Source organism: Bradyrhizobium sp. 159, assembly GCF_023073795.1.
Taxonomy (GTDB): domain Bacteria; phylum Pseudomonadota; class Alphaproteobacteria; order Rhizobiales; family Xanthobacteraceae; genus Bradyrhizobium.
Window position 1 is genome coordinate 1 of sequence record NZ_JADPKE010000055.1, and the last position, 56,419, is coordinate 56,419.

A 56,419-nucleotide genomic window follows, 5' to 3' on the forward strand; every position below is an offset into this window, starting at 1 on the left:
CCAGGGTCCACAGCCCCAACAACAGCAGGCCTGAACGAAACGAGAATTGTGTTACCCATGTCGTCGGTTTGAACTGTTACCCATGTCGCCGGTTGCTCACCCCGAACACCAACCGAGCCTAATTTTTTCGCGCTCCAGGAGATCAGCGCCCTTCGCGGACCCAGGTCGCGGCGAAGGCGCCGAGCAGCAGCAGCAGGCCGATCACCCCGGCAAAGATCGGCAGCACACCGACGCCTTTGACGACGCTGGCGTCGCGCATCCGCACGCCCATCCAATTGTCGCCGTGGAAGACGCTCGCAGAGCGCACCGGCAGGATGCGCGGCAGCTCGACGCTGGTGCCGTCGACCACGCGCACGGCGTTGCCGCCGGTCGCCTGCGTGAGCGGCTTCAGGGTTTCGGTGGTGGAGGTGACTTCCGAAAACTCCTTCGGATTGGTTGGGCCGACATTGATCAGCGCCTTCAGCGTGCCGTCGGTGGCCTGCCACAGGCCGAGCTCGTTCGCGGGCAGGCTGGCGCGCCACTCGCCGGGATCGCCAGGGCTGAGCGTCAGGTCGTGCGACACGCCCGACGGCGAGGTCACGTTCACCGGCTGGACGCTGTCTGACATGGTCTGGCGCACCACGACGAGATCCTTGCCCTGCACCTGAAGGCGCAGCGCTTCTTCGTCGAGATCCGGCTGCTTCATCAGCCAGTGCGACATCCGCCTGAGCAGGTCGAGATGCGGGCCGCCGCCCTCATAGCCGCGCGCCCATAGCCAGATGTGATCGGACAGCAACAGCGCGACGCGGCCCTCGCCGAAACGCGACAGGAACAACAGCGGCTTGCCATCGACGCCGGTCATGACCGGCGGGTTGACGGCGTTGCGGGTGTCGACGGTGCGGAAGAATCGGCTCCAGCGCGGCGGCTCGCTGGCGGAGCCCTCCAGCCCGCGTGTGACCGGATGGCGTTTGCCGATATCGGACAGATGCGCATAGAACGGCTTTTCCGTCACGCCGACAGGTTCGGCCGGCAGCACCGAATCCAGCGGCGTGCGCCAGATGCTGGTGTTGGAGGCGTAGTCGGGGCCGGCCGAGACCAGCACCGCGCCGCCCGAGCGGACATAACGTGCGATGTTGTCGAAATAGGCGATCGGCAGCACGCCCTGGCGAGCGTAGCGGTCGAAGATGATCAACTGGAATTCGTTGATCTTCTGCTGGAACAGCTCGCGGGTCGGAAACGCGATCAGCGACAATTCGTTGATCGGCGTGCCGTCCTGCTTCTCCGGTGGACGCAGGATGGTGAAATGCACGAGATCGACGCTGGCGTCAGACTTGAGCAGATTGCGCCAGGTGCGCTCGCCGGAATGCGGCTCGCCCGAGACCAAGAGCACGCGCAGCTTGTCGCGCACGCCGTCGATGGCGACGACGGCGCGGTTGTTCACCGGCGTCAATTCGCGTTCGAGGGGCGAAGCCTCGATCTCGACGATGTTCGGGCCGGCATGCTTGATGTCGACGTCGACGCTTGCGGCCTGGCCGCTCGATAGCGTGCGCTCGTTGATGACCTCGCCGTCTCTGCGGACCGTGACCTTGGCGCGCTCGCCGGTGACGCCCTGGTCGTCGAGGCGGTAGCTGATGGTCTGGGTCTGCCCGACGATGCCGAAGCGCGGCGCCGCCGTGATCGCGATGCGGCGGTCGCGCTCGTCCTTCTGCCCGGTCACCAGCGCATGCACCGGCGCCTGGAAGCCGAGCGCGGTTGCGTTCGCCGGAATGTCATGGACCCGGCCGTCGGTGATCAGGAACGCGCCGGCGACGCGGTCGACCGGCACGTCCGACAAGGCCGAGGCGAGGGCGCCGAACAGTTTCGTGCCGTCGGTCTCGCCGTCGGCCTGTCCGGCATCGACGACGCGGACTTCGAGGCCCTTGATCTTCTTCAGGCTGTCGACCAGCGCCTCCTGCGCCTGCGCGGCCTCGCGATTGCGGTTGCCGAAATTCTGGCTCGGGCTCTTGTCAACGACAACCGCGGCGACCGAGGTGAGGGGATCGCGATCCTCCCGGGTGAAGGAGGGATTGGCGAGCGCCAGCAGGAACAGCGCCAACGCGGCGACGCGCACGGCCGCCCCCCGCGCGCGCGCCAGCAGCAGCACCAGCGCGACCACGACGATCGCGGCCAGGGCGAGCCAGAGAACGATCGCGGGAACGAGCGGCGTGAACGCGATGCCGTAATTCATATCGGTCCTATTGCCCCAGCCGCTCGATCAGCGCCGGTGCGTGCACCTGGTCGGCCTTGTAGTTGCCGGTCAGGGTGTACATCACGATGTTGGCGCCGGCGCGGTAGGCGAATTCGCGCTGGCGGGTGTCGCCGCCGGTCACCGGCAGCATGGCCTGGCCGTCGGGCCGCACCGCCCAGGCGCCGGCGAGGTCGTTCGAGGTGATGATGATCGGCGAGACGCCGTCGCCGCCGCGCGCCGGGCGCTGCGCGCTGTCCTCGTCCTCGTCGCGCGGAAGGGTCTCGACCCAGGTCTGGCCGGTGACGAAGCGGCCGGGAAAGTCGCGCAGCAGGTAGAAGGTCTTGGTCAGCACGTGCTCGCGCGGCACGGGCTCGAGCTCGGGCACGTCGAGCGAGGACAGGATCTCGCGCAGCGTCTGCATGGCCGGGGTCTGCGCGGCACCGTTCGCGCCGGGCGGTGCTTCGATCGCATCGCGGGTGTCGAACAGCACGGTGCCGCCCTGCTTCATGTAGGCGTCGATCTTGTTGATGGCATCCTGCGGCGGCTTGGGCGCACCGGGCACGATCGGCCAGTAGATCAGCGGGAAGAAGGCGAGTTCGTCGCGCGCGGGATTGACGCCGACGGGATCGCCGGCCTCAAGCGCAGTGCGCTGCGCCAGGAACAGCGTCAGCCCGTTCATCCCCGCCTTGACGATGGAATCGACGTCGGCATTGCCTGTCACGACATAGGCGAGGCGGGTCTGAGACACCGCCTTCATCGCGAACTCGTCCGTGATGCCGTCGGCGCGCGAGGGCGCCGGCGAGAGCGACGCGAGGCCTGCAAGCACGATACCGAGCACGATCATCGCTGGCGCGGCGCGGCGGCGCAGCAGCGCGGCGATGCCGCCGCCGAGCAGAGCGACGATGACCGCGTCGATCAGGAACAGGGCAAGCGCCGTCGACAGCAGCCAGCCGCGCAAATCGCGCGGCTCGGCGTTGGTATAGGTGGCATGCCGGGCGCGCAGGCTCGCGGTGTTCAGGGCGGCGATACGGTCGGCGGCGGCAAGCGTGTTCACGGCGAGCGGTCCTTCGGCCGGACCGTAGAAGCCCGGCGGATGATCGGGTGTGGCGCGGTCGCGATAATCCGCGGGCAGCGGTTTTGCGGTGGCCGGGGGCGGGCCGAAGGCGCCGAAGCCGTCGAGGATGTGCAGCGGCGCCACCGTCTCGGCGGTGGTCTCGGCTGCGACCCCGGCGCCGGGCTTGGCGGTGTAGCCGGACATGTCGACGACACGCCGCAGCATTTCGACGAAAGTGCCTGACATCGGCAGATCCGACCAGCGCATGTCGGCGCTGACGTGGAACAGGCTGACGAGGCCCTTGCCGCGATGCTCGCCGGTCACCAGCGGCGTGCCGTCCTCCAGCGAAGCCCAGCTCTTGGTGGCGAGCACCGCGTCGGGCTCGGCCAACACCTGGCGGCTCACGGTGACGTCCTTGGGGACCAAGACGCCAGCAAACGGCCCGTCGGCGGCGAAGGAGGCGAGATGCTGCGGCTTCTCCCAGGTCAGGCTGCCGCCGAGCGTGCGGCCGCCCTTGCGCAGCTTGACCGGCACGAGATCGTCTTCGGCCTGCGCCAGGCGGGGGCCCGCGAACCGCACCAGCACGCCCCCCTGGTCGATCCAGGCGTTGAGGCGCTCCCGCAGCTCGGGCGCGATGGTGCCGACATCGGCCAGGATGATCATCGGCAGCTTCTGGTCGAGGAATTGGGTGATGCCCTGCTGCGGCGAGCCCCTGTCGGCGAGCCGCACGTCTGCGAACGGCGCCAGCGCGCGGGTGAGGTAGAAGGTCGGCGCCAGCAGCGGCTGCGCGGTTTCGCTGGTCGAGCCCGAGACGATGCCGATGGCGCGGCGGCGCCAGCGCTTGTCGAGCAGCTGCACCGCGCCGGCGGAGCGCTCGCCGGATATTTCGAGCCGCGTGATGTCGTTGCGCAGCTCGACCGGCAGATCGAACGCTGCGTCGGTTTCCTTGTCCTGCGGGCCGAACGAATAACGGGCTTCTCCGATCGGCGAGGCCTTCTGGTCCAGCGCGCGCACCGTGCCGACGGCGATGCCGCTGTCGGTGCGCAGCACCTTCACCGTCATCCTGGCAGCGGCATTCTCGGCCGCGACCAGCGCCAGCGGCGCAGAGGTGCCGCCTTCGAACACGGTCAGGCTGCGATCGCCGACAGTCTTGCCGAGGCCGGCCACGAATTCTTCGCCGCGGCCGGTGTCGACGCCGTCAAACAACCATGCGATCTCGCAGTCGCCGGTCGTTTTCAGGAAACGGTCGATTGCGGCCAGAGTCTCGACGCGATCGATCGAATAAGGCTTCGGGGCGAGCTGGCGCAGCGCGACGCGCGCCGCACCCGCCGGCATCAGGGTGATGTCGCGGTTCGGCTCCGACAGCGGCACCAGCGCGATGGCGCGGCGATCGTTGTCGGCGTTGGCGATCAGCTCATCGGCCGCCCTGATCCTGATGTCCCAGTGCGACGCCGCGCTCCAGCCATCGTCGAACATGATCATCAGCGGCGCCTTGCTGCCGGCGGCGCCTGTTTGCGGATTCCAGATCGGGCCGGCGGCGGCGAAAATGACGAGCGCCGCAGCTAGGAGCCGCAACGCAGTCAGCCACCATGGCGTCCGCGAGGGCGTCTCTTCGCGCGGCGCGATGTCGAACAACAGCCGCGTCGGCGGAAACTCGATCCGCCGCGGCCGCGGCGGCATCACCCGCAGCAGCCACCACAGCACGGGCAGGCTGACGAGGCCGATCAGAAGCAGCGGTTCGGTGAAGGCGAGCGGCAATCCTATCATGCGGCCGGCCCCGCCTTGATCGTCGCGATGCGGGCGCCCGACTTGCTCACCTGCATGCCGGCATGCAGGAACAGCAGCAGTTCGGCGGCCGAGCGGTCGGTCGCGTGCGTGGTGAACAGCCAGTCGAGCTTGTTGGTCTCGGCGCGGATCTGGTCGCGGTGCAGCGCGAGCCGCGCGGTGTAATCCTGTGCCCAGCTCTCGGCGCGGCCGGCGGTGATCACGCCAAAGCCTTCCGGCTCGACGAACTCGACGCGGCCGGAGTACGGAAACGACTCCTCGGCGGGATCGACGATTTGCACCAATGTGCCATGCGCGCCGGAGCCGGACAGCCCTGTGAGCGTCGTCCTGATCTCGGAGATCGGCGACCAGAAATCCGACAGCACGATCGTCTCGGCGAGCGCCGACGGCACGAAGGACGGCGGCAGGCTGAGGCGTTCGGCGTCGTCATGCAGCATCGCTTGCGCCATCTTGTCGATCACGCTGCGGCTCGCGGTCGGCGCCATCAGTCCGGGAATGCCGACGCGTTCGCCGCCGGAGACGAGCAGCTCGGCCAGGGCGAAGGCGACGATCAGCGTGCGTTCGAGCTTGGACTCGCGCGCGGTCTTCGACGCGAAGGCCATCGAGGGCGAGCGGTCGGGCCAGATCCAGACCGTGTGCGCGGCTTCCCATTCCTGCTCGCGGACGTAAAGATGGTCGTCACGCGCCGAGCGGCGCCAGTCGACGTTCTGCGACGGCTCGCCCGAGACGAAGCGGCGGTATTGCCAGAAGCTTTCGCCGGAGCCGGCACGCCGTCGACCGTGCAGGCCGTGGATGACGTTGGCGGCGATACGGCGGGCCTCGAGCACCAGGCGCGGCAGCGAAGCGGCGAGCGTACGGCTTTCGCCATCGGCACGTCGGATCGCGATGATCTCCCTCGCTGTGTGCCCGTTCTCTGCCGCCATCAACCAATCCGTGTCTTCAATTGCCGGATCACGTCCGGAATCGTGCGGCCTTCGGCGCGCGCCTGGAAGGTCAGCGCCATGCGGTGCTTCAGCACGGGCTCGGCGAGGTCGAGCACGTCATCGATCGAAGGCGCGAGACGGCCGTCGATCAGCGCACGCGCGCGCACGGCCAGCATCAGCGATTGGCTGGCGCGCGGGCCGGGGCCCCAGGCGATGAACTTGCCGGCTTCGCCGCTCTCCACGCCCGGACGGGCCGAACGCACCAGCGACAGGATCGCCTCCACCACGGAATCGCCGACCGGCAGGCGCCGGATCAGCCGCTGCGCGACGATCAGCGCATCGGCGCTCATCGAGCCCCTGGCCAGCGTCTCCTCGGCGCCGGTGGTCTCGAACAGGATGCGGCGCTCGGCATCGCGATCGGGATAGTCGACGTCGATCTCCATCAGGAAGCGGTCGAGCTGCGCCTCGGGCAGCGGATAGGTGCCTTCCTGCTCCAGCGGGTTTTGCGTGGCGAGCACGTGGAAGGGCTTGGGCAGGTCATGGCGCGCACCCGCAACCGTGATGTGCTGCTCCTGCATCGCCTGCAGCAGCGCCGACTGCGTGCGCGGGCTGGCGCGGTTGATCTCGTCGGCCATCAGCAGCTGCGCGAACACCGGACCGGCAATAAAGCGGAAGGCCCGCTTGCCCGCGGTGCTCTCATCTAACACCTCGGCGCCGAGAATGTCCGACGGCATCAAATCGGGCGTGAACTGGATGCGCTTGGCGTCCAGGCCCAGCGTGACGCCGAGCGTCTCGACCAGCTTGGTCTTGGCGAGACCGGGCACGCCGATCAGCAGCGCATGACCGCCGGAGAGGATCGTAACCAGCGTGTTCTCGATCACGCGATCCTGGCCGAAGATGACCGACGCGATCGCCTCCTTCGCCGCGCGAATCTGGCTAGATACCTGCTCGGCCGAACGGACGATTCCGTCTTCGAGTTTCTCGACACTTTCCGCCATTCGCTCGCTCCTTCAGCCTGTCACGCGGCTTGCCTGCGTCGTCACCTCGGCACATCGCGTCAGGTCATCACGCCGGATCATGGGCCTATGCTAGACTTGCAGGAAGGCCATGTATTCGTTGAATTAACCTATCCCCACCTTATCGGCTTCGGGTTATGTACGGCATCACGAAGTGGCGACCTCGCACATCGGATTAATCCGGAGTGGAACCGCACACCCGAATACAACGTAGACCTGCACCAATCGTGCCAAGGACAAAGTCAGGGCAAACCATGGCGAACCAAGGGCAGAGTGCCGATCGCGGCCTTGAGGGGCTGACTGCCGCCGCCAAAAGTGCTGCCAATGCCGAAGGTGCCACGAAGGGGCTGCCTCCGGTGCATCTGTGGAATCCGCCGTTTTGCGGCGATCTCGATATCCGAATCGGCTCCGATGGTACTTGGTTCTACATGGGGACGCCAATCGGGCGTCACGCGCTGGTCCGCCTGTTCTCGACCATTCTCAAGCGCGAGGGCGACAAGCATTTTCTGGTCACGCCGGTGGAGAAGGTCGGCATTCGCGTCGACGACGCGCCGTTCATGGCGGTCGAGATGCTCAAGGAGCGCGAGGGTGGCCATCGCGTGCTGCGCTTCCGCACCAATGTCGACGACTGGGTGACCTGCGACGCCGCGCACCGGCTGCGTTTCGAGCAGGCGAGGGACGGCGGGCTGACGCCATACTTGCACGTCCGCGCCGATCTCTGGGCCAAGGTCACCCGCGCGCTCTATTACGATCTGGTTGACATGGGCGAGGAGCGGATGGTCGATGGCCAGCCGATGTTCGGCGTCGAGTCGGCCGGCGAATTCTTCGCCATGGCCGACGCTGAGCAGGTGAGGGCCGCGCTTTGAACAAACCTATCCTGAAGAACGATCCGGTCGCGCTCAGCGCGGCGGATTTCTTCGCCCGCTCCAGGGCCAAGCTTGATTTCGACGTCCCGCCCGGTCTCTATGATCCGAACATCATTCCCGCCTCGGGCGATCCCGGCACCGACAGGATGCTCGAGATCATCGCGCGCGAGCAGCCGGTACGGCCGGCGGCGGTCCTGATCGCGGTGGTCGACCATCCCGAGCCGACCATCCTGCTGACGCAGCGCTCGGCGCATCTGAACGACCATGCCGGCCAGATCGCTTTTCCTGGCGGCAAGATCGACGCGACCGACTCCTCGCCGCTCGATGCGGCGCTGCGCGAGGCCGAGGAGGAGATTGGGCTGTCGCGCGACTTCGTCGAGCCGATCGGCTATCTCGACCTCTACGGGACCGCGTTCGGCTTCCGCATTCTGCCGACAGTCGCCAGGGTGCGGCCGGGCTTCGAGCTCACGATCAACCATTCAGAGGTTGATGATGCATTCGAAGTGCCGCTATCCTTCCTGATGAACCCGGTGAATCATCAGGTGCACAGCAAGGAATTCCGCGGCATGGAGCGTTCCTATTACGCGATGCCATTCGCGGAACGCTACATCTGGGGTGCGACGGCGGGAATGCTGCGTGTGCTGTATGAGCGGATCTATTCGTCATGATCCGGACGGTTCTGACCGAGATCGGAATCTTCCTTATTCCCTTTGCCGTCTATGCGCTGTTCCTGGCCGCCAGCCGATCCGGCCTGTTCGCGCGATCGTCCTGGCCGGTCACCATCGTTGCGCGCCTTGCCCTGGTGGCGATCGCGCTGGTGATCGCGGGGCTGGTCGGCCTTGCACATTTCTCCGGCGCCGGACCGGACTCGACCTACGTTCCCGCGCATATCGAGAACGGCAAATTCGTGCCGGGCACGGAAAAATAAGGGCTGGACGATGAGCGCGGAGCCGTTACTCGCCAATGCGCCCTGGCTGACCGCAGGCGGGACCGCGCGCGTCCTGCAATTGCTGGGCGCGAATGGCGAGGAGGCGCGGGTGGTCGGCGGCGCGGTGCGCAACGCGCTGCTCGGTCTCTCACCCGGTGACATCGACATCGCGACCACCGCGTTGCCGGACGAAGTGATGCGGCGTGCCAAGGCCGCCGGCATCAAGAGCGTGCCGACCGGGATCGACCACGGCACCGTCACGCTCGTCATCGACGGGCATCCCTATGAAGTGACGACGCTGCGCGAGGACACCGAAACTTTCGGCCGCAAGGCCAAGGTCGCGTTCGGCCGCGACTGGGTGAAGGATGCCGAGCGGCGCGACTTCACCATGAACGGCCTGTCCGTCGATGCGGGCGGCGTCGTGCACGACTATGTCGGCGGGATTGCGGATGCCAGAGCGCGCCGCGTGCGCTTCATCGGCGATCCCGGCCAGCGCATCGCCGAGGATTACTTGCGCATCCTGCGTTTCTTCCGCATCCACGCTGCCTTTGGCGCCGGCGAGCCAGACCGCGACGGCTATCTCGCCTGTATCCGGGCACGTGCGGGCCTTGCGAACCTCTCGGCCGAGCGGGTGCGCATGGAGATGCTGAAGCTGCTGGTCGCCGGCGGTGCATCCGCGGCCGTGCTGGCCATGGCGGAGGGCGGATTGCTGCAGGCGCTGACCGGAGGCGTGGTCTATACGGGCCCGCTGTCGGCGATGATCGCAATCGAGCGCGAGCTCGGCCTCACCGCAAGCAGCACGCGGCGCCTGGCCGCGCTGACGGTCGCGGTGACCGAAGATGCCAAGCGCATCGCCGCGCGCCTGCGGCTCTCCAATAGCGAGACCAAGGCGCTGGATTCGATGGGGCATCGCTGGTGGCGCTTGGCCGCCAAGAACGAGCCGAAGGCGCGGCGGCTGCTCTACCGGCTCGGCGCAGAGCGCTATCAGGAACGCGTGTTGCTGGCCTGGGCCCGGGCCGGTGGCGACGTCGGATCGTCGCGCTGGCGCGCGCTCGCCGAGCTGCCGCAGCGCTGGACTGCGCCGAAATTTCCGTTGAAGGCGGCCGATTTCATCGCGCGCGGCATGGCGGAAGGACCTGCGCTCGGACATGTCTTGACGCTCGCCGAGGACGCTTGGCTTGCGGCGGATTTTCCACTAGAGCAAGCCGCGCTCGCTGCCATCGCCGATCAAGCTGCCGCCCGCGTCCGCCGCGACGAGAGAACGTGACCATCGTTTCAGGCTTCGCCGACATCCCGATTTACCAGCTCCTGCTGGTAGCAACGATGGCGTTGTTGGCTTCGATCATCGGTGGTCTTGCCGGCTACGGCACCGGCGCTTTGATGCCGCTGGTGCTGGTGCCGATGGTCGGCGCCGAGCCGGTGGTGCCGATCATCGCGATCTCCGCGATCTTCACCAATCTCAGCCGCGCGATAGCTTACTTGCGCTATGCCGACCGCCGCCGCGCTCTGATCGTGCTCGCCTGCGCGGCGCTGACAACCGCGCTCGGCGCCTACGGTTACACGCGCCTGACCAATGCGGGCGCGGCGCTCGTGATCGGCACCATGCTGATCTTGAGTGTACCGCTGCGCCGCGTGCTGCGCCGCCGCGAGGTCAGGATCGGCGACACCGGCCTTGCCGCCGGCTCCATCGGTTACGGCGTGCTGGTCGGCGGCACCTCGGGCTCCGGCGTGATCCTGCTGTCGCTGCTGATGGCCGCCGGCCTCGAAGGCGCCGCGGTGATCGCGACCGATGCGATGATCTCGCTCGGCACCGGCCTGATCAAGATCTCGGTGTTCGGCCTTGCCGGCGCGGTGACCGCGCAGGTGCTCGCGCTTGCGCTGCTGATTGGCGCGATTGCGATCCCCGGTGCGTTCCTCGCAAAAGCCTTCGTCGAGCGGATGCCGGTGTACATCCACACCGCGATCTTGGACGTCGCGGTGATCAGCGGCGGACTGGTGATGATCTCTGCCGCTGCAAGGCAGCTCGTCGCGTAGATAACCCCCGGCCCAATTGCCGCGCCTGGACCGCGGATCACCTCGAATGCGAGGACTAGCGCGTCTGATAGAGATAGCCGGCGCGCTGGCCGCCAATTTCGTGTCTGCCCCGCCGAAAAGGGGTAGAGTGCTCAAGGGCCACATCTGAGGAGCAACAACATGACCCCACCCTCCGAGCTGGTTCCAGCTAAGATCGACCGGCATGTCTTCGCGATCATGCCCGACACGATGCCGCCCCGGGATCCCGATGACGACGAAGAGGAAGAGGAGGAAGAGGAGGAAGAGGAAGAGGAGGAGGAAGAGGAGGAAGAGGAGGAAGAGGGGGAAGAGCAAGACGAGGACGAGAACCAAACCGACGAACCGCCGGTCGTGCGCGAGCCGGATGAGGACTAAGCAGGACGCCTAGACGTAGCCTGAGCTTCGGTGAGTGCGTTCCTCGGCCCAGGTGCGGCACTCCGGTGCGTCCGGCGGCTTTCAGAGTCGGTCTGATTCCGAGAGCAGCGGCAGACGCTGGATGGGCCACGGTTCTCGGCGCAGCAATCTAGCGGCGTTCGCGGGTAGAGGAGATGAGCATGACTCTCATATGGCTTGGTGTGCTCCTTGTTTTCGGCGGCGTACTCCAAATGGCATTTCAGCCCATCTGGCGAGGCCGATTCAGCGGTGGGAAATGGCTTCGCTCCGGGCGTGACACGCTGGAGCCTGAAAGGCCCGGTAGCGGCTTCGGCGTCAAATCGAACTGGCCCGGACTCGTGATGGTCGCGCTTGGCGGCGTTTTTTTGCTGGCCGGAGCTGCCTTCTGAGTTGAAAACGAATGCCGCGGGCGTTGCCGGTTATCTGCCGCACCAACGTGCCAGAGCCATGTCTCTTCCTGGCTCTAAGCTGCCCAACGCGCGAGCCGTTGCCATGTCGGCTGATCGAGGGAGACCGAACATCGAGCGATGAACGTGCTGACCGCAGCTTTTAACCCTGTTCAGACCTCGCGGGGGCAAGCTTACCGCCTGCGCGTCTTGGTACCTCATAATGGTTAGCTCCCCCCACGAACGCGAACTGGACTTCACTTGGCGGGATCATCCCTCGACACACGAACCCAAAGAGGAGACTCCAAGATGCGTAAAATCCTTTTTGCGTCGATGTTCGCCGCCGGTTTGGTACTGCCGGCATGGGCTGAGGACGCGGGCACGATCAAAGTCCACAGCGGGTGGAAATTGATCCAAGAACGCGTAGACAAAGGAGTTGCCTACGGGACCCTGTGGGGGATCACCTTCAACGACGCTGGCAGCGGTCCTCTGCACATGGCACCTGCTTTTGGGACGTATATTCTTACACAAGAGACCGGTAAGGGTGAGGGCGAACTCACTTGGGGCACCGGCGATGACCAACTGAAGGGGCCGTTTACCATCACGGTTACTGACGGTAAGGCAAAAGGCGAGAACACCGTCAAGGGAACTGGAAAACTTTCCGGAATAACCGGCGGCCCATTTGAGTGTGCTTTTGTGGGCAAGCCCGAAGATCAGCAGGCTTGGTGTACGGAGGTGTTTAATCGGAAATAGGCGGCACGATCTTCTCAATTCTTCGGTAAGCGCCGATCCTCACCATGTCTGCCGGTCCGCTCGCCGCCGCTGACCCGGCTGTTAAGTGATGCGGTGCATGAGGCGGGGTGATGCCGGATCGAAATGGTGGAGCGACGGCCGTTTTGCTTCACAAGCGGCACAGTGCAGCCGATCATCTGCCCGCTATGGCTTACTCTCTCGGAGAGGCTGCATGGGTCAGTGAAACTTATCGCCACGATCCAGTTTCGCAACACTTTGCGCGATCCGTCTGGCGCGCGTCTCGGGCTTCCTCGCTGTATGAAGGCGATAGTAGATTGAATAGAGATTTCTGCGATCGAGCGTCGCGAAGAACGCTTTCGCCGCAGGCATGTCCTCCAAGGCGTCAAGAAAGTCTTGCGGGATAGTCATGTCCGCTGAGCCCGCGTATGCGGTGTCCCATCGTCCATCCGACTTGGCCGCTTCGACCTGAGCCAATCCAGCGGGAAGCATCCGCCCTTCAGCGATCAGGGTTGTTGCGTGACGGCAGTTTTTGGCCGACCAATTGGAATTCACCTTCCTCGGGGTAAGTCGTTGCAAGTACGACGTGTCGTCGAAAGGTTTCATCTGGCCATCGATCCAACCGACGCGGATGGACTCAATAACGCAATCGTTCCACGTCACCGACGGCACGCCCGTGTCTGATTTGAAGATCCGCACCCAGAGTTCGGTCGCAGTGCTATGGTGCTTCTCAAGCCAGTCCCCAAGCTTGGATGTGTTCTTAAATGCCAACGGCGCTTGCTGCTTTTTGCGAACCATAGGCAACTCTACCACGTAGGCAGCAAAGCCTCCATCTGCGGACAACAAAGCCCAGTGGCAAGCTCTCTTGGCTGAGGTCTGTTGTGGCCCTAAACTGCCCAACGCGCGCGGCGTTGCCATTTCGGCTGTTTGAGGGAGACCGAACGTCGAGCGATGGACGTGCTCGCCTGCGCGGCGCTAACAACCGCGCTCGGCGCCTACGGTTACACGCGCCTGACCAATGCGGGCGCGGCGCTCGTGATCGGCACCATGCTTATGCTGAGCGTGCCGTTGCGCCGCGTGCTGCGCCGCCGCGAGGTCAGGATCGGCGACACCGGCCTTGCCGCCGGCTCCATCGGTTACGGCGTGCTGGTCGGCGGCACCTCGGGCTCCGGCGTGATCCTGCTCTCGCTGCTGATGGCCGCCGGCCTCGAAGGCGGAGCCGTGATCGCGACCGATGCGATGATCTCGGCACCGGCCTGTGTTCGGCCTTGCCGGCGCGGTGACCGCGCAGGTGCTCGCCTTTGCGCTGCTGGTCGGCGCGATTGCGATACCCGGTGTGTTCCTCGCAAAAGCCTTCGTCGAGCGGATGCCGATCCACATCCACACCGCGATCCTCGACGTGGCGGTGATCACGGGCGGGCTGGTGATGATCTCGGCGGCGGCGAGGCAGCTCGCCGCGTAGATGACGCCGCTCACCGGGGATTGGTGCATGGACCGGGGATCGAACTTCCTCCGAGCATGTACTCACAAAAGTCGGCTTCCGAGCCCAAACCGAAAGTCGCCCCGCTTGGCCATCATCGGCGGCTTATGGCCCAACCGAGACATTGGCGCCTTCCGATAAGCTTCGTCGCGCCACTGCGTGGAGCTCGTGCCTCTGGAGCGTAGCCTATCTTCCCGGACCTGCTCTGGCCTTCGGATACTCGCTCCTTTGGTGTCGCCACAATTGCTGTGCTCGGCCGACGCTGGTGGGTTGCGGCCAGGGACGCGCGCAACGACTTGTGGCGTCCTAAAGGACGCCCTGCAATGCTTTCGGTCAAATTGGACGCGACCTAAACGGGCACGCCCGCCAAGGTCCCATTGCGTCTCATTGCCACTAATTCCCGGAACGACTGTCCACACTGGTGGTTACCTGCAAGCCGTTCGCTCGCTCACCAGCAAAGGAAGTCGGCGCTTGCTCGACCTCTGGTACAAGAACGCCGTGATCTACAGCCTCAACGTAGCCACCTACAAGGACGGCAACGGAGACGGGATCGGCGATTTCAAGGGACTAACCGAGCAGCTCGATCATATCGCTCAGCTCGGCGTAAATTGCCTGTGGTTGCTTCCATTTTATCCCAGTCCCGGACTAGACCACGGCTACGATGTCACGGATTACTACAACATCGCGCCGGCACTCGGAACGTTGGGCGATTTCGTCGAATTCAGTCATCAGGCCCGACTGCGCGGATTGCGGCTGATAGTCGATCTTCCCATCAATCACACTTCGGACAGGCACCCATGGTTTCAGCAGGCTCGCGCCGACCCGTCGTCGCCGTTTCGGGAATATTACGTCTGGTCAACCAGCGAACCCGAAAATAGCACAGAAGGCGTCGTATTTCCCGGGTTTCAACTCAGCGTCTGGACTTACGACCTCTGCGCGCGCTCGTGGTATTATCACCGGTTTTACCAACATCAACCTGACCTCAACATAGCCTGCGCTGCCGTCCGCGAAGAAATCTTCAGGATCTTCGGTTTTTGGCTTGAACTCGGTGTTTCGGGATTCCGAATAGACGCTGCACCGTTCGTCGTGGAGGAAATACGTCCAGATCGTCCGGCGAAGCGTCGGTATGAGTTTTTCGCCGAGCTCCGCAATTTCCTGTCCTGGCGCAAAGGTGATGCGGTGTTGCTGGCCGAAGCAAATGTAGCTCCCACGGAGCTTCAGCATTATTTTGGCGATGGATCGCGGATCCACATGCTATTTGCGTTCCTATTGAACCAGCACTTGTTCCTTGCACTTGCACGGGAAAGTGCCGAACCGCTGCGGCGCTGCATGAGCCAGCTGCCCCGATTGCCGCAATTCGCACACTGGGCTCAATTTCTACGCAATCACGATGAGCTGGACCTCGGCCGTTTAACTTCTGAAGAGCGCGACGAAGTTTATGCTGCATTCGCTCCAACCCGCAAAATGCAGCTTTACGGACGGGGAATTCGGCGGCGGCTCGCCTGCATGTTCGGAAACGATCGCCGCCGCATCGAGCTGGCATTCAGCCTGCTGTTCAGTCTTCCTGGTACGCCGGTCATTTACTACGGCGACGAACTGGGAATGGGCGACGATCTGACGCTTCCTGAGCGATGGCCTGTCCGTACGTGCATGCAATGGACAGACGACGAAAACGCCGGATTCTCCACGCGGCCGGGGAATCGTTTGCTTCATCATGTGATCCGCGAGGGCCAATACGCACCAGCCAACGTGAACGCGATTGCCCAGCAACGCGACCCGGACTCGCTGTTCAATTGGTTGCGGCGTCTGGTCGAAATGCGCCAGTCGTGCCCGGAGATCGGCTGGGGTGAATGCACTGTACCCGAAAGCAACTGTCCCGCTGTCTTGATCCAGCATTTCGTTTGGCAAGGCAAATTCGTGCTGGTGCTGCACAATTTATCACAGACGAGCTGCAGCACGGAGATCAGGGATATTCCAAAGGGATGGAAGCTGACCGATATATTCGGTAACCGAATTTACGATTCCAACCTTACCGCCGACGCCACTCTTATCGAGCTTGATGGCTATGGCTATCGGTGGTTTCGCCTCGACTGAGCCAGTGAGCAGCATCCTCGACGATTACGCCCGCTCGCCAATGTTGCGGCTGTCCTTCGCAGGGCCGTCAATGAACACTGGAAGCGGCCTGAACTTTGTTGGACGATCTCTCGCCCTAACCTCATCGGTAAGCCCCACCGCAAGAGGGGCCTCGATTGAGTTCCTTTTGCGGACAGCACCGCCTAGCACCAGCTTCCGTCGGCGGGATCAAATCGACGTCGTCCGTGAGTGCCAGCCGATCAATCGGCTGGCACTCACGATTGGAAAGTTTCTGATGCGCCGCCTGGGGTTACAGGCCAGCTCGTCCTTCCCAGTAGGTGGGTGTCCCATAATACTGGTGGGTTCGTGTTTCCCAGTCTCGATCCTGCCAGGAATCATCGCTGAACTCAGGCGCGTCCCTCAGCTGTTGCTCGGTGATGTTGGTTCGAAAACCGCCAACTGACGTGTCATAGGTCAGAGCACTCCAGGGAATGGGGTAGTGGCTGTGACCCAAGCCTACAAATCCGCCGAAGCTCATGACTGCATAAGCCACTCGGCCTGACACCTTGTCGATGATGAGGTGATCAATCTCACCGATATTCGTCCCATCTGCTCCATAAACCTCGGTTCCTTGAATGTCCTCGCTTGAGATGCAGTGATGATCCGGATGAGCTGTTGCGCGGGCCATGGCTTTGCCTCCTTGATAGGTGTTTTGCCCTCTTAACTCGGCCGCCACGGGGGCGTTCCTACCTTAGAACATCGTGTCGCAGCTCGATCACCAACCGAACCATGGCTCATATCGGCTGTAAAAACCTAGCCCTGATCGCTCCGAGGAGGCAGGCGGTGCGTCCGATGCATATGGCGCCTTCCGGCCTTCTCCGCCGCGAGCCGAGAAGCGCCAAGTACGATCCTGGTTCGTACAGGGCTGAAACAAGCGCGCCGGTAGACTGTGCGTTGGCGCGAGGGCTTCGGAAAGCGGGCTTGCCCGAATAACCCGCTGCGCCCGTAGGCCGAGGCGATCGTATGACCGCTTCTGTGTCCACAGTTGAATAGGTCGATAGCTCAGCGCAGACCTACTACCGGAGCCAGATACGACCTTACTGTTGTGAGCTCAATCCGAGATTTCTGACCCGAAGCACATGAAGCCTTGGGAAGGTACACGACAGCCGAACCCGTCGAACTGGGCCAGGCACGGCGCGGGAGCGCAACGACATTCATGTGAGTTCTTAGCCGGTGTTTCTGACCGCCTCGGCCAGAATGGCGTAAAGCTGCTGCTTGCTGAGTTCCTTGGGCTGCGGCCTCTTTGCTGTACTCGACGACACCTTCTGTGCGACTGGACGGGCGCAGGCTGCTGACGATGTCGGCCTCAGCTTCGGTGGCGGCCTTATCTTGGGCCGTGCCGTGGGCGGCTTGCGGCCGCGCTTCAGGCTCAGACGGGTCAGCATGCCGCAGACCGCGTTACGGCTGCATCCGAGACGGCGCGCAATCTGCGCCGCGCTCTGTCCTGCGGACCAGAGCCTTTTGAGCAGCGCTATGTCTTTCGCATCCCAGCCCATGGGAGATACTATAGCGCCGACTGCCAGATGCAGGCTAGTCTAGTCATCGTCCGGCTCGCGCACGACTGCTGGTTCGTCAGCGTCATCTTCTTCATCGTCGTCTTCGTCCTCCTCATCCTCCTCGTCGGGATCCCGAGGCGGCATCGCGATGCCCATAAGCATCAGCGGTGTCCAGCCGATCGCTGTGGTGGAAAATGCTTCGGAGGTGTGTTGCTTCATGTCGTTGCTGCTCCTCGAAAAGCACGCGCAGTCGAATATTCCTGACGGGCGGCACCCGGATGTTCAGGGTGCGATCGTTGCAAGCCCGAGGGTGACACCAGGTCAATGACCAGAGCAGGGGGCGGCATCCGCCACGCAACTGGTGATGTTTGCCGCTACTTTATGCCCGAAGACCCATCAGACTCGATGTTCACCAAGACCTCGCCGGTGGTGACTTCGGGAACCCCAAGATCGAGATCATGCAGACTCGCCTGCACAAACGCCAGTATCTTGGCGTTCGCTGCATTGGCGCTCTCCCGGTCGTCAAATATCATCACGGCGATACCAACGCCGTCGCCCGCATCCAGCACATGGTAAGATCTGAATCCGTGCGATTGCCTTAGGATCTCACCTACGCCGCTCTTGGCGCGACGAGCGGCGTCCGCCACCGAGCGAACCTTGGTGTACTTGCGAATGACCATGTACATGGGGCCACCACGCGCTACACGCCCCCTCGCATCAAAGCATATCGGCCCCGGTCGGACTAGGGCCGACTTCCGGGACGGGCCACAGCGTCCGGTTGGGCGGACTGGGCGACGCGCCTTTTCCAATGAGCCATCCTCGCCCCGCGAGTGGGGGCGAGGTGCTGAGGCTCAGGAGCCCTCGAACTTGAACGATACGTTGAGCTTGGCGCGATAAGCCTCGACTTTTCCCTTGTCATCCAGCTGCATGTCGAGCTTGACGACCTCTGCAATGCGAAGATCTCGGAGAGATTTTGCAGCTTGCTCGACCGCATTGGCGGCCGCCTTCTCCCAGGAGTCGGTGCTGGTACCGACCAGTTCAATGACCTTGTAGACGCTATCGGGCATGTCGTCCTCCTATTCGGTAGGAGCAGGAAATCTAACACCAGAATATCGATGCTGATACGTCTCGGGCATGCCCCCGGAGCCGGGAAGGGACAAACTGCATTTGGCGAGGCGGCTCTTGGCCGAGCTAACCTGCCGAACCAGCGCCATTATGTCCGCTCAGAGCGGGTCGCCGGAAAAGGGTCCTGTCGGCTGTCACTTTCCTGTTTGACTCCTAGAGATATCGGAGGTTTGGCGCGCGGGGGGCGGGCATCCTTGTTGCGAATCCAGGGCAATGCGTTTGCTGGTGGAGGCGCAATTGCAATAGGGTCCGCATAGAGCGGATGCACTCGACCACCGCAACGCGCTGTGAGGGGCGGGATCAATGCAGTGCACACCGACAATCGCGCGCACGCTTGAGGTCGGCCGTTTCGGTTCCTTCGTCAAATCAATCGCAGATCGGTTCTAGCAGCGTGCGCGCCTCATCAATCCTTCCGCCAGAGTTCTGCGAGGCTTGTGGCGGCGCGCAGCTCCAAGGATTTGGCGCTTTGGCCACGCGCCACTTCAATGGATTTACTAAGATGAGACTCGGCGTCGCCGACTTTCGATGGGTCGAGCGATAGAAAATCTAAATATCGAGCACGCGCCTTTAACTGGCGCAGCGATTTAAAAGTCTACCGATTGCGGTACGCTTGTTGCTTGAAATTGGGAATGCAATCCCCCGGCCTCTCCAATCTTTCCTCCATTCGGAGGTTGACCGAAAAATTGGTCTAGGTCCTATCAAAAGGGCAAGGCCAACGACGAGCACTCGCATCTGACCAGCGCGCGTTCTTAGGTGTGCTTATTCCTCGTCGTCCTCGTCTTCATCCTCGTCGTCTTCGCCGTTCTCTTCCTCTTCCACCTGCACGAGCGCGGCCAGCGGCAGCGTCTCGCGGAACAGATCGCCTTCCATGCCCATCCAGAGGCAGAGCACGTCGTTCTCCTTTACCTCCGCAACCGTTAGCGGCTGGCCGCCGGATTTCAGCATCACGACATCGCCGGCTTTCAATTCCATGGATTGTCCTTTCGAGTTGATCGACCCGGACGCGAGGCTAGCAATTTGTCATGACATCCGGAAAACGGCGGATGAGACCGCGCGTGCCGTGCAGAAACGCTCAGATGCCGGGGCCGCTGGCTAGGGGCCCTTCATCGCAAAGGCCGCGACGATGCCATCATGCCCCTGTTTTGCCCGGCGTGTCAAAAAGATTTCGTAAAAATCGAAAGTTGAGTTTGCGTTTGCCGTAAGTCCTTGAATTCGCAGCAGCGCTCTACTGTGCATGGGGTTGTTTTTCGATATTTTTGTTTTCGCCGCCTTTGGTTACTCCGGCAGGAGCTCGGTCAGCGAACGGATGATGCGGTCGGGTCGGACGATCGAGCCTTCGGGCAGGCCGTCGCCATGCACGTCGATCCAGATCGAATAGATGCCGAGGCGCTGCGGCGTCACGACTTCCCATTCCAGATTGTCGCCGATCATCCAGGTGTCCTTCGCGGTGACGCCGAGCGCCTCCATCGCATGCAGATAGGCGCGCTCCTCGGGCTTGCCGAAGCCGTGCTCGCCCTCGATCTGGATGTGGTGGAAGCGGTGTGCGAGTTCGAAGCGCTCGACCTTGGCGCGCTGGGTATCGGCGGCGCCGTTGGTCACCAGCGCGAGCTTGATGCCGAGCGCCTTCAACCGGTCGATCGCCTCATGCGCACCGGGAAAGACGAACATCTCCTCCTCGCGATAGGCGGTGAAACGGTCGGCGAGGCGAATGGCGAGGTCGTCGGGCAGGGCGCGATGGCCAGCGGCCGCGAGCGCGGCAAAGCCGCCCTTGACCGTGAGGTGGCGGGCCTCGGCAAGCTTCAGCCGCCATGCGGCTTCCGCGTTGGCCCAGAAGTTTCGCGCGAACGCCAGCACCGCGGTCGCCACCAGCGGCGGCGGCAGCGGTGCGAGTTCTTCGGCGAACTCGGCGGTGATCGTATTCCAGGCGATCTCAGGCCGGCCATAGGCCGACAGGATGGTGTCGTCCATGTCGATCAGCATGGCGCGAGGGAGCGGCGGCATTGTAAGGTTCATGGCCATTTCACTTCCGGCGGCAGCGACGACAGGATCGAATCCACGTTGCCGCCGGTCTTGAGCCCGAAAATGGTGCCGCGGTCGTAGAGCAGGTTGAACTCGACATAGCGACCGCGCCGGATTAATTGCTCCTCGCGATCCGCAGCGCTCCAGGCTGTCGCGAAGTTACTCCGGATCAGTTCGGGATAGATCTTCAGGAAAGCGCGGCCGACATCCTGGGTGAAGGCGAGGTCGGCGTCCCAGTCGCCGCTGTCGTGCCAGTCGTAGAAGATGCCGCCGATGCCGCGCGCCTCCTTCCGGTGGGGCAGGTAGAAATATTCGTCGCACCACTTCTTGTACTTGTCGTAATCGGCGACGCTGCTGTGCTGGTTGCAGGCCTGTTGCATCGCGGCGTGAAAGGCGATGCTGTCGGCATCGTCCTGCGTGCGCCGGCGCTCCAGCACCGGCGTCAGGTCCGCGCCGCCGCCAAACCAGGCTTTGGTGGTGACGACGAAGCGCGTGTTCATGTGCACGGCGGGCACGTGCGGATTGCGCAGATGCGCGATCAGCGAGATGCCGGAGGCCCAGAATTTTGGATCCTCCGCGGCGCCGGGAATTTGAGCACGAAATTCAGGGGCGAATTCGCCATGCACGGTCGAGCAATGCACGCCGACCTTCTCGAACAGACGGCCATGCATCATCGACATCACGCCGCCACCTCCGGCCGCGCCGGAATGATCGGTGCGCTGCCAGGGGGTGCGCTTGAAGCGGCCGGCTTCGCCCGGATAAAGGCTTGGCGGGACGTCCTCTTCCAACTGTTCGAAGCTCGCGCAGATGTCGTCGCGCAAGGCTTCGAACCAGGCGCGCGCGCGAGCCTTGCGGTCTTCGATCAGGGTCGGATCCATTATCGCGGTCATTTCGTCAGCCCTTGCGGACGCCAAACAGGTGCAGCTCTCGTTGCAATTGTCGCCGTGGATGCTGACGCGGGTGAGCTTTGCATCTGTCCGTCTACCAAACCTATCTGATGCCGAGCGACTTATGCGTCTGCACGCTGAGCCGCCATTGCGGATGGCGCAGGCAATAGTCGATCGCGCGTGCGGTGTTCTCGGCGACTTCGGGTCCGTCCATCGGTTGGAGCGAGAAGCGCTCGAAGGCGAGGCCCTCGAAGGTCTCGGGCAGGGCGAGCACCTGCGGATAGACCAGCTTCAGCTCATGGCCGCGCCGCAAAACGAGCTCGCTGCCGCCCTTGGGGCTGACGCAGATCCAGTCCAGCCCCTCGGGGGCTGCAATCGTGCCGTTGGTCTCGACGCCGATCTCGAAGCCGCGGGCGTGCAGCGCGTCGACCAGCGCGGCATCGACCTGGAGCAGCGGCTCGCCGCCGGTCAGCACCACGTAGCGGTTGTCGGCCGATGCGATCCATTGCGCGGCGATGGTGTCGGCGAGTTCCGCGGCCGAGCCATAGCGGCCGCCGAGCGTGCCGTCGGTGCCGACGAAATCCGTGTCGCAAAATTTGCAGGTCGCCTCGTTGCGATCCGCCTCGCGGCCGCTCCAGAGGTTGCAACCGGCAAAGCGGCAGAACACGGAGGCGCGCCCGGCATGGGCGCCTTCGCCTTGCAGGGTCAGGAAGATTTCCTTGACCGCGTAACTCAAGTCTCTCTCCTCAATCGTTTGGGCCTTCAGGGGTCCGGAGCTGACGCAGCGCCTCACCGGCGGCCATCGCCGCACTCATGGCCACATTGAGCGACCGCAGGCCGGCCTTGATCGGAATCACCAGCCGCGCATCCGCGGCCCCGAGCACCGCGTCGGTGACGCCGGCGCTCTCGCGCCCGAATAGCAGGATGTCCGACGTCTGGTAACGAAAATCGCGGTAGTCGGTGGCACCTTTGGTGGTGAACAGCAGCAGGCGACAGCCTTGTGCCGCACGCCAGTCCTCGAACCTCGCCCAGGAATCGTGGCGGGTAATACTGACATGGTCGAGGTAGTCCATTCCCGCCCGGCGGAACGTCCGATCGGAAACGGGGAACCCAGCCGGCTCGATGATATGGGCGGCCACGTCCAGACAGGCGCAGAGCCTGAGGATCGTGCCGGTGTTCTGGGGAATGTCGGGTTGGAAAAGAGCTATCTGCATGGGCTGTGCGGGGCTGGTTGCGGCCGGAAATGTCTCAATAAAACATCGCTCGCCCGGGAATTCGTGCATTGCACGCTCCCGCGCCGATAGCGGGCTTGCGCTCGCCCGGCAAGGGTGCCAATAGAACGATTCTGGACTGCTGTTTGACCTGTTTAGGTGCGAGCACGCAAAGTTCTGCCGCCGCGGGGGGCCGCGGGCGCCGGCAGCCTTTCCGGGGACCTCATGGGCGCCCCCCGGAGCGGTTCCACCGGCCGCATAAGAAGAAAGGGTTGGAATCGTGACGACAGCGTCTTCGGCGGACCATCCGACACGCCGTGATTTCTTATTCGTTGCAACGGGGGCCGCCGCAGCAGTAGGGGGCGCGGCCGCGCTCTGGCCCTTCATCTCGCAAATGAATCCGGATGCCTCGACCATCGCCGCCGGTGCGCCAATCGAGGTCGATCTCAGCCCGATCGCCGAAGGCCAAGACATCAAGGTGTTCTGGCGCGGCAAACCGATCTACATCAGCCACCGCACCAAGAAGCAGATCGACGAAGCGCGCGCCGTCAACGTGGCGAGCCTGCCCGATCCGCAGAGCGACGAGGCCCGGGTCAAGTCCGGCCACGAGCAGTGGCTGGTCGTGATCGGCATCTGCACCCATCTCGGTTGCATCCCGATCGCTCATGAAGGCAGCTACGACGGCTTCTTCTGCCCCTGCCATGGGTCGCAGTACGATTCGTCCGGCCGCATCCGCCAGGGGCCCGCGCCCGCGAACCTGCCGGTGCCGCCGTACCAGTTCGTTTCCGACACCAAAATCCAGATCGGCTGAGCCTCGGACCGACGTCCGAAGCTTCGTGCCGTCTCGTCGTACTATTTCCTCAGGATCGCATCATGAGCGGACCATCCGACTACCAGCCGAGCAATCCGGCCCTGCAATGGATCGAGCGGCGTCTGCCGATCTTTGGTCTCATCCATTCCTCCTTCGTCGCCTATCCCACCCCGCGCAACCTGAACTATTGGTGGACCTTCGGCGCCATCCTCTCCTTCATGCTGGGGATGCAAATCCTCACCGGTGTGATCCTGGCGATGCACTACACGCCGCATGCCGATCTCGCCTTCAAGTCGGTCGAGCTGATCGTCCGTGACGTCAATTACGGCTGGCTGCTGCGCAACATGCACGCGGTCGGCGCCTCGATGTTCTTTGTCGCCGTCTACGTCCACATGTTCCGCGGCCTTTACTACGGGTCGTACAAGGAGCCGCGCGAGGTGCTGTGGATCCTCGGCGTCATCATCTATCTGCTGATGATGGCCACGGGCTTCATGGGCTACGTGCTGCCTTGGGGCCAGATGAGCTTCTGGGGCGCCACCGTCATCACCAATCTGTTCTCTGCCATTCCCTATGTCGGCGAGAGCATTGTGACGCTGTTATGGGGCGGCTATTCGGTCGGCAACCCGACGCTGAACCGCTTCTTCTCGCTGCACTATCTGCTGCCGTTCCTGATCGCGGGCGTCGTCGTGCTCCACGTCTGGGCGCTGCACGTCGCCGGACAGAACAACCCCGACGGCGTCGAGCCGAAGACGGAAAAGGACACGGTGCCGTTCACGCCGCACGCGACCATCAAGGACATGTTCGGCGTCACCTGCTTCATGCTGCTCTACGCCTGGTTCATCTTCTACATGCCGAACTATCTCGGCGATGCCGACAACTACATCCCGGCGAACCCGGGCGTGACGCCGCCGCACATCGTGCCGGAATGGTATTACCTGCCGTTCTACGCGATCCTGCGCTCGATACCGAACAAGCTCGCGGGGGTCATCGCGATGTTCGGGGCGATCATCATCCTGTGCTTCCTGCCCTGGCTCGATAGCGCCAGGACGAAGTCATCGAAGTACCGTCCGCTGGCCAAGCAGTTCTTCTGGATCTTCGTTGCGGTCTGTATCCTGCTCGGCTATCTCGGCGCGCAGCCGCCGGAGGGCATTTACGTCGTTGCCGGCCGGGTCCTGACGTTCTGCTACTTCGCCTACTTCCTGATCGTGCTGCCGCTGCTCGCGCGCATCGAAAAGCCGCGACCGGTACCGAATTCGATCTCGGATGCGGTGTTGGCCAAAACCGGGAGCAGGTCGACCCCGATGGTGTCGACCGCGATAATGCTGGCGCTCGCCGGTTCGTTGTTCGCGGGCTCGATCGACAGCGCGAAAGCGTCCGAGGGTGGCGACCAGCCGCCGTCAATCAAATGGTCGTTCTCGGGCCCCTTCGGTAAGTTCGACCGCGGCGCGCTCCAGCGCGGCCTGAAGGTCTATAAGGAGGTCTGCGCCAGCTGCCACGGCCTGTCCTACGTCGCCTTCCGCAACCTCGCCGAGCCCGGTGGGCCCGGCTATTCGGTGGCGCAGGCCTCGGCGTTTGCTTCCGAGTACAAGGTCAAGGATGGCCCGAACGATGCCGGTGACATGTTCGAGCGTGCGGGCCGGCCGGCGGACTATTTCCCCTCGCCATTCCCGAACGAGCAGGCGGCGCGTGCCGCGAATGGCGGCGCGGCGCCCCCGGACCTGTCCCTGATCACCAAGGCGCGTTCTTACAAGCGCGGCTTCCCCTGGTTCATCGTTGACTTCTTCACCCAGTACCAGGAGCAGGGTCCGGATTATGTCGCGGCCGTGCTTCAGGGCTTCGAGGACAAGGCCCCCGAGGGCGTCACCCTCCCGGAAGGCTCCTATTACAACAAGTACTTCCCCGGCCACGCCATCAAGATGCCGAAGCCGCTCAGCGATGGCCAGGTCTCCTATGACGACGGCTCGCCGACCACCGTGGCGCAATATGCCAAGGACGTCACCACGTTCCTGATGTGGACCGCCGAGCCGCACATGGAAGCGCGCAAGCGCCTCGGTTTCCAGGTGTTCGTGTTCCTGATCATCTTCGCGATCCTGATGTACTTCACCAAGAAAAAGGTCTGGGCCGACTCGCACTGAGCGGCGCGAGCCGAAACGGGAGAAGAAGCCCCCCGCGAGGGGGCTTTTTTTGGATGGTCAAGGGCTCGCGCTACGCGCGTCCTGGAATGACGCGAGTGTGGATTGCGCCGCGCGCTCTCAGCGGCCAAAATACCGCCAATCGCTCCCTCAGAAAACGCGTCGGAGGACACCATGGGAACCACCATCACCTTCAAGCGCCCGGACGGCAAGGACGCCTCCGGCTATCTCGCCAATGCCGCGCGCGGCAACGCGCCGGGCGTGGTCGTGATCCAGGAATGGTGGGGCCTGTCGGACCAGATCAAGGGCCTGTGCGACCGCTTCGCGCTCGCCGGCTTCGATGCGCTGGCGCCCGATCTCTACAAGGGCAAGGTGGTGCCCTATCACGACACGGACAGCGCCAACAACGAGATGAACTCGCTCGACTTCATGGACGCCACCACGCAGACGGTGCGCGGCGCCACGCAATATCTGTCGCGCAACGGCGCCAAGGTCGGGCTAACAGGCTTCTGCCTCGGCGGCGCCGTCACCATCATCGGCGCGACCAAGATCCCGGAGCTCGCGGCCGGCGTCGTGTTCTACGGCATCCCGCCGGAGCAGGCGGCCAAGCCCGCCGACGTCAAGATCCCGCTCCAGGCCCACTTCGCCAACAAGGACGATTGGTGCACGCCGGAGCTGGTCAATGGATTCGAGAAGGCCATGAAGGCTGCCGGCAAGTCGCTGGAGCTGTTCCGCTATGACGCCGAGCACGCCTTCGTCAACGAGCAGCGCCAGGCCGTGCACGACCGCGAAGCCGCCGAGCTCGCCTGGGGCAGGGCGACGGAGTTTTTCCGAAAACATCTGGGGTAGGTGGAGCGCCATCAGTCGCGCCACATTTTCGATGTCCCGGCGAAGGCCGGGACGCATAACCCCAGGAGGGGTTATGGCGCGAGCTTGTAACCACTAGTCTTCGTCAAACCAATTCATGTGGCTATCGATCCCGGCCCTTCGGCAGGATGACGGCGGAGGTCGAAGTCGGAGCGCCCCGTATCCCACAGCGCTGACCATCAGGCGGCCACCACGTGACCGCCCTTGACGGCGCCCCCGCGCCATGGTGAGTATCGACCCCATGAGCACCGCCGTCCGCGCAGCCCGTCTCTGGTGGCGCACCTCCTAACGAGGTGGCCGGTGCGATTTTCCTTTCCTAAATCGTCTGAGGTCGCCCACGCAGTGCGGCGGCCTGATCGTTTGTCCTGTGTGGCGTTCCCTCGGCAAGTCTCGTAAGAGGACCACATGAACAGGACAGTCTTTGCCCTCCCGCCCAGAAGTGACTACGTGACCCGTGCAGGTCTTGCGATCACGCGCATGACCGAGCAGTTCACCGGCGGCGCGAGCCGGCTCGACGATCTCGTCAGCCTGCTCGACCGTCGCCGCGGCGTGGTGCTGTCCTCGGGCACGACCGTGCCTGGCCGCTACGAGAGCTTCGATCTCGGCTTCTCCGACCCGCCGCTGAAGCTCGAGACCGTCGGTGTCAATTTCAAGCTGGAGGCGCTGAACGGCCGCGGCCAGGTGCTGATCGCCTTCCTCGCTGAGGTCCTGCGCGAGCCCTGCGTGGTGATCTCGGAGAAGACGGCGACGCGCCTTGCCGGCCACATCATCCGTGGCGACGCCCCGGTCGAGGAGGACCAACGTACCCGGCGTGCCAGCGTGATGTCGCTGGTGCGCGATCTCGTCGCCGCCTTCTCCGCCAATGACGACGGGCTGCTCGGCCTGTTCGGCGCGTTCGCCTACGACCTCGTGTTCCAGATCGAGGACCTCGTGCAGAAGCGGCCGCGCGAAAGCGACCAGCGCGACATCGTGCTCTACGTGCCCGATCGCCTGCTGGCTTATGACCGCGCCACCGGCCGCGGCGTGGTGCTCACTTACGATTTCGCCTGGAAGGGCAAGTCTACCGAAGGCCTGCCGCGCGAGACCGCCGACAACCCGTATCTGAAGACGCCGCGGCAAGGATTTGCCGATCACGCCCCCGGCGAATATCAGGCCACGGTCGAGACGGCGCGCGCAGCCTTCGCCCGTGGCGATCTGTTCGAGGCGGTGCCGGGGCAGCTCTTCGCTGAGCCCTGCGACCGCTCGCCGGCCGAAGTGTTCCAGCGCCTCTGCGTCATCAACCCGTCGCCTTACGGCGCGCTGATGAATCTCGGCGAGGGCGAATTCCTGGTGTCGGCCTCGCCGGAGATGTTCGTGCGCTCGGACGGACGCCGCGTCGAGACCTGCCCGATATCAGGCACGATCGCGCGCGGGCTCGATGCGATCGGCGACGCCGAGCAGATCCGCCAGCTCCTGAACTCGGAGAAGGACGAGTTCGAGCTCAACATGTGCACCGACGTCGACCGCAACGACAAGGCGCGCGTCTGCGTGCCCGGCACGATCAAGGTGCTGGCGCGGCGGCAGATCGAGACCTACTCAAAGCTGTTCCACACCGTCGACCACGTTGAGGGCATGCTGCGTCCCGGCTTCGACGCTCTCGATGCCTTCCTCACCCACGCCTGGGCGGTGACCGTGACCGGCGCGCCAAAGCTCTGGGCGATGCAGTTCGTAGAAGATCACGAACGCTCGCCGCGGCGCTGGTATGCCGGCGCGATCGGCGCGGTAAATTTCGACGGCAGCATCAACACCGGCCTCACCATCCGCACCATCCGCATGAAGGATGGCCTCGCCGAGGTGCGCGTCGGCGCGACCTGCCTGTTCGATTCCGATCCCGCCGCCGAAGATCGCGAGTGCCAGGTCAAGGCCGCCGCGCTGTTCCAGGCGCTGCGCGGCGATCCGCCGAAGCCGCTCTCGACCTTCGCGCCCGATGCAACCGGCTCGGGCAAGCAGGTGCTGCTGATCGATCACGACGACAGCTTCGTGCACATGCTCGCCGACTATTTCCGACAGGTCGGCGCCAGCGTCACCGTGGTCCGCTATGTGCATGCGCTCGACATGCTCAAGCAGAAGAGGTGGGACTTGCTGGTTCTGTCGCCGGGCCCCGGCAGGCCGGAGGATTTCGCAATCAAGACGACCATCGATGCGGCGCTGGAGAAGAAGCTGCCGGTGTTCGGCGTCTGCCTTGGCGTGCAGGCGATCGGCGAATATTTTGGCGGCGAGCTCGGGCAGCTCACCCATCCCGCCCACGGCCGGCCCTCGCGGGTGCAGGTGCGCGGCGGGCGGCTGATGCGCAATCTGCCGAACGAGATCGTCATTGGCCGCTATCACTCGCTATTTGTCGAGCGCGACAGCATGCCCGAAGTTCTGAGCGTGACCGCCAGCACTGAGGACGGCGTCGCCATGGCGCTCGAGCATAAGACCCTGCCGGTCGCCGGCGTGCAATTCCACCCGGAATCGCTGATGTCGCTCGGTGGGGAGGTGGGTTTGCGAATTGTCGAGAATGCGTTCCGGCTGGATGCGGGAGCGAATTGAGTGCAGGATATTTCATATTCGTCATTCCGGGGCGGCTCGAAGAGCCGAACCCGGAATCTCGAGATTCCGGGTTCGCGCTTTGCGCGCCTCGGAATGACAACTGAGATGTGAGACACCGATGACCTTTGACCACGATCTGAAGGCCAGCGTCCGCACCATCCCGGACTATCCGAAGCCAGGAATCATGTTCCGCGACATCACCACGCTGCTCGCGGACGCGCGCGCGTTCCGCCGCGCGGTCGACGAGCTCGTCAATCCCTGGGCCGGCAACAAGATCGACAAGGTTGCCGGCATGGAGGCGCGCGGCTTCATCATCGGCGGCGCAGTGGCGCATCAGCTCTCGGCCGGATTCGTGCCGATCCGGAAAAAGGGCAAGCTGCCGCACACCACCGTGCGCATCGCTTACTCCCTCGAATATGGCATCGACGAGATGGAAATGCATGTCGACGCGATCCAGCCCGGCGAGCGCGTGATCCTGGTCGACGACCTCATTGCCACCGGCGGCACCGCGGAAGGCGCGGTGAAGCTGTTGCGCCAGATCGGCGCCAATGTCGTCGCCGCCTGCTTCATTATCGACCTGCCCGAGCTCGGCGGCGCTGCCAAGCTGCGCGCCATGGACGTGCCGGTGCGCACGCTGATGACGTTCGAGGGACATTGAGCAATATTAGGCTTGGTGATTCCAGGCTACGACCGCTGCAGGATCAAGCTGAGTTCGAGTTCGCGGAACGCAATGTAATTCCGCCGGGTCCACTGGTGCAGCTCGGTCGAGGCGTCCTTTTCCTGGCGCAAATAGCCGGTGAAGGAGAAGTTCAGCCGGTCGATATAGGTCTTGAGGAAGCCCGGCAGCGCCGGCAGTCGGAACAGCCGGCCGCCGGCCATCGCGGGCGGCAGCTCGCCGCGCACGATATATTCGTTGTCCACCGTGATCAGGTTCACGCGCGGGATTTGCCCGCGCAGCATCTCATGGCCCCGCGCCGAGGCGCGGTCGGTATCGGCGACGAACAGGATCTGAGGCGCGACGTGGCGGCGGGCCGCCTCCTTAAGCAGGCCGATCTCCTCGGTCATTTTGAAGAACTCGTCGAAGGCGTGGAAGCCGAGGTCGATCACCTTGGCAAGGCCGTCATCGACGATGACGCGGTCCATCAGCTGCATCTTGCCGTAGGTGTCGATCACGTCCGCGGTCTCGGTGACAGCAGGCAAGTAATCGAGCAGCGACGGCTCCTTCAGGTTGACGTCAAAGGCCGCGACGTTACCGTTCTTGAGCAGCAAGAATTCGGCGAGCAGCCGCGCCAGCAGGGTCTTACCGACCTGCGGGCGGGGCGAGCATATGATGTAGACGGGTGTCGCGGGCATCACGAACTATTATCTGAGCGAACTCGCCGCCCAATCCAGCCGTATCAGCCTCGCTTGCGCAACTATTTTTCGCTGTTGCGGGTGGCGGATTTCGAACCGACGATGTCGGTCAGCCGGATCCGGTCGAACTCGCTCCAGACATTTGCCAGCCAGTGCCGGACATAGCCGCGCAGCACGAACGAGTAGTTCGCGGCGTCGTCGTTGAGGCCCTTGTTGGCGACGAACTTCAGGAACGGAACGGAGGAGACCTCGACCTGCTCATAGGCCATTTCGTTGAGCTTGGGGATGGTCAGCTCAGTCGCGTCCTTGATGCGGTGGAAGTAGGAATTGTAGGTCGCCTGGTCCCACTGGAAGAACTGGGTGTCGTTGATGAAGTTCTTCACCAGGAAATATTTCGCGCCGCCCATGAAGCCCGCGGTCTCCGCAATCTCCTCCAGCGAGGCGATCGAGGGCCCGAGGATGTGGAACACGGCAAAGGTAATCTGGCCGGCCTTGGCTGCGTCGAGGAAGCCGATGTCGCGGAGCGAAGCCAGCGCTGGCGAGAGCAGGCCGGCGCGGACGTCGATCACGGTCACCGACGGGCTCACCGCGTTGAGCGTATCGAAAATCTTCATCTGATCCGACGTCGTCGTCATGTCGACGATCTCGGTGATGTCGGGGTGGAAGCGCTTCAGGGTTCCGCGCGGCGACTCCGTGTCGAACGCCCGCGTCGGCACGTTGTTGGCGGAAAAATAATCGAGCAAGGTACGCGACACCGTGGTCTTGCCGACCCCGCCCTTGTCTGCGCCCACCACAACCACTGCCGGCTTTGCCATTGCTGTCCCCTAACGCGCCCCCGATCGCGAGGTCGCAATCGGCCGGGCCCCAAATCGATGTCCCGAGTCTGCTGTTGGGCGCGAACATGGCAGAAACAAGGGAGAATTCAATTCCGGAGGCCCCAGTTACGGCAAATCCCGAGGTTTTTCCCAATCGCGGAGAAACTCGCCGCGCATGGCCGGAATCAGGTGCTCAATGACGGCCCCAAGGACCCATAGAATTCCCCATGGGATTGCCCGCCGGGTTGCTGCCTGCGGTTCCGGAGGGACTGGCTGCGGGCACGGGCGGCGGGCTCCCCGATCTGTCGGCATCATCCCACGGGCCATGGCGCAGCGGCGGTGGGGCATCCTGCTGGCCGGCTTGCGCCCCCGGCTCTTTCGTCTCGTCAGTAAGCGTCGGCATTGGACCGGGGTCGCGCCCCCCGGCAAACTTGACCAGCGCGTCGACCCGGGACTGCACCGAAGGGTGGGTTGCAAACAGATCGGCAAAGCCCTCGCGCGGATTGTCGACGCAGAGCTCCATCACGGCCGAGGTCGCGCCGGGCAATTCGCCGCGATTCTCGATCTTGCGCAGCGCCGAGATCATCGCGTCGGGGTCTTTCGTCAGCTCGACCGAGCCGGCGTCGGCGAGATATTCGCGTGACCGCGACAGCGCGAGCTTGACCACCTGCGACAGCAACCAGGCCACCACGAGCAGCACGATCGCAATGATGATGACGATGATTGCGCCACCGCCGGAGCTCTTGCTGTCGCTCGACGACGAGGACGACCGCGACGACGACGAGGAGCCCGAGGACCACGAGCCGCCCGAGCCGGAGCTCCAGTTGAGATTCGTGAACAGGCGGAAGAACAATTCCCCGAAGAAGCCGACCACGCCGGCGATGATGACGGCAACGACCATGAGCTGCACGTCGCCGTTCTTGATGTGGGTCAGCTCGTGGCCCAGCACTGCCTCGATCTCCTTGTCGTTCAGCGCATCGAGGAGACCGGTGGTGACGGTGATTGAATATTGCCGCGGATTGAGGCCGGTCGCGAACGCGTTTAGCGCCGGGCTCTCCATGATCTTCAGCTTCGGCATGGTGATGCCGCGCGAGATGCAGAGGTTTTCGAGCAGGTTGTAGAGCCGCGGCTGCTCCTGCCGGTCGACGTCGTGACCGCCGATGACGGCGTCGATCATCGACTGGTGGAAGAAATAGGCGATCGCGATCCAGGCGATCGCCGCAATCGTCGCGAAAGGTGCGGCTTTGAGCAGGTCGGCGAAGGCGCGGCTCAGATAGTAGGCCACCGTGCCATTGCCGTTGATGACGACCTCGGCAATCAGCGCGCCCGCATAGACCAGCACGTAGACCAGCAAGAACAGGCCGGCGAGCAGCAGCATCGAACGAAACTTGTTCGAGGCGATGTGCGTGTAGAGACCATACGCCGCCATGATGCGTCTTCGTCAAAGTCCGTCGTCCCGGGGCACGCCGCAGGCGTGAACCCGGAACCTCGAGATTCTCAGGTGCGCAACCGCGCACCATAGTTCGTCGCTTTGCGACGCCCCGGAATGACGGAGAAAAGCAATGGACATGTTAGACAATCAGAACTTCACTTGCGGCGCGATTTCGACTTCGGTGCGGCTGGCGCCGAGATCGAAGAACTCCTTCCGGGTGAAGCCGAACATGCCGGCGAACAAAGCGGCGGGCATCTGCTGGATGCCGGTGTTGTATTCCTGGACGGCGTTGTTGAAGAAGCGTCGGCTCGCCGCGATCTTGTTCTCGAGGTCGGAGAGCTCGCTGGCGAGCTGCTGGAAATTTGCGTTTGCCTTGAGGTCGGGATAGGCCTCCGACAGCGCGATCAGCCGGCCGAGTGCGCCGGAGAGCTGGTTCTCGGCCGCGGATACCTGCGCCGGTCCCTGCGCCGACATCGCTGAATTGCGCGCCTTGATGACGTCGTCGAGCGTGCCGCGCTCGTGCGAGGCGTAGCCCTTCACGGTCTCGACCAGGTTCGGGATCAGGTCGTGCCGTTGCTTGAGCTGCACGTCGATGTCGGCAAAGGCCTGGCCGACGCGCTGGCTCAGCGCCACCAGGCGGTTGTAGGCGCTGAAGGCGAGCAGCACGAGGACGACGATGACGCCGAGAACGATCCAGCCGGTCGACATGGAGAACTCCTGGAGAGGGGAAGAAGGCGGGCGCAGCCTAGACCAAATTGGCGCAGGGCGAGAGCCCCGGCGCGGGGAGGTAAGGCTTGGTCGGATGAGGAACCATCCGAGTTCAAGGCCAGAGGGGCGATCGAGGTTAACTTTCGGACATGATCGCATCGCCCCAGCGCCAGCGCCGGGCCTGCGAATAGGCGGGTTTGTCGCGTCGTGGGACTTTCGTCAGCGCGACCCCAGTCTCGGTGCAGAGCTTTGCCGTGATCTCGGCCTTGCCGATGTCCGGTGGCGCCAGCACGCGCGAGGCGCGCGGCGCAGGCGGCGTGCGGGTCAGCGCGACGTAGATGAAGCGCTCGTCTTCGAACGGCACCTCGGCGCCCTTGATCTGGCGGTGCGCCTGCGAGCGCGGCAGGCGCTGGCTGAAATGGCACCAATCGGGCGCGATGAGCGGGCACGGCTTGTCGTGCGGACAGGGTGCGGCGACGTAGGCGCCTGCCGCGATCAGTTGCTGGCGCAGCGCGAGAATGCGCGTGTAGCCGGCGGGCGTGCCGGGCTCGATCACCACCAGCGCGTGCCGCGCTTTGGTCCACATGGCCGCCGCGAGCTTGCGCTGGTCGCCTTCGTTGAGCTCGCCGATGACGTAGCTCGCAACGACGAGATCGGCTTGCGAGACCTCGGCGAGGTTCGCGCCTGCGTCGCCCGGCAGATAGCGGCAGTCCGCCAGGCGCGAGCTGTCGCGCGCCAGTTCGAGCGCGAGCCGGCTTAGGGTGGCGTTGGCATCGAGCAGGGTAAAATCCTGAAGCGAGGCAAACGCCTCTGCGGCGGCCCAGCTCGCGGTGCCCGGGCCTGCGCCGATGTCGAGCAGGCTTTCCGGAGCGAGGGCCGGTGCGATCGCGGTCAGCGCATTCAGGCTTGCGGCCACCGCCGCGTAAGTTGCCGGCATGCGCGCCAGCGCGTAGGCAAGGGCATCGGCTTCCGACTTGATCGTGCCCGAGCCGCCGCCTGAGCGATAGGCGTTGGATATCTTTTGCGAGCGCTGTGCTGCCTCGGTGCGCGAAACGCCCTGGAGCCTGGCATCGAGGGCCGCCTTGAGTTCAGCGGGGAGGGTGGGTGAGATTATCATCCGCGGTCATGCCCCGCGTAGGCGGGGCATCCAGTACTCCGAGACAGGTGCCGTCAAACCGAGAAGCCGCGGCGTACTGGATCATCCGCCTGCGCGGATGATGACGTCAATGGGTATGGAGGGATCGCGCGTCACGCCACGTTCTGGTCGAGAATATCCACCGCCTCTTGCAGGCTCACCGACACCAGCTGCGAGACGCCACGCTCGGCCATGGTGACGCCGAACAGCCGGTTCATGCGCGCCATCGTGATCGGGTTGTGCGTGATGATGATGAAGCGGGTGTCGGTCGAGCCGGTCATCTCGTGCAACAGGTTGCAGTAGCGCTCGACATTGTGGTCGTCGAGCGGCGCGTCGACTTCGTCCAGCACGCAGATCGGCGAGGGATTGGTGAGGAACACCGCGAAGATCAGCGCCATCGCCGTCAGCGCCTGTTCACCGCCCGAGAGCAGCGACAGCGTCTGCGGCTTCTTGCCCGGCGGCTTGGCGATGATTTCGAGACCGGCTTCGAGCGGGTCGTCGCTCTCGATCAGATGCAGTGCGGCCTCGCCGCCGCCGAACAGTTCGACGAACAGGCGCTTGAAGTGGCTGTTGACGACCTCGAACGAGGTCAGGAGCCGCTCGCGCGCCTCCTTGTTGAGGCTCTGGATGCCCTGGCGCAGCCGCTTGATGGCCTCAACCAGGTCGTCACGCTCGGTGACGAGGCCGGTGTGCTGGGTCTCGACCTCGCGCAGCTCTTCCTCGGCGCGCAGGTTGACTGCGCCGAGGCGCTCGCGGTCGCGGCGCATCTTTTCGAGCTCTTCCTCGATGTCGTGCAGCGGCGGCAGCTCGGCACCGGGCTCGATCTCGGCGAGGCCGGCGACGGCCTGCGGCTCGACTTCGAGCATGTCGCGGATCTCGCGCTCGATGTCCTCGAGCCGGCGCCGCGCGCCTTCCATGCGCTCCTCGGCGCGCGCGGTGGCCTCGCGGGCGCTGGAGAGCGCCTCTAACGTCAGCTTCGCGACGCGGTCGGTCTCCGCCATTGCGGTTTCGGCGGCGGCGAGCGCGTCGGCAGCCATGCGGCGGTCGTTCTCGGCGTATTCGATTTCGGTGATTAGCGCGCTGCGCTTCTCGGCGAACAATGCCGGTGCGTTTTCGAGCTCGCCGCGCTCGATCGTCAGTTCGGCGATGCGGGCCTGGATGGTGTCGATGTGGGAGGCCGCGCTCTCCTTGCGGTTCTGCCACTCGGTGCGTTCGGCGAGGATCGCCTGCACGCGGCGGTCGGCGAGCTCGGCTTCGCGCGCCAGTGCCTGCGCCTCGGCGCGGACCTGGGCGGCCATGCGGCGATGCCCCTCGATGTCGCTGCGGACGGCGGCGAGACGGGTCTCGGTGTCCTCGCTCGACGGCAGCTCGCCGATGCCGGCTTCGGCGTATTCGTAAGCGGCCTCGGCCTCGGCGCGGTCGGCGGCGAGGCGGCTGTGCGCTTCCGACAGCGTCGCCTTGCGCGCGGCATGGCGGCTGATCTCGCGCTCGGCGGTGGCATGGCGCTCGCGCGCGACGTTGAGCTCGCGCTGCGCGGCACGCCAGGCTTCGCGGCTGGCGCCTTCGGTGCTGGCCGCCATCTGCAACTCGGACTCGGCATTCTCGAGCGCCTGGCGCTTGATCTGCGCGTCGATGCGGGCCTGCTCCAGCTCGTTCTCGATGTCGACGAGGCGGGCGCGCTCCGCGAGGCGCCGCGCGGCACCCGTCGGGGCATGAGCTGCGGCGACAAAGCCGTCCCAGCGCCAGACATCGCCCTCGGGCGAGACCAGCCGCTGGCCGGTCTTGAGCTGCGAGACCAGCTCGGCGCCGCGCTCGCGCGGCACCACGCCGATCTGCGCCAGGCGGCGGGCCAGCTCAGCCGGCGCCTGCACGTGGTTGGCGAGCGGAACGACGCCTTCGGGCAGCTCCGGATCGCCGTCGGTGACGCCGGCATTGGTCCAGCGCATCGGCGCCGAGGGATCGACCGGCGCGTCGAGATCGTCGCCGAGCGCGGCGCCGATCGCCTTTTCAAATCCCTTGTCGACGGTGATGCCGTCGATGATCGGCGGCCACAGGTTCTTGGTCTCGCCGTTGACGATCTTGGAGATCGTGCGCGCCTCGGTCTCGAGCCGCTGCACGCGCTTGTCGGCTTCGACCAGCGGCGAGCGCGAGGATTCCAGCGTCTGGCGCGCGGCGACATGCGCGGCTTCGCTTGCCTGCGCTGCGGCTTCCGAAGCGGCCAGCGTCTGCTCTGCGATCTCGACCAGAGCGGTCAGCTCGTCGAGATCGCCGAAGCCGCCGGTCTCCTGCGCAAGCTTCTGCTCTTCCGCCGCGACATTCGCGATCTCCTGGTCGAGCCGGGCGAGCTTGTCGCGATGGGTGCGGACGTTGGCCTCTAACTGGTTGCGCTTGGCGGTGAGGTCGGCGAGCGCGGTGGTGAGTTCGGCGAAGCGCTGCTCGGTTTCGGTCAGCACCGCCTCGGCTTCCGCGACGCGCTCGTCGACACCGGAGCGCTTCTCGACGCGCGACTTGATCTCTTCCTTCAGCTCGGCGTCTTCGGCGTCGAGCCGCTGCAGCGCCACGTCGGCGTCCATGGTCTGCTGCTGGGCGCGCGAGATGTCGCCCTCGAACTGGGCGAGACGGCGTTCGAGCTCGGCGACGCGCTCCTTGGCACGTTCTTCCTCACGGTCGAGCTGCTCGCGGGCATTGGTGAGGCGCTGCAGCCCGGCCGCGGCGCGCGCTTCCGCATCGCGCAGCGCCGGCATCTCGGCGGCGCGGATGGCCTGGATGCGGGCGGCTTCGGCCTGGTGCTGGGTGCGCTCGGCCATCTCGCGGACCGCGAGATCGTGCGTCTGCCCGGACTCGTTGACGTCGGCATGGGCGCCGAGCCAGCGCAGGTGATACAGCGTGGCCTCGGCCTTGCGCACCTTGGCCGCGACCTCGCGGTAGCGCACCGCCTGGCGGGCCTGCTTCTTCAGGCCTTCCATCTGGCCGGAGAGCTGGCCGATCACGTCCTCGACGCGGGTGAGGTTGGTTTCGGCCGCCTTCAGCCGCAGTTCGGCCTCGTGACGGCGGGCGTGCAGACCGGCGACGCCGGCGGCGTCTTCCAGCACGCGGCGGCGCTGCTCGGGCTTGGCCTGGATGATTTCGCCGATCTTGCCCTGGTGGACGAGCGCCGGCGAGCGCGCACCGGTGGCGGCGTCGGCGAATAGGATCTGCACGTCGCGAGCGCGCACGTCGCGGCCGTTGATGCGATAGACCGAGCCGGCCTCACGCTCGATGCGCCGGGAGATTTCGAGAAGCTGGCTGTCGTTCATCGCCGCCGGCGCGGTGCGGTCGGCATTGTCGATCGTCATCGTCACTTCGGCGTGGTTGCGCGCCGGGCGGTTGCCGGAGCCGGCGAAGATCACGGCGTCCATGTCGGCGGCGCGCAGCGACTTGTATGATGTCTCGCCCATCGCCCAGCGCAGCGCCTCGACCAGATTCGACTTGCCGCAGCCGTTGGGGCCGACCACGCCGGTCAGGCCGGGCTCGATAACGAAGTCCGTGGGCTCAACGAAGGACTTGAAGCCGTGAAGGCGCAGGCGGGTGATTTTCATAAACACGCATCTCTGTTGGCAGGCGCGAATCCCCTGCCGGGACAATACCATGGAAGGCATTGTCGCTGTCTGGGCGAGTCGCGCGAGGCGGCTCGTGCGGCGGACAATGGCCGCGGTGCGCCGCGAGGGCAACCGGCGAAAGCCGCTTTTCCCAAGGGATTTATGCCAGGAATGATACGGCTTTAGATGCGCGAATCAGAATTGTGGCGTGCGAATCAACTCTTCAGCAGCGCATTGATCTTCTTGGCGAACTCCTCGAATGAGGCCTCGCCCTTGATCTTCTCGCCGTTGATGAAGAACGTCGGCGTCGAATCCACCTTCAGAACGTCGCTGGCGTATTTCTGGTCGGCGGCGATCTTGTCGAGCAGCGCCTGGTCCTTCAGGCAGGCCTCGACCTGCTGCTGGGTGAGGCCGGCCTGCTTGCCGATCCGTGTCAGGGTCTCGGTGGTGTTCTTCACCACCCAGTCGTTCTGCTGGCGGAACAGCATGTCCGTGACCGCAAAATATTTCGGCGCGTCGCCATTGGCGATGCAGCGCGACAGCATCGAGCCTGCGGCGGCTTTGATGTCGAGTGGGAACTCGCGGAAGATGTAACGCACCTTGCCGGTGTCGGTGTATTCCTTCTTGATCTTGGGGAACACCTGCTCGTTGAAGGCCGCGCAATGCGGGCAGGTCATCGAGGCGTATTCGATGATGGTGACCGCGGCATCGTTCGGGCCGAGCGCCATGTCGGGAAGCGACACGGGCTTCGCCACATCAGCGGCGGACTGGGCCATGGCCTCGGACACCAACCGCAGCGGCGAGAACCCGGCGAGCGCGGCAAGCCCGGTCAGCGACAGCATCGTTGTGAAGGCGCGGCGGGTGATGATCACGGTCGGCTCCCGGATTGGCAAAGTGTCGCCCGAGGGCTCTATCGAGTTCCCGCCCGGGCGGCCTGTCGCTAGCTTGAAACGTCGACTGAGGCAATGGCGAGCGACAAGTCGGGGTCCAGATTAGCTAGGGAATGAGGCTCAATTTCGCTTGATGGCGGCTCCGAGCCGCGCCAGCGCCGTCTTGAGCTGTTCATCTTCGATGTCGCCCAAGCTCTCCGCCACCTTGGCCACCGATTTGGGATCGGGCGGGCCCGGCCGAGCCGGCCGCCGGGTGCGCGACAGCGGGGCCTGACGGAACGCCAGCTTGCCGACCGCGCTCCAGCCGAAGAAGCGGTTGACCCGTTCCAGGATCACGTCGGCGGTGTGCTGGATCTCCAGCGCCATCGGCCCCTCGACCCGCAGCACCAGCGTCGCCGGCTCCTGCGGCTGGCCCTCCACCGGCCTCGGCCATTGCATCTTCAGCGGCTCGGCATGGGCCGCGATCTCCGGCCCCGCAATCTGCGCCCACCGCGTCACCAGCTCGCGCGCCGCAAAGCCCTGCTTGGCATACGCCTCGGCGAAGACGTCGTTCAGCAAGAGCGAAAGCGGCTTTGCGCTGATGGGGCCGGGTTTGGGCGGGAATTTGGACATGGCGACCTTATAGCACTGTGCCCGTCGCGCGAGGAACTGCTGCCGTCATGGCCGGGCTTTCTTCCGGCCAGCCACGCCTTGCCGCGAAGGAAGAAAGACGTGGATGCCCGCGACAAGCGCGGGCAGGACATGGAGAGACCGGCCCCACATCGTTACAGTGCGAGCATGCCCCCCAAATCGGCCCGCAAGACGAAATCGGAACCAGTCCAACCGGAACATCTGGTTCGTCCTTTGGCGCTCCTTCACTGGTATGACCGCCACCGCCGCCGTCTGCCTTGGCGCGCGGCGCCCGGCGAGGCATCAGACCCTTACCGCGTCTGGCTGTCGGAGATCATGCTCCAGCAGACCACGGTGAAGGCAGTCGGGCCCTATTTCGAGAAATTCGTGGCGCGCTGGCCGGACGTCACGGCGCTCGGCCGGGCTTCGCTCGACGACGTGCTGCGGATGTGGGCCGGGCTCGGTTACTATTCGCGCGCGCGCAACCTCTACGCCTGTGCGGCCGCGGTGACGCGCGAGCATGGCGGCGTCTTTCCCGACACCGAGGAGGGCCTGCGTGCGCTGCCCGGAATCGGGCCGTACACGGCAGCTGCAATTGCGGCGATCGCGTTCGACCGCCGCACCATGCCGGTCGACGGCAATATCGAGCGGGTGGTCTCGCGCCTGTTCGCGGTCGAGGAGGAGCTGCCGCAGGCCAAGCCGCTGATCCAGCAACTGGCAACGACGCTGCTCGCAGACTCTCGCGCCGGCGACAGCGCACAGGCGCTGATGGACCTGGGTGCCTCGATCTGCACGCCGAAGAAGCCGGCCTGCTCGCTGTGTCCGCTCAACGAGGATTGCGTCGCACGAGCGCTGGGGACGCAGGAAACATTTCCGCGCAAGGCGCCGAAGAAGAGCGGAACGTTGCGGCGCGGTGCCGCCTTCGTCGTCACCCGGGGCGATGAACTGCTCGTCCGCAGCCGGCGGGAAAAGGGCCTGCTCGGCGGCATGACCGAGGTGCCGTGCTCGGATTGGCTCGCCGGCCAGGACGATACGACGGCGAAGCAGCAGGCGCCGGAGCTGAAGGGGCTGACGCGCTGGCAGCGCAAGATGGGCGTCGTCACCCACGTCTTCACGCATTTTCCGCTGGAGCTGGTGGTCTATACGGCGAAGGTGGAAGCCCGCACGCGCGCGCCCGAGGGCATGCGGTGGGTGCCGATCGCCACACTTGCCGGCGAAGCGCTGCCCAACGTCATGCGCAAGGTCATCGCGCATGGATTGGATCTCTAGCGCCCACTCTGCTGACATCATGCTGGCAGCAGACCTGCGTTATCCAGCGGCGGCAACGGAGGTTCGCATGGTCAAGACTGCGCTGGACAACTTTCGAAGACCGCCCTGCGCCGAGCTATTGGGCTGGCGCCTGCTCGATGCCCGCCCGCAGGAGGGCTGGATCAAGCTCGGCTTCGAGGGCAAGCCGGAGTTCTGCAATCCAGCAGGCTTCATCCAGGGCGGCATGCTCTCGGCCATGCTCGACGACACGATGGGCCCCGCCGTGCTGGTGATGAGCGAGGGCCGGCTCTACACCACCACCATCAGCATGACCGTGAATTTTCTGTCGCCGGCAAAGCCCGGCCCGATCGTCGGCGAGGCCCAGGTGACGCAGCTCGGCAAGACCATCGCCTTCGTCGAAGGCAAGCTGATGGCCGAGGACGGCACGGTGCTGGCGACGGCAAGTGCGACCGAGCGGCTGCTGGAGGCGGCAAGGGTGGTGCGGTAAGACGGTAGCCACGCGCTCCACTTCCCTTCTCCCCTTGTGGGAGAGGGTGGCAAAGGCCGCCTCCGGCGGCCGTCCTTAAAAGACGCCGAAGCGAAGCTTCGGCTTTGGCGCCGGATGAGGGGTATCTCTCCGCGAACTCAAATCGCGTGAACGCGCGGAGAGAACCCCTCACCCAAGTGAGTCTGTGTCTACCGGCGAGTTGCCCTCTCCCACACGGGGCGAGGGCACACTCATGCGCACTCGCTTTGAGCTAGCGCATACCGACCCGCTTCGCGTCCTTGCTCACGATTGCCGGCTTGGCGTTCAGCGCCTCGACCTGGAAACCCGCGACGCGCTTGTAGTTGGCGGCGATGTCTTCCAGCTCCTGCTGCGACAGCACGTCGGTGACGACCTCAAAGCCGTCGGGCGCGCGCTCCTCGACCAGCTGCATCACCTGCTCGGGGCCGTTCTTGCGGTTGAGCAGGACGAGGTCGGTGGTCGCGGGCCTGCGCTCGGCCTCATAGGCGAGCAGCGCTGCCTGCGTCGGTCCATGCGCCAGGATTTCACGCGTGATGACGCGGGCATCGAGGATCGCCTGCGAGGCGCCGTTCGATCCGATCGGATACATGGGATGAGCGGCATCGCCCATCAGCGTGACACGGCCGAACGTCCATTGCGACACCGGATCACGGTCGACCAGCGGATATTCGTAGGCGTGCGGGCAGTTCTTGATCAGGCCGGGCACGTCGAGCCAGTCGAACCGCCAGCTCTCGAACCAGGGCAGAAATTCCTCCAGCCGAGCCGTGCGGTTATAGTCCTCGCGGCGCCATTGATAGGTCGGCGGCATGTGGCGCTCGGCGACCCAGTTGATGAGGTGATTGCCCGCCGCATCCGGCTCTTTCGAGATCGGGTAGCAGACGAATTTCAGGATCTCATGGCCGGCCATGATCATGGTGCGGCCGGTGAGGAAGGCCTTCGCCGGCGTGACGCCCCGCCAGAGAATGCGGCCGTTCCAGATCGGCGGACCTTCGTTCGGATAGAGCTTTTCGCGCGCGGCGGAATGGATGCCATCGGCGGCGATTAGGATCGCGCCGTCGTAGCTGCCTGCGGCTTTGCCGGTCGCCCTGTCGATGAAGTCGGCGCGCACGCCACCCGCCGTCTCGGTCCAGCCGGTCAGATGATGGCTGGTGAGAATGTTCTCGCGGCCGAGCCGCTCGACCGCAGTGTCGAGCAGGAGCTGCTGGAGCGTGCCGCGATGGATCGAGAATTGCGGCCATTTGTAGCCGGCCTCTAGCCCGCGCGGCTCGCTCCAGATCGGCTTGCCATGCCTGGAAAAATAGGCGAGCTCGCGGGTGCGCACGCCGCTGGCGTCGAGCTTTTCCATCAGTCCGAGCTCGATCAGCTCGCGCACCGCATGCGGCAGCACGTTGATGCCGACGCCGAGCGGCTTCAATTCCGCGACGCTCTCGAACACTTTTACGGGAACGCCGATTCCGTGCAGGCTGAGCGCAAGCGTCAGCCCGCCGATGCCGCCACCGGCGATGAGTACCGTCATGACAAACCCCCTCCTGTTGCCGGCGTCTTGGCACAGGCGGGCGGCGGTGGGCAACTGCGAAGAGGGTATCGTGCTATGGACGTGGGGGCCGGCAGCCGTTAATTTCCAGCTTTCCCACGAGGTCCGACATGCTCAAGCTCTACTACGCCACTGGCACCTGCGCGCTCGCCACCTACATCACCTTAGAGGAGGCCGGCGCCGACTACACGGCCGAACGGCTGAGCTTCAAAGATAACCAGCAGAACAGCCCGGACTATCTCGCCATCAATCCGAAGGGCCGCGTGCCGGCGCTGGTGACCGATCGCGGCGTCCTGACCGAGACGCCGGCGATGCTGGCCTACCTCGCGCAGACCTTCCCCAAGGCGAAGCTCGCGCCGCTCGACGATCCATTCGACTTCGCCCAGGTGCAGTCGTTCAACTCCTATCTCTGCTCGACCGTACACATCAACCATGCCCACAAGATGCGCGGTCCGCGCTGGGCGACGCAGGAGAGCTCGTTCGCCGACATGAAGGCGATGGTCCCGAAGACCATGGGCGCCTGCTTCTCCCTGATCGAGCAGAAGATGTTTCGGGGCCCTTGGGTGATGGGCGAGCAGTACACGATCTGCGATCCCTATCTCTACACCCTCTCGACCTGGCTCGAAGGCGACAGCGTCGACATCAACGCGACGCCGAAGATCGCGGATCACTTCAAGCGCATGTCCGACCGCCCCGCCGTGCGCAAGGTAATGGAGGCGCAGAAGGCATAAGCGGCCTTGTTGGGTGGGCAAAGGCGCGAAGTGCCGTGCCCACCCATTTCCCAGCCGCGAGATGGTGGGCACCTTCGCTTTGCCGACCCTACGGGAGCTTGCGCTTGGCTTTCTCCAACTCCCGTCCGGTGTCCAGCATCAGCCGCCGCAGCCAGACCGATCCCGGGTCCATCTGCGCGCGGGTCGGATGGAACATGAACTGCTCGTCGATGCCGGGGTCGAGCGGCGGCGTCACCGTGACGAGGCCGAGCTGGCTCGACAGCGCCGCGATCAGCCGGCGCGGCACGAAGGCGACGAGGTCGGTGCGGGCGGCGACGTGCAGGGCTTCGAGGTATCCAGGCACGACCAGCGAGACGTGCCGCTCGATGCCTTTGCTGCGCAGCCAGGTATCGATCAGATCCTCGCTCTGGCCGCGGATGATCACGCCGACATGACGCGCAGCTAGGAACGCCGAGCGGCGCTTCAGCTTCGCCCCCATGGGATGGCCGCGCCGCACCGCCAGCGCATCGCTGTCGGTGTAAAGCAGCTGGCGGTGAAATCCCTTGAAGGCGTTGCCGATCGAGATCACGAGGTCGATGGTGCGGGCGAACTCGGCGTGGAAGATCGCAGGTCCCCGCCATGGCACGATTTCGATGCGGACATTGGGCGCAAGGCGCGTCACCTTCTCCATCAGCGGCGGCATCAACAGCTCGACCGCAAGGTCCGGCATCATCAGGCGAAATTGCCGTTCGCTACGCGCCGCGTCGAAGTCCTCAGGCACGAACAATCCACGCACCTGGTCGAGCGCGTGGGCCAGCGGTGCGCGGAGCGCCTCGGCCCGTAGTGTCAGCTCCATGCGCGCGCCGGTACGCACCAAAAGCGGATCGCCAAAGATGTCACGCAGGCGCTGGAGCGCATGGCTCGCCGCCGGTTGCGACAGGCCGATCCGGAGTGCGGCGCGGCTGACATTGGCCTCGCGCAGCAATGCATCGAGAGCGGTCAGGAGGTTGAGGTCAAGCGAATTCAAATTCATGAGGTGAATAGATATCATATTAGCTATCGATTTGAAGAATTGTATTCGGCCGGCGATGATCTTCCCCGATGTCACCACAAGGAGATGCCGCCATGAGCGCGAGCGCTAACAAGAAACTGATGCAGGATATCTTTGCCGCCGCCGCCAACCCTGATCCCGCAGCGCGCGACCGCGCGCTGTTCGCCGCGAGCCTTGCCGACGACGCCAAATGGGTCGTGACCGGGCAATATTCCTGGTCGCGCACCTTCGCAGGCAAGGAGGCGATCCTCAACGATCTGCACGGCTATGTCCGCACCCGCCTGCGTGACCGCACGCGCACGGTCGCCCACCGCTTCATTGCCGATGGCGATATCGTCGTGGTGGAAGCCAAGGGCGACAACGTCACGCCCGAAGGTGTCCGTTACGACAACGACTATTGTCTCGTGTTTCGCCTGGAGGACGGCAAGATCAAGGAGATCCGGGAATATTGCGACTCAGTCCTGACCGAGAAGGCGCTCGGTCCTTTTCCCCAAGCGGGCATGAGGGCGGCGAGCTGAGTGGATTGAGCCGCGTCACCTCCGCCGGCCGATGTCGTCCGCCACAGCCGATAACGATCGTGCAGACCTGGCAGGCGCTGGTCGAAATGGCCCGCCTCAGGCGCGAGCGGTCTCAGGCACGATCTCAGCTCGCCGCCATGACCGAACGGGAGCTTCAGGACTGTGGGATAACCCGGGCAGAGATCGCCTACGAGCTGAAGAAGCCTGTCCGGCGGAAATAGAGAGAGCGCGTCCAGGGCATCCCATGCAGCGATCTGCAAGCCGGTGCGGGACGCACGCCAGAACCTTGCGCAACTGCCGACAAAATCGGCAGTTGCGTCGGCGTTGCCGCGGCTCGGCGTGAAAAATTGGAAGGTTCAATTAACGAGTGTCCCCCATTGTGTCGCGGTGCAGCGTGAGTCGCAAAGACGCGACGCGCGGCTGCCAGGGTGGCCGGTGACGATCGCCGGAATTGTTCGGCCGCTCGAAGTGAAATGCATCTGGGTGGACAGTGGGAATGCCGAAGTTTCGTTTGCGGATCAGGGGACGCCTGTACGCAGGCTTCATGGCCCTTGTGGCGGTCGGTCTGGTGATGGCGGTGGTCGCCGTCTGGAATTTGCGGGCGGTGCAGGATCAGGTCGCAAGACAATCCGCGCTCTCGGACAGCACGGCGCGGGTGCTGGAGATATCGGCCCATCTTCAGGCGATTCAGCGCGCCAATCTGCGTTACGTCTACGACGCCAACGAGCCGGCGATGAAGGAGGCGCAAGAGCGGGAGACCGCGGCGACCGAGCTGTTGCAGGTCGGGGCGAAGGGAACGCGCTCGGAGGAGCGGCGAGCGCTCTACAACGGCCTCATCGACGACATCGCCAAAATGCGACGGCTGCGTGACAATCTCGGAGACGCCGTCAACGAGGCAAGAACGGGCAAGGCGACGCTGCTGCCGAGCGGGGAGGAGCTGGCCGTCAAGATGGGCAAGCTGGTCGATGCGGCGCGCGCCTCGGCCGACGAGGACACCGCAGCGCTGGTCGCGGACCTCGAATCCAGAATCCTCCTTGTCCGGGTCGCAAACTGGCGTTTTCTGGCCGTGCGTGACGCGCAGGGGCCGGCGAATTTCAGGGCGAGCGTGGACAGGGCAGCGCAACGGCTCGCGGCGATCGAGAAAAGCCCACAGGCGACGGACTTGCGCGCGACGCTCGCGCCGGTGAAGACCTCGCTCGGAATCTACAAATCCGCGTTCGAGACGACATCGGCCGCGATGCTTCAGGCCGACGAGATCTATCACAAGAATCTCGCGCCCCTCATCGTCGATAGTATCGCCAGGCTCAAGGCCGCGGAAGCGACGCTGAAGAAAGACTATCAGGAATCGCGTAACCATGCCGAAGCTGTGATCGCCGGCACGACGACCATTCAGGAGATCGCCGGCGGCCTCGCCATCCTGTTCGGCGGCATCGTCGCCTTCCTGATCGCCCGCAGCATCGTCGGGCCCCTCACCTCGATGACGCGCGCGATGGGGCGGCTGGCCGGCGGCAATCTCGATGTCGACATTCCCGGGAGCGGCAAGGCGGACGAGATCGGCGACATGGCCAAAGCGATCCAGGTATTCAAGGACAACATGATCGACACCGAGCGCATGCGCGCAGAGCAGGCCGAACTCGAGGCGCGGCAGGCCGAAAACCGCAAGAAAGACATGGTCAGGCTTGCCGACCAGTTCGAGCGGGCCGTCGGCGAGATCGTCAACACAGTGTCATCGGCGTCGAACGAGCTGGAAGCGTCCGCCGGCACGCTGACCACGACCGCCTCGCGCGCCCAGGATCTGTCGACTGAAGTGGCGTCCGCATCGCAGGAAGCCACCGCCAACGTGCAGGCGGTCGCCTCCGCCACCGAGGAGCTGTCCTCGTCGGTCAGCGAGATCGCCCGCCAGGTGCAGGAATCCGCCCGCATCGCGGGTGAGGCCGTGGGTCAGGCGAGCAGGACCAATGACCGTGTCGGCGAGCTCTCCAAGGCGGCCGCTCGGATCGGCGATGTCGTCGAGCTGATCAGCACGATCGCCGGGCAAACCAATCTCCTCGCACTCAACGCCACCATAGAGGCTGCGCGCGCGGGCGAGGCCGGCCGCGGCTTTGCCGTCGTCGCGTCCGAGGTCAAGGCGCTCGCGGAGCAGACGGCGAGGGCGACCGGCGAGATCGGCCAGCAGATTGCCAACATCCAGGGCGCTACCGAGCAATCGGTCGGCGCCATCAGGGAGATCAGCGGCACCATCGAGCGGCTGTCGGAGATTTCCTCGGCGGTCGCCGCCGCCGTGGAAGAGCAGGGCGCCGCCACGCAGGAAATCTCCCGCAACGTGCAGCAGGCCGCGCACGGGACCCAGCGCGTCTCGACCAATATCGGCGACGTGCAGCGCGGGGCGTCCGAGACCGGTTCGGCCTCATCGCAGGTGCTCTCGGCGGCGCGCTCGCTATCGGCGGACAGCAACCGCTTGAAGGTCGAGGTCGCCAGGTTCCTGAACTCGGTCCACGCCGCCTGAGTCGCAAAAGCACGAGGCCACGCGCATGCGCGTGGCCTCATGGACCGGCGCGGCGCGATCAGGCCACTTTCGCCGTCATGTGCTTGAACATGTTGGCGCGGGCCTCGTCGTCCATCTCGGCCTTGAAGGTGAACTTGTCCTTCAACGCGATGGCACGCGCAGCCGCGGGGCGCGCTGAGATCTCGTCCACCAGCCGCTTCACATTCGGGTATCGCGCAAAGGCGTCGTCGCCAAGCTTGAACGGCACCATCCGCGCCCAGCCCCACAGCGCCATGTCGACGATCGAATAGTCGTCGCCGGCCATGTAGCGACGGTCTTTGAGGTGAGCGTCGACAACCCTGTAGTGGCGATCGGTCTCATACTGGTAGCGGTTGTGGGCGTAGTCGTGGTTCTGGTCCTTCGGCGCAAAATGCTTGAAGTGCACGGCCTGGCCCGAATAGGGGCCGACACCGGTTGCCACGAACATCAGCCAGGACAGGAGTTCGGCGCGATTGGCGGGCAGGAATTTGCCGGTCTTCTCGGCGAGATAGAGCAGGATGGCGTTGCTGTCGAAAACGATGGTGCCGCCGTCGTCGATCGCCGGCACCTTGGCATTCGGATTGATCTTGAGAAATTCCGGCGTGAATTGCTCGCCCTTGCGGGTGTCGATCGCGATGGGCTCGAACGGCAGTCCGGCCTCCTCGAGGAACAGCGCGACCTTGGTCGGGTTCGGCGATCCGTTGAAGTAGAATTTGAGCATCGATCATCTCCCCAGGGGTTCGTTGCCGAGAGCGGCGCCGCATCATTGCCGCGAGGCCGCTTTGTCTGACCCGAACCATGCGGATGCGCAACCGGCGAGTTTGCCGGGCGGTATCTGCGCGCGGCGCAGATCAGCCGGCGCAGACCAGCCCGATCGCCGCCGTAATGACCATCGCCGCGCCGACCGCTTCCAGGCGCAGCCCGAGCTTGGTCGCGAGATGCATGTCGGAGGCCCGCGCCTTGCGCTCCGATCCGCGCGCGTAGCCGTGCACGATGACATCGTGGTTGAAGTTGTCGTGGGCCTCGTTGCTGCTGGCAAGCCCGACGCAGACCACGAGCACTCCGAACAAGGCGAGGCCGAAAAATCCCAACAGTGCGATCAGGAACATCGGAAACATGCCGAGCAGGAAGATCGGCAGCAGCGGCACCAGCAGCAATGTCTCGGACTGTCGTCGCATGGGATCCGGACCAGGACGGGGTGCGATGTGCTGATCCTAGTCCTGACAGCGGGCGCGTTCAACTACGCTCGTCATGCCGAGGGGCGCGAAGCGCGGGCCGGGAATCCATCGTACAACGGGGGCACGGGGGCCAATGGATTCCGGGTTCGCGCCAAGAGGCGCGCCCCGGAATGACCATCGAGAGGGGAAACTACTCCGCCGCCATGCCGGCGCGGATCTCGGCGCGGAGCTCGTCGATCAGCTTGAGGCCCTTCTTGGTCTCGACGTGCCAGAAAGTCCAGCCGTTGCACGCGGCCGAGCCTTGCGCCACGGCGCCGATGCGGTGGATCGAGCCGACCTTGTCCCCTAACATGATGGCGCCGTCGGCGCGCACGAGAGCGCCGAGCTTCTTCTTGGCGTCGAACAGCTTCGTGCCGGGCATGATCATGCCGCGCTCGATCAGCTCGGAGAACGCCACCCGCGGCGCTTCGCGCGCGGTCATGAACGGGGCCAGGCTCTCTTCCGGCAGCGGCTCGACGGCCGCGATGCGGGCTTCGGCCGCCTTCGCATAGGTCTTGTCGCGTTCGAACCCGATATAGGAGCGGCCGAGACGTTTTGCGACCGCGCCGGTGGTGCCGGTGCCGTTGAAGGGATCGATCACGAGATCGCCGGGCCTGGAGGAGGACAGCAGCACACGCGCGAGCAGGCCTTCCGGCTTCTGCGTCGGATGAACTTTCTTGCCGTCGGCGCCCTTGAGGCGCTCCTCGCCGGTGCAGAGCGGAATCAGCCAGTCGGAACGCGCCTGCACGTCCTCGTTCGCAGCTTTCAGGGCCTCGTAGTTGAACGTGTAGCCCTTGGCCTTCTCGTCGCGCGCGGCCCAGATCATGGTCTCGTGCGCGTTGGTGAAACGGCGGCCGCGGAAATTCGGCATCGGGTTGGTCTTGCGCCAGACGATGTCGTTGAGGAGCCAGAAGCCGAGATCCTGCATGATGGCGCCGACGCGGAAGATGTTGTGGTAGGAGCCGATCACCCAGATTGTCGCCGACGGCTTCATCGCGCGGCGGGCGGCAAGCAGCCAGGCGCGGGTGAAATCGTCATAGGCGGAGAACGAATCGAACTTGTCCCAGTCGTCGTCGACGGCATCGACATGGGATTCGTCAGGGCGCTTGAGATCGCCCTTAAGTTGAAGATTGTAGGGCGGATCGGCAAACACGAGGTCGACCGAACCGGCCTGAAGCTTCGACATCTCGGCGACGCAATCACCGAGGATGATACGATGCGAAGGGGACTCAAAATTTGTGCGGGGCGCCCTTGCAGACGCCCCGCGACGCGACTCTACCATGACTCAAGAACTCTGACTCAGGCGACGCTGTCGGCGACGCGGGACCAAACAACCGACTGACCGTTACATTGAAGCGGCAAAGTAAAAATCGACTTAACCCGCCGCTTTCGTGAGCAGCCTCCGCATCGCCAATTGTGTGCGGGACGTCGCGCGCATTCCCCCTGTTTTACAGTGCAATTCGCGCTTCTTCGCGTCGCGGAAGCAGTCGAGGCTCCAGGAAGGCGCCAAATTTCTCTCGGAAAAAGTTGCTCGAGCCTCGGAAAAAATTGCTGGCATCGGCATGGTGTCGCACTAGGCAATTTTTGCCGGCCACGATATTGATAAAAGCAACGGAAATTTTACGTGTGTGGCGCGTTGAGCTTCAGTGGTCATGCGCGCCGCCGAACTCGAATCAGGGACCCCCAGGGGAAAAGCCGCCATGCGTTACGACGACTTCCGCCGCAGCGACGACATCGAGGATCGTCGCGACGAGGGTGGTGGGTTTGGCGGCGGAGGAGGCGGGTTCGGGCTGCCGATGGGCGGCGGCGGGCTCGGTATCGGTACCATCATCATCCTCGGCTTGGTCGGCTATGCCTTCGGCATCGACCCGCGCATCCTGATCGGCGGCGCCGAGATCCTCACCGGCGGCGGCCATGCACCGACCTACCAGACCGACCGCCAGGCGTCCTCCGGCAAGCGCGGCGCGCCGACCGATGAGATGGGCAGCATGATCTCCGGCATCCTCGGCGAGATCGACGATCGCTGGAGCGAGATCTTCCAGGCCTCCGGCCAGTCCTACACCGGCCCGAAGATCGTGCTGTTCCGCAATGCCACCAATGGCGGCCGCTGCGGCATGGCGCAATCGGCGATGGGGCCGTTCTATTGCCCGCCGGATCGCACCATCTTCCTCGACACCGGCTTCTTCCGCGAGGTCGAGACGCGCTTCCGCGGCTGCTCCGGCAAGTCCGCCTGTAACTTCACCACCGCCTACATCATCGCGCACGAGGCCGGCCATCACATCCAGAACCTGCTCGGCATCATCCCGCGCGTGACGCGGCTGCAGCAGCAGGCCGGCAGCAAGGCCGAGGCGAATGCGCTTCAGGTGAAGGTGGAATTGCAGGCCGACTGCCTGTCCGGCGTCTGGGTCAACCGCGAGGCCAAGAAGCGTCCGAACTTCCTCGAGCCCGGCGACATCGACGCCGCGCTGACCACGGCAAGCGCGATCGGCGACGATACGCTGCAGCGCCAGGCGACGGGCCGCGTCGTGCCAGATTCCTTCACCCACGGCTCGGCGGCGCAACGCAAGCAATGGTTCATGACCGGCTACCAGCAGGGCACGGTGCAGGCCTGCAACACGTTCGGTGCCGGCGCGTTGTAAGCCGTCATTCCGGGGCGCGCGTAGCGCGAACCCGGAATCCAGAAGTTGCGGCGCGAGGTTCCGGGTTCTCGCTCCGCGAGCCCCGGAACGACGAGCGAGAGTGAAGAATGGCCTCCATCGACGAAACAAAACAGTTCATCCCGCTCAACATCGCGGTGCTCACCGTGTCCGACACGCGCGCCCTCGCCGACGACAAGTCGGGCCAGACGCTCGCCGAGCGCCTTACCGCCGCCGGCCATCAGCTCGCCGCGCGCGAGATCGTCACCGACGACATCGAGGCGATCCGCAGCGTGGTCCGCGGCTGGATTGCGGATGCCGGCATAGACGTCGTCATCACCACCGGCGGCACCGGATTCACCGGGCGCGACGTCACGCCGGAGGCGATCGAGCCGTTGTTCGAGAAGCGCATGGACGGCTTCTCGATCGCATTCCACATGCTGAGCCATGCCAAGATCGGTGCGTCGACGATCCAGAGCCGCGCTACTGCGGGCGTTGCGGGGGCGACCTACATCTTCTGCCTGCCCGGCTCCCCCGGCGCCTGCCGAGACGGCTGGGACGGCATCCTTGCCGCGCAGCTCGACTACCGCACGCGTCCCTGCAATTTCGTTGAGATCATGCCGCGGTTGGACGAGCACTTGCGCCGGCCGAAAGCGCAGGGAGCGACGGTGTAGCCATACTTTCTTCCCTTCTCCCCTTGTGGGAGAAGGTGGCGCGAAGCGCCGGATGAGGGGTATCTTTCCGCACGGCGTGCCCAGAGAGATACCCTCACCCAAGCGAGCCCGTGTCTGACAGTTGACATGCCCTCTCCCGCAAGGGGCGAGGGCATCATTTATGCGCACCTCGCTTGCTGCAAGAGCGTTATAGATCCAGCTCCCACGTCTCGCCGACCAGATCGGCACCGAAGCTGTGGTGCTTCTCTTCCTTCACGAGCTTGAAGCCTGCACTTTGATAGATGCTCCGCGCGGCCACGAGGATGCTCTGCGTCCACAGTGTCATCTTGCTATAGCCCCTCTCGCGCGCGCCTTGGATGCATTGTTCGACCAGCGCGCGGCCGACGCCGAGCCCTCGCGCCTTCTTCTCCACCTGCAACAGGCGCAGCTTGGCGATCTCATCGGTGGCCTTGACCAGAAAGATTGAGCCGACCGGCTCGCCACCCACCTCCGCGATCCAGCAGTGCTCGCGCGCGGCGTCGTAGTTCTTGATGAACTCTGCGCAGATCTCGGCGACCAGCGCCTCGTAGCTGATGTCCCAATTATAGTCCGCGGCATAGGCGGCGGCCTGCCGGGAGATGACCCAGCCCATGTCACCGACGCGATGGCTGCGCAGCATGAAAGGCGCGGGCTGGCTTCGACGTTGCTCCAGCACGGCCTCAATGGTCGCCATGGCCTGCGTAAGACGCGCTGCATCGCTGGCCGAAACCTGAGCCAGCATTGCGGCGACCTCATTTTGCGAGCTCAGGTTCAGCTTGGCGAAGGCCTGGCGCCCTTTGGCGGTGAGGCTGAGCTGGTATTGCCTGCGATCTGCGGGCAGGGGCTTTCGCGTGATCAGCCCCTTTTCGTCGAAGCTTTGTATGATGCGGCTGAGATAGCCGGGATCGAGACCAAGCTCGTTTCCGATCTCTTTGGCCGCCAGGTCGTCGCGATGCGCGAGTTCATAGAGTACCCGGGCCTCGCTGAGCGAAAATGGGCTTTTTCCAAGGTGCTGGTCGAGCACACCAAGCTTGCGGGTATAGAAGCGGTTGAAGGCGCGGACCGCTGCAATGTGGTCGTCGGTAGCGGCAATTGACATGGGTCACCTCGATACTTGCCATTGTCAAACAATTGTTTGACTTTGACAAGTATCGGGTGGCTTCAGCCGACCATGACGATCCGGCTGCGCAGCATGGTCCGGGACGAGCGGCCGAGCCGCCGGAGTAGCCGTGCCTCGGAACGGCGGGCCTGCGGCGAGTAGCCGCCGATCCGGTCGTAGTGATCACGTGCGATCAAAAGCCCCTGATCGCCGAGCGGCCCGACGAGCTTGCGCGCCACGGCGCGGAAAATGTCGCGGAGCCCGGTATCGGCGTAGGGCGAGCGCGCATAGCGAAACACCGCCGCGCGATCGCGGCCGCTGCTCGAGACGGCCTGGATGAACTGGGTGGTCTCCTCGATCCAGCCGGTTTCCAGCACCGCGCCGGCGGGGAGGAACATCAGCCATGGCGACCGGGCCTGGAGGGCGCCGGCGGCGCGCGCGGCGCCTTGCGAAGATCCCTCGAAGCCGATGAAGCGGCAACCTGCGACATCGGCGACGCGCTCGATGACACCGTTGCCGGTGCCATCGACCAGGAGCACTTCCCGGATGACGCCGGCCGCGGCGCCGGGGACGAGCGCGGCCAGCGTTGCGACTGCCGTCTGCTCGACGCCTTCGGTCGGAATGATGACGCTCAGCATGATTGAAGCTTTAATATCTGCACTTCGGAAGAAGCGTAGCTGTTCATGATGTTGTCATAAACACGTGGCGTTGCCGAGTGCAACTTTTCGGCGGGTTTCGGCATGCAATGGTAAACCCGCCACCGCCCAAATGTGTCGCGTGCGGGATGGTATTATTGTTGAATGTTTCGGCACAAGCTCATCCGGGCCGTATTAACCCGGAGCGATATTGCGCCGCGCAGGGCAGTTCGCAATCGTCCAGTTGAGGATCGGCTGCAACCAGCCGCCGAACGGGAAAGATGTGCGACTTGGGTGCCGATTGGGTGCTGACGGAGGCTTCGCATGAACGCCGATCAACTCGCTGTCAACACGACGGCAGCAACGCCGAAGCAGGACGCCGCGCCGACCCTGCGGGTTCGCGCCCTGATGCTGGGCGACCGCATCAATGCCTCCGGCCTCGAGATCGGCACACTGGTGTCCTCGACGCCGGCCGCCTTTCGCGTCCATGCCGGGCTTGTCGTGATCTTCCGCTATGGCGTCGTGGTGCTGATCGGACTTCTGCCCTCCGAGGAGAAGGTGCTGATCGACAGCCTGAAGCCGCGGGTGATCGGCGAGTTCAGTCCGTATGAGGAAGAGACCGCGCAGGCGCAGCTCTGCAAGGACGAAAATGCCGAGGCGATCCAGCCCGGCGGACCGATTTGCCTCGCCAAATTTTCCGACGACCGGCTACTCCTGATCGCGGATGCGCTCGCCAAGAGCACGTCGCTGGCCCGCGACGAGCGGCGCGTCGCCGCGGTCTTCGACGTGATCGAGCCGTTTGCGCGGGAGCTCGCCGAGCGCGGCCGTACACCGCGCCGGCGCAAAGGTATATTGCGGCTGATCGGCAACGCGCTTCTCGTCCAGCAGCGTGTCGCGGGCCGTGTTGCCGTCGCCGAAAAACCCGACGTGCTCTGGGAGAAGCCCGAGCTCGACCGGCTCTATGCCCGTCTTGAGGACGAGTATGAGCTGAAGGAGCGCCTCGACACACTCGAGCGCAAGCTCACGGCGGTGTCGGAGACCGCCAACGCGCTGACCGACATCATCGACACCCAGCGCTCGCTCCGCCTCGAAATTGCGGTGGTGGTGCTGATCGTGATCGAGGTCGCGATCGGGTGCTTCCAGATCTGGTCGGGGACGCATTAGAAATGAGAGCGAGATGCGCGTGACTGCGCCCTCTCATCTTGTGAGAGAGGGCAGCGCCGCTGGTCGGCACAGCTCACTTGCAAGCTCACTTGCAAACTCACTTGGGTGAGGGGTTCTCCCCACGCTCGCCGGTGCGTTGTGATGCGCTGCTTTACCGCATTCTTCGTCATTGCGAGCGAAGCGAAGCAATCCAGTGTCCCGCCGAAGAGCCAGTCTGGATTGCTTCGCTTCGCTCGCAACGACGGATTGACGGTCATCAAGGGCTAATCCGATGCGCCCTCTATTATCTGCAGCGCCGCCGCACAATGCCGCGCGATCGTGAGTTCCTCATTCGTTGGAATGATGAACACCTCAATAGCGCTATCGCCCCGGCTGATGCGCTCGCGCGCGGCATCATTCGCACCGGCATCGATCCGCATGCCGAGCCAGGCGAGGCGTTCACCAATTGCGAACCGGATTTCCTTCGCATGCTCGCCGATGCCGCCGGTGAAGATCAGGCAGTCCAACCCTCCAAGCGTAGTCGCCAGCATGACGATCTGCTGCGTCGCGCGGAGCACGAAGAGATCGACCGCCTCCCGCGCCGCGGCCTCGCTGCTCGCGAGCAGCGTGCGCATGTCCGCGGAGATGCCGGAGACGCCGAGCAGGCCTGACTCATGATAGAGCAAATGCTGAAGGTCGTCGGCCGGCATGTTCTCGTGCTGTTGCAGATAGAGCAGCACGCCGGGATCGATCGTGCCGCAGCGCGTGCCCATCACGAGGCCGTCGAGCGGCGTCAGCCCCATCGTGGTGTCGATGCTGCGGCCCTCGTGCAGCGCGCACAGGCTCGCGCCATTGCCGAGATGGGCGATGACGGTGCGCTTTGCGATGAGCTGCGGCGCGATTGCCGCGAGGCGGCCCGCGACATATTCGAAGGAGAGGCCGTGAAACCCGTAGCGCCGCACGCCGCGCTCCTCATAGCGCCTCGGAATGGCGAAGCGGCGCGCGGGCGGCGACAGGCTGTGGTGGAAGGCGGTATCGAAACAGGCGATCTGCGTCAGACCGGGGCGGGTCGCCTGGATGATGCGGATCGGCTCCAGGCAACGCGGCTGGTGCAGCGGGGCCAGCGGGGTCAGCGCCTCCAGCTTGGCATAGACGTCGTCCGTCAGCGCGACGGGTCCGGAGTAGTCCGGCCCGCCGTGGACGATGCGGTGGCCGATGGCGCGCAGGCGATGCTCGCCGAAATGCTGGTCTACGAAGGTCAGCACGTCGGCGAAC

54 protein-coding genes and 1 pseudogene (1 of these 55 cut by a window edge) are annotated in these 56,419 nt (G+C 64.5%); 24 read left to right on the forward strand and 31 right to left on the reverse strand.

Annotated features, from left to right (window positions below):
- Positions 1–142 precede the first annotated feature (142 nt).
- The 4 genes from IVA96_RS14685 to IVA96_RS14700 are packed head-to-tail and all read right to left on the reverse strand — an operon-like array spanning position 143 to position 6,966.
- On the reverse strand, positions 143–2,206 hold the full coding sequence (locus tag IVA96_RS14685; protein ID WP_247417982.1) for a hypothetical protein: 2,064 nt from the start codon (positions 2,204–2,206) through the stop codon (positions 143–145).
- 7 nt (positions 2,207–2,213) lie between these two features.
- Complete coding sequence (locus IVA96_RS14690; protein ID WP_247417983.1) at positions 2,214–5,027, reverse strand: DUF4159 domain-containing protein; 2,814 nt, start codon at positions 5,025–5,027, stop codon at positions 2,214–2,216.
- Entirely contained in the window at positions 5,024–5,968 is a 945-nt protein-coding gene (locus tag IVA96_RS14695) for a DUF58 domain-containing protein (RefSeq protein ID WP_247279601.1), read from the reverse strand. The genes IVA96_RS14690 and IVA96_RS14695 overlap by 4 nt, the downstream gene beginning before the upstream one ends.
- Positions 5,968–6,966: a MoxR family ATPase gene (locus IVA96_RS14700; RefSeq protein ID WP_247279602.1), complete on the reverse strand. Its 999-nt coding sequence runs from the start codon at positions 6,964–6,966 to the stop codon at positions 5,968–5,970. Before IVA96_RS14700 ends, IVA96_RS14695 begins: the two co-directional genes overlap by 1 nt.
- 272 nt (positions 6,967–7,238) lie before the next feature.
- On the opposite strand from IVA96_RS14700, the gene IVA96_RS14705 reads away from it, so the two are divergent.
- The 8 genes from IVA96_RS14705 to IVA96_RS14740 all read left to right on the forward strand — a co-directional run bounded on the left by IVA96_RS14705 (position 7,239) and on the right by IVA96_RS14740 (position 12,362).
- Positions 7,239–7,850, forward strand: coding sequence for a DUF1285 domain-containing protein (locus tag IVA96_RS14705; RefSeq protein WP_247279603.1), 612 nt, complete (start codon positions 7,239–7,241; stop codon positions 7,848–7,850).
- A complete protein-coding gene (locus IVA96_RS14710) occupies positions 7,847–8,518 on the forward strand; it encodes a CoA pyrophosphatase (protein WP_247300912.1) in 672 nt (223 codons plus the stop codon). Before IVA96_RS14705 ends, IVA96_RS14710 begins: the two co-directional genes overlap by 4 nt.
- Positions 8,515–8,778 (forward strand): DUF6111 family protein, encoded by a 264-nt coding sequence (locus IVA96_RS14715; RefSeq protein WP_247300911.1) that lies wholly within the window; start codon positions 8,515–8,517, stop codon positions 8,776–8,778. The genes IVA96_RS14710 and IVA96_RS14715 overlap by 4 nt, the downstream gene beginning before the upstream one ends.
- A gap of 10 nt (positions 8,779–8,788) precedes the next feature.
- Positions 8,789–10,045, forward strand: a complete 1,257-nt coding sequence (locus IVA96_RS14720; protein WP_247417984.1) for a CCA tRNA nucleotidyltransferase — start codon at positions 8,789–8,791, stop codon at positions 10,043–10,045.
- Positions 10,042–10,812, forward strand: a complete 771-nt coding sequence (locus IVA96_RS14725) for a sulfite exporter TauE/SafE family protein (protein ID WP_247417985.1) — start codon at positions 10,042–10,044, stop codon at positions 10,810–10,812. The genes IVA96_RS14720 and IVA96_RS14725 overlap by 4 nt, the downstream gene beginning before the upstream one ends.
- Before the next feature lie 159 nt (positions 10,813–10,971).
- Positions 10,972–11,205, forward strand: coding sequence for a hypothetical protein (locus IVA96_RS14730; protein ID WP_247417986.1), 234 nt, complete (start codon positions 10,972–10,974; stop codon positions 11,203–11,205).
- A gap of 179 nt (positions 11,206–11,384) precedes the next feature.
- A complete protein-coding gene (locus tag IVA96_RS14735) occupies positions 11,385–11,612 on the forward strand; it encodes a hypothetical protein (RefSeq protein ID WP_247279609.1) in 228 nt (75 codons plus the stop codon).
- 306 nt (positions 11,613–11,918) lie between these two features.
- Entirely contained in the window at positions 11,919–12,362 is a 444-nt protein-coding gene (locus tag IVA96_RS14740) for a hypothetical protein (protein WP_247417987.1), read from the forward strand.
- A 216-nt stretch (positions 12,363–12,578) separates the two neighbouring features.
- Here the strand turns inward: IVA96_RS14740 and IVA96_RS14745 are convergent, their stop codons facing one another.
- Positions 12,579–13,157: a YdeI/OmpD-associated family protein gene (locus IVA96_RS14745; protein ID WP_247417989.1), complete on the reverse strand. Its 579-nt coding sequence runs from the start codon at positions 13,155–13,157 to the stop codon at positions 12,579–12,581.
- 144 nt (positions 13,158–13,301) lie between these two features.
- On the opposite strand from IVA96_RS14745, the pseudogene IVA96_RS14750 reads away from it, so the two are divergent.
- Both IVA96_RS14750 and IVA96_RS14755 read left to right on the forward strand, forming a co-directional pair.
- A pseudogene (locus IVA96_RS14750) lies at positions 13,302–13,821 on the forward strand (sulfite exporter TauE/SafE family protein); the annotation flags it as partial.
- A 489-nt stretch (positions 13,822–14,310) separates the two neighbouring features.
- The gene (locus IVA96_RS14755) at positions 14,311–15,933 is read left to right on the forward strand and encodes an alpha-amylase family protein (RefSeq protein WP_247417991.1); all 1,623 of its coding nucleotides are present in this window, start codon (positions 14,311–14,313) and stop codon (positions 15,931–15,933) included.
- Between the two features lie 289 nt (positions 15,934–16,222).
- Here IVA96_RS14755 and IVA96_RS14760 read toward each other — a convergent pair whose 3' ends face one another.
- From IVA96_RS14760 to IVA96_RS14805, 10 genes are all read right to left on the reverse strand, one after another.
- A complete protein-coding gene (locus IVA96_RS14760) occupies positions 16,223–16,600 on the reverse strand; it encodes a PRC-barrel domain-containing protein (RefSeq protein WP_247417993.1) in 378 nt (125 codons plus the stop codon).
- 538 nt (positions 16,601–17,138) lie between these two features.
- Positions 17,139–17,468, reverse strand: coding sequence for a GcrA family cell cycle regulator (locus IVA96_RS14765; protein WP_247279615.1), 330 nt, complete (start codon positions 17,466–17,468; stop codon positions 17,139–17,141).
- A 39-nt stretch (positions 17,469–17,507) separates the two neighbouring features.
- A complete protein-coding gene (locus IVA96_RS14770; protein ID WP_247279616.1) occupies positions 17,508–17,687 on the reverse strand; it encodes a hypothetical protein in 180 nt (59 codons plus the stop codon).
- A 155-nt stretch (positions 17,688–17,842) separates the two neighbouring features.
- Positions 17,843–18,154: a hypothetical protein gene (locus IVA96_RS14775; protein WP_247279617.1), complete on the reverse strand. Its 312-nt coding sequence runs from the start codon at positions 18,152–18,154 to the stop codon at positions 17,843–17,845.
- 165 nt (positions 18,155–18,319) lie between these two features.
- Positions 18,320–18,535, reverse strand: a complete 216-nt coding sequence (locus IVA96_RS14780) for a dodecin family protein (RefSeq protein ID WP_027529685.1) — start codon at positions 18,533–18,535, stop codon at positions 18,320–18,322.
- An 817-nt stretch (positions 18,536–19,352) separates the two neighbouring features.
- The gene (locus IVA96_RS14785; protein WP_247417995.1) at positions 19,353–19,565 is read right to left on the reverse strand and encodes a DUF2158 domain-containing protein; all 213 of its coding nucleotides are present in this window, start codon (positions 19,563–19,565) and stop codon (positions 19,353–19,355) included.
- Positions 19,566–19,868: 303 nt separating this feature from the next.
- Positions 19,869–20,612, reverse strand: a complete 744-nt coding sequence (locus IVA96_RS14790) for an HAD family hydrolase (RefSeq protein WP_247418001.1) — start codon at positions 20,610–20,612, stop codon at positions 19,869–19,871.
- Entirely contained in the window at positions 20,603–21,490 is an 888-nt protein-coding gene (hemF, locus tag IVA96_RS14795; protein WP_247418076.1) for an oxygen-dependent coproporphyrinogen oxidase, read from the reverse strand. The genes IVA96_RS14790 and hemF overlap by 10 nt, the downstream gene beginning before the upstream one ends.
- A 112-nt stretch (positions 21,491–21,602) precedes the next feature.
- Positions 21,603–22,235 (reverse strand): 7-carboxy-7-deazaguanine synthase, encoded by a 633-nt coding sequence (gene queE, locus IVA96_RS14800; protein ID WP_247418002.1) that lies wholly within the window; start codon positions 22,233–22,235, stop codon positions 21,603–21,605.
- Between the two features lie 10 nt (positions 22,236–22,245).
- Complete coding sequence (locus IVA96_RS14805) at positions 22,246–22,713, reverse strand: tRNA (cytidine(34)-2'-O)-methyltransferase (RefSeq protein WP_247418077.1); 468 nt, start codon at positions 22,711–22,713, stop codon at positions 22,246–22,248.
- Positions 22,714–22,990: 277 nt separating this feature from the next.
- Between IVA96_RS14805 and petA the strand changes: the two genes are divergently transcribed.
- The 5 genes from petA to IVA96_RS14830 all read left to right on the forward strand — a co-directional run bounded on the left by petA (position 22,991) and on the right by IVA96_RS14830 (position 29,749).
- Entirely contained in the window at positions 22,991–23,521 is a 531-nt protein-coding gene (gene petA, locus IVA96_RS14810) for a ubiquinol-cytochrome c reductase iron-sulfur subunit (protein ID WP_211407456.1), read from the forward strand.
- Positions 23,522–23,583: 62 nt separating this feature from the next.
- Entirely contained in the window at positions 23,584–25,656 is a 2,073-nt protein-coding gene (gene fbcH, locus IVA96_RS14815; protein ID WP_247418003.1) for a cytochrome b/c1, read from the forward strand.
- Between the two features lie 171 nt (positions 25,657–25,827).
- Positions 25,828–26,502 carry a dienelactone hydrolase family protein gene (locus tag IVA96_RS14820; protein WP_247279625.1) on the forward strand — a complete coding sequence of 225 codons (675 nt, stop codon included), beginning with the start codon at positions 25,828–25,830 and terminating at the stop codon, positions 26,500–26,502.
- Between the two features lie 423 nt (positions 26,503–26,925).
- Positions 26,926–29,091, forward strand: a complete 2,166-nt coding sequence (locus IVA96_RS14825; RefSeq protein ID WP_247418004.1) for an anthranilate synthase component I — start codon at positions 26,926–26,928, stop codon at positions 29,089–29,091.
- A gap of 118 nt (positions 29,092–29,209) precedes the next feature.
- Positions 29,210–29,749: an adenine phosphoribosyltransferase gene (locus IVA96_RS14830; RefSeq protein WP_011085277.1), complete on the forward strand. Its 540-nt coding sequence runs from the start codon at positions 29,210–29,212 to the stop codon at positions 29,747–29,749.
- Between the two features lie 26 nt (positions 29,750–29,775).
- Here the strand turns inward: IVA96_RS14830 and IVA96_RS14835 are convergent, their stop codons facing one another.
- The 8 genes from IVA96_RS14835 to IVA96_RS14870 form a co-directional block, all read right to left on the reverse strand.
- Positions 29,776–30,444 carry a hypothetical protein gene (locus IVA96_RS14835; RefSeq protein ID WP_247279627.1) on the reverse strand — a complete coding sequence of 223 codons (669 nt, stop codon included), beginning with the start codon at positions 30,442–30,444 and terminating at the stop codon, positions 29,776–29,778.
- Positions 30,445–30,506: 62 nt separating this feature from the next.
- Positions 30,507–31,259, reverse strand: coding sequence for a hypothetical protein (locus tag IVA96_RS14840; RefSeq protein WP_247279628.1), 753 nt, complete (start codon positions 31,257–31,259; stop codon positions 30,507–30,509).
- 193 nt (positions 31,260–31,452) lie between these two features.
- Entirely contained in the window at positions 31,453–32,688 is a 1,236-nt protein-coding gene (locus IVA96_RS14845; RefSeq protein WP_247279629.1) for a M48 family metallopeptidase, read from the reverse strand.
- 150 nt (positions 32,689–32,838) lie between these two features.
- The gene (locus IVA96_RS14850; protein WP_247279630.1) at positions 32,839–33,399 is read right to left on the reverse strand and encodes a LemA family protein; all 561 of its coding nucleotides are present in this window, start codon (positions 33,397–33,399) and stop codon (positions 32,839–32,841) included.
- A 136-nt stretch (positions 33,400–33,535) separates the two neighbouring features.
- On the reverse strand, positions 33,536–34,516 hold the full coding sequence (locus IVA96_RS14855; protein ID WP_247279631.1) for a small ribosomal subunit Rsm22 family protein: 981 nt from the start codon (positions 34,514–34,516) through the stop codon (positions 33,536–33,538).
- A 131-nt stretch (positions 34,517–34,647) separates the two neighbouring features.
- A complete protein-coding gene (gene smc / locus IVA96_RS14860; RefSeq protein WP_247279632.1) occupies positions 34,648–38,112 on the reverse strand; it encodes a chromosome segregation protein SMC in 3,465 nt (1,154 codons plus the stop codon).
- A gap of 215 nt (positions 38,113–38,327) precedes the next feature.
- Complete coding sequence (locus IVA96_RS14865) at positions 38,328–38,984, reverse strand: DsbA family protein (protein ID WP_247418005.1); 657 nt, start codon at positions 38,982–38,984, stop codon at positions 38,328–38,330.
- Positions 38,985–39,122: 138 nt separating this feature from the next.
- On the reverse strand, positions 39,123–39,614 hold the full coding sequence (locus IVA96_RS14870; RefSeq protein WP_247279634.1) for a DciA family protein: 492 nt from the start codon (positions 39,612–39,614) through the stop codon (positions 39,123–39,125).
- 165 nt (positions 39,615–39,779) lie between these two features.
- Here IVA96_RS14870 and mutY point away from each other — a divergent pair, with 165 nt between their 5' ends.
- Complete coding sequence (gene mutY, locus IVA96_RS14875; RefSeq protein WP_247279635.1) at positions 39,780–40,880, forward strand: A/G-specific adenine glycosylase; 1,101 nt, start codon at positions 39,780–39,782, stop codon at positions 40,878–40,880.
- 67 nt (positions 40,881–40,947) lie between these two features.
- Entirely contained in the window at positions 40,948–41,367 is a 420-nt protein-coding gene (locus tag IVA96_RS14880; protein WP_247279636.1) for a PaaI family thioesterase, read from the forward strand.
- 250 nt (positions 41,368–41,617) lie between these two features.
- Here the strand turns inward: IVA96_RS14880 and IVA96_RS14885 are convergent, their stop codons facing one another.
- Positions 41,618–42,901 (reverse strand): flavin-dependent oxidoreductase, encoded by a 1,284-nt coding sequence (locus IVA96_RS14885; RefSeq protein ID WP_247418006.1) that lies wholly within the window; start codon positions 42,899–42,901, stop codon positions 41,618–41,620.
- A 128-nt stretch (positions 42,902–43,029) separates the two neighbouring features.
- Between IVA96_RS14885 and IVA96_RS14890 the strand changes: the two genes are divergently transcribed.
- A complete protein-coding gene (locus IVA96_RS14890) occupies positions 43,030–43,650 on the forward strand; it encodes a glutathione S-transferase family protein (RefSeq protein WP_247279638.1) in 621 nt (206 codons plus the stop codon).
- 88 nt (positions 43,651–43,738) lie between these two features.
- Here IVA96_RS14890 and IVA96_RS14895 read toward each other — a convergent pair whose 3' ends face one another.
- Positions 43,739–44,662 (reverse strand): LysR family transcriptional regulator, encoded by a 924-nt coding sequence (locus IVA96_RS14895; protein ID WP_247418007.1) that lies wholly within the window; start codon positions 44,660–44,662, stop codon positions 43,739–43,741.
- 92 nt (positions 44,663–44,754) lie between these two features.
- On the opposite strand from IVA96_RS14895, the gene IVA96_RS14900 reads away from it, so the two are divergent.
- The 3 genes from IVA96_RS14900 to IVA96_RS14910 all read left to right on the forward strand — a co-directional run bounded on the left by IVA96_RS14900 (position 44,755) and on the right by IVA96_RS14910 (position 47,704).
- A complete protein-coding gene (locus tag IVA96_RS14900; RefSeq protein ID WP_247279639.1) occupies positions 44,755–45,198 on the forward strand; it encodes a nuclear transport factor 2 family protein in 444 nt (147 codons plus the stop codon).
- An 86-nt stretch (positions 45,199–45,284) separates the two neighbouring features.
- The gene (locus tag IVA96_RS14905) at positions 45,285–45,419 is read left to right on the forward strand and encodes a DUF1127 domain-containing protein (protein WP_247279679.1); all 135 of its coding nucleotides are present in this window, start codon (positions 45,285–45,287) and stop codon (positions 45,417–45,419) included.
- 275 nt (positions 45,420–45,694) lie between these two features.
- A complete protein-coding gene (locus IVA96_RS14910; protein ID WP_247279640.1) occupies positions 45,695–47,704 on the forward strand; it encodes a methyl-accepting chemotaxis protein in 2,010 nt (669 codons plus the stop codon).
- Positions 47,705–47,762: 58 nt separating this feature from the next.
- On the opposite strand, the gene IVA96_RS14915 is transcribed toward IVA96_RS14910, so the two are convergent.
- The 3 genes from IVA96_RS14915 to IVA96_RS14925 all read right to left on the reverse strand — a co-directional run bounded on the left by IVA96_RS14915 (position 47,763) and on the right by IVA96_RS14925 (position 50,221).
- On the reverse strand, positions 47,763–48,443 hold the full coding sequence (locus IVA96_RS14915; protein ID WP_247279641.1) for a glutathione S-transferase family protein: 681 nt from the start codon (positions 48,441–48,443) through the stop codon (positions 47,763–47,765).
- Positions 48,444–48,573: 130 nt separating this feature from the next.
- Positions 48,574–48,900: a hypothetical protein gene (locus tag IVA96_RS14920; protein ID WP_247279642.1), complete on the reverse strand. Its 327-nt coding sequence runs from the start codon at positions 48,898–48,900 to the stop codon at positions 48,574–48,576.
- A 190-nt stretch (positions 48,901–49,090) separates the two neighbouring features.
- Positions 49,091–50,221 carry a site-specific DNA-methyltransferase gene (locus IVA96_RS14925; RefSeq protein ID WP_275974795.1) on the reverse strand — a complete coding sequence of 377 codons (1,131 nt, stop codon included), beginning with the start codon at positions 50,219–50,221 and terminating at the stop codon, positions 49,091–49,093.
- Positions 50,222–50,639: 418 nt separating this feature from the next.
- Between IVA96_RS14925 and IVA96_RS14930 the strand changes: the two genes are divergently transcribed.
- Together IVA96_RS14930 and moaB are read left to right on the forward strand one after the other, a co-directional pair.
- Positions 50,640–51,578: a neutral zinc metallopeptidase gene (locus tag IVA96_RS14930; RefSeq protein WP_247279644.1), complete on the forward strand. Its 939-nt coding sequence runs from the start codon at positions 50,640–50,642 to the stop codon at positions 51,576–51,578.
- 107 nt (positions 51,579–51,685) lie between these two features.
- Complete coding sequence (moaB, locus tag IVA96_RS14935) at positions 51,686–52,249, forward strand: molybdenum cofactor biosynthesis protein B (RefSeq protein ID WP_247279645.1); 564 nt, start codon at positions 51,686–51,688, stop codon at positions 52,247–52,249.
- A 187-nt stretch (positions 52,250–52,436) separates the two neighbouring features.
- On the opposite strand, the gene IVA96_RS14940 is transcribed toward moaB, so the two are convergent.
- Complete coding sequence (locus IVA96_RS14940; protein ID WP_247279646.1) at positions 52,437–53,366, reverse strand: helix-turn-helix domain-containing GNAT family N-acetyltransferase; 930 nt, start codon at positions 53,364–53,366, stop codon at positions 52,437–52,439.
- A 62-nt stretch (positions 53,367–53,428) separates the two neighbouring features.
- The gene (locus tag IVA96_RS14945; protein WP_247279647.1) at positions 53,429–54,004 is read right to left on the reverse strand and encodes a glycosyl transferase; all 576 of its coding nucleotides are present in this window, start codon (positions 54,002–54,004) and stop codon (positions 53,429–53,431) included.
- A gap of 321 nt (positions 54,005–54,325) precedes the next feature.
- Here IVA96_RS14945 and IVA96_RS14950 point away from each other — a divergent pair, with 321 nt between their 5' ends.
- Positions 54,326–55,165, forward strand: a complete 840-nt coding sequence (locus IVA96_RS14950) for an RMD1 family protein (RefSeq protein ID WP_247279648.1) — start codon at positions 54,326–54,328, stop codon at positions 55,163–55,165.
- A gap of 263 nt (positions 55,166–55,428) precedes the next feature.
- Here the strand turns inward: IVA96_RS14950 and IVA96_RS14955 are convergent, their stop codons facing one another.
- On the reverse strand, positions 55,429–56,419 hold the 3' portion of the coding sequence (locus IVA96_RS14955) for an acetate/propionate family kinase (protein ID WP_247418009.1). Its footprint extends 206 nt past the window's final position; 991 of the gene's 1,197 nt are visible here — the last part of the coding sequence; its start codon lies beyond the right edge, outside the window; it ends in the stop codon at positions 55,429–55,431.

Bases quoted from the DNA above. Each gene is read 5' to 3' on its own strand.
- IVA96_RS14780 (WP_027529685.1), bottom strand. From the start codon at position 18,535: ATGCCCGATAGCGTCTACAAGGTCATTGAACTGGTCGGTACCAGCACC.
- IVA96_RS14835 (WP_247279627.1), bottom strand. From the start codon at position 30,444: ATGCCCGCGACACCCGTCTACATCATATGCTCGCCCCGCCCGCAGGTC.
- IVA96_RS14855 (WP_247279631.1), bottom strand. From the start codon at position 34,516: ATGATAATCTCACCCACCCTCCCCGCTGAACTCAAGGCGGCCCTCGAT.
- IVA96_RS14940 (WP_247279646.1), bottom strand. From the start codon at position 53,366: ATGTCAATTGCCGCTACCGACGACCACATTGCAGCGGTCCGCGCCTTC.
- IVA96_RS14870 (WP_247279634.1), bottom strand. From the start codon at position 39,614: ATGTCCAAATTCCCGCCCAAACCCGGCCCCATCAGCGCAAAGCCGCTT.
- IVA96_RS14805 (WP_247418077.1), bottom strand. From the start codon at position 22,713: ATGCAGATAGCTCTTTTCCAACCCGACATTCCCCAGAACACCGGCACG.
- IVA96_RS14905 (WP_247279679.1), top strand. From the start codon at position 45,285: ATGGCCCGCCTCAGGCGCGAGCGGTCTCAGGCACGATCTCAGCTCGCC.
- IVA96_RS14765 (WP_247279615.1), bottom strand. From the start codon at position 17,468: ATGGGCTGGGATGCGAAAGACATAGCGCTGCTCAAAAGGCTCTGGTCC.
- IVA96_RS14915 (WP_247279641.1), bottom strand. From the start codon at position 48,443: ATGCTCAAATTCTACTTCAACGGATCGCCGAACCCGACCAAGGTCGCG.
- IVA96_RS14820 (WP_247279625.1), top strand. From the start codon at position 25,828: ATGGGAACCACCATCACCTTCAAGCGCCCGGACGGCAAGGACGCCTCC.
- IVA96_RS14910 (WP_247279640.1), top strand. From the start codon at position 45,695: ATGCCGAAGTTTCGTTTGCGGATCAGGGGACGCCTGTACGCAGGCTTC.
- IVA96_RS14840 (WP_247279628.1), bottom strand. From the start codon at position 31,259: ATGGCAAAGCCGGCAGTGGTTGTGGTGGGCGCAGACAAGGGCGGGGTC.
- IVA96_RS14705 (WP_247279603.1), top strand. From the start codon at position 7,239: ATGGCGAACCAAGGGCAGAGTGCCGATCGCGGCCTTGAGGGGCTGACT.
- IVA96_RS14895 (WP_247418007.1), bottom strand. From the start codon at position 44,662: ATGAATTTGAATTCGCTTGACCTCAACCTCCTGACCGCTCTCGATGCA.
- IVA96_RS14760 (WP_247417993.1), bottom strand. From the start codon at position 16,600: ATGGCCCGCGCAACAGCTCATCCGGATCATCACTGCATCTCAAGCGAG.
- IVA96_RS14930 (WP_247279644.1), top strand. From the start codon at position 50,640: ATGCGTTACGACGACTTCCGCCGCAGCGACGACATCGAGGATCGTCGC.
- hemF (WP_247418076.1), bottom strand. From the start codon at position 21,490: ATGGATCCGACCCTGATCGAAGACCGCAAGGCTCGCGCGCGCGCCTGG.
- IVA96_RS14790 (WP_247418001.1), bottom strand. From the start codon at position 20,612: ATGGCCATGAACCTTACAATGCCGCCGCTCCCTCGCGCCATGCTGATC.
- IVA96_RS14845 (WP_247279629.1), bottom strand. From the start codon at position 32,688: ATGGCGGCGTATGGTCTCTACACGCACATCGCCTCGAACAAGTTTCGT.
- IVA96_RS14715 (WP_247300911.1), top strand. From the start codon at position 8,515: ATGATCCGGACGGTTCTGACCGAGATCGGAATCTTCCTTATTCCCTTT.
- IVA96_RS14695 (WP_247279601.1), bottom strand. From the start codon at position 5,968: ATGGCGGCAGAGAACGGGCACACAGCGAGGGAGATCATCGCGATCCGA.
- moaB (WP_247279645.1), top strand. From the start codon at position 51,686: ATGGCCTCCATCGACGAAACAAAACAGTTCATCCCGCTCAACATCGCG.
- IVA96_RS14830 (WP_011085277.1), top strand. From the start codon at position 29,210: ATGACCTTTGACCACGATCTGAAGGCCAGCGTCCGCACCATCCCGGAC.
- IVA96_RS14700 (WP_247279602.1), bottom strand. From the start codon at position 6,966: ATGGCGGAAAGTGTCGAGAAACTCGAAGACGGAATCGTCCGTTCGGCC.
- IVA96_RS14775 (WP_247279617.1), bottom strand. From the start codon at position 18,154: ATGTACATGGTCATTCGCAAGTACACCAAGGTTCGCTCGGTGGCGGAC.
- IVA96_RS14890 (WP_247279638.1), top strand. From the start codon at position 43,030: ATGCTCAAGCTCTACTACGCCACTGGCACCTGCGCGCTCGCCACCTAC.
- IVA96_RS14720 (WP_247417984.1), top strand. From the start codon at position 8,789: ATGAGCGCGGAGCCGTTACTCGCCAATGCGCCCTGGCTGACCGCAGGC.
- IVA96_RS14925 (WP_275974795.1), bottom strand. From the start codon at position 50,221: ATGGTAGAGTCGCGTCGCGGGGCGTCTGCAAGGGCGCCCCGCACAAAT.
- fbcH (WP_247418003.1), top strand. From the start codon at position 23,584: ATGAGCGGACCATCCGACTACCAGCCGAGCAATCCGGCCCTGCAATGG.
- IVA96_RS14735 (WP_247279609.1), top strand. From the start codon at position 11,385: ATGACTCTCATATGGCTTGGTGTGCTCCTTGTTTTCGGCGGCGTACTC.
- IVA96_RS14900 (WP_247279639.1), top strand. From the start codon at position 44,755: ATGAGCGCGAGCGCTAACAAGAAACTGATGCAGGATATCTTTGCCGCC.
- IVA96_RS14825 (WP_247418004.1), top strand. From the start codon at position 26,926: ATGAACAGGACAGTCTTTGCCCTCCCGCCCAGAAGTGACTACGTGACC.
- IVA96_RS14945 (WP_247279647.1), bottom strand. From the start codon at position 54,004: ATGCTGAGCGTCATCATTCCGACCGAAGGCGTCGAGCAGACGGCAGTC.
- smc (WP_247279632.1), bottom strand. From the start codon at position 38,112: ATGAAAATCACCCGCCTGCGCCTTCACGGCTTCAAGTCCTTCGTTGAG.
- IVA96_RS14885 (WP_247418006.1), bottom strand. From the start codon at position 42,901: ATGACGGTACTCATCGCCGGTGGCGGCATCGGCGGGCTGACGCTTGCG.
- IVA96_RS14920 (WP_247279642.1), bottom strand. From the start codon at position 48,900: ATGCGACGACAGTCCGAGACATTGCTGCTGGTGCCGCTGCTGCCGATC.
- IVA96_RS14850 (WP_247279630.1), bottom strand. From the start codon at position 33,399: ATGTCGACCGGCTGGATCGTTCTCGGCGTCATCGTCGTCCTCGTGCTG.
- mutY (WP_247279635.1), top strand. From the start codon at position 39,780: ATGCCCCCCAAATCGGCCCGCAAGACGAAATCGGAACCAGTCCAACCG.
- IVA96_RS14880 (WP_247279636.1), top strand. From the start codon at position 40,948: ATGGTCAAGACTGCGCTGGACAACTTTCGAAGACCGCCCTGCGCCGAG.
- IVA96_RS14690 (WP_247417983.1), bottom strand. From the start codon at position 5,027: ATGATAGGATTGCCGCTCGCCTTCACCGAACCGCTGCTTCTGATCGGC.
- IVA96_RS14730 (WP_247417986.1), top strand. From the start codon at position 10,972: ATGACCCCACCCTCCGAGCTGGTTCCAGCTAAGATCGACCGGCATGTC.
- IVA96_RS14770 (WP_247279616.1), bottom strand. From the start codon at position 17,687: ATGAAGCAACACACCTCCGAAGCATTTTCCACCACAGCGATCGGCTGG.
- IVA96_RS14685 (WP_247417982.1), bottom strand. From the start codon at position 2,206: ATGAATTACGGCATCGCGTTCACGCCGCTCGTTCCCGCGATCGTTCTC.
- IVA96_RS14785 (WP_247417995.1), bottom strand. From the start codon at position 19,565: ATGGAATTGAAAGCCGGCGATGTCGTGATGCTGAAATCCGGCGGCCAG.
- IVA96_RS14745 (WP_247417989.1), bottom strand. From the start codon at position 13,157: ATGGTTCGCAAAAAGCAGCAAGCGCCGTTGGCATTTAAGAACACATCC.
- IVA96_RS14950 (WP_247279648.1), top strand. From the start codon at position 54,326: ATGAACGCCGATCAACTCGCTGTCAACACGACGGCAGCAACGCCGAAG.
- IVA96_RS14740 (WP_247417987.1), top strand. From the start codon at position 11,919: ATGCGTAAAATCCTTTTTGCGTCGATGTTCGCCGCCGGTTTGGTACTG.